This is a genomic window from Geofilum sp. OHC36d9, from assembly GCF_052400685.1.
In the GTDB taxonomy this organism is placed as follows: Bacteria; Bacteroidota; Bacteroidia; order Bacteroidales; family Marinilabiliaceae; genus CAZHHH01.
The window spans coordinates 697,282-754,952 of sequence record NZ_JBQTGJ010000001.1; the positions used below are offsets into that span (position 1 = coordinate 697,282).

The window sequence follows — 57,671 nt, forward strand, 5'->3', positions numbered from 1 at the left end:
TTGCTGAAAAATACCGGTCGCATAAGTTACGAATATCTTCCCGTGGAAGAAGAAACGGAATTAAGACATAATTTTGCGGAAAGCGGATATTATGCATACGTTGTTATCTCAGATAATTTGCTGGATCACCCCAACGCCATCCGCTTATTGTCTGATGCCCAAATTACAATGGATGTGAAAGACTATATCCGTAATTCGTTCAAAGAGTATCTGCGTAATGAAAAGTTGAAATCGTTTAAGGTGGATCATCTCGATGACATTCTTGCAGAGGTCAATTCGGTCGGGATAGAGCTTACAACGGTTAAATTGGGAACCGACGGCGATGAAAAAGAAAGCTCCACAGAGGTAGTAATGATTGTGAGTATTCTCTTTGCATTTTTAACTTATATGTTTGTTTTTGTTTACGGCACTCAGGTACTTCGTGGGGTGATGGAGGAGAAAAGCAATCGTATTGTTGAAGTCATCATTTCCTCCATTAAACCTTTTCAGTTAATGATGGGGAAAATATTGGGAATTGCTTTGGTAGCACTAACGCAATTTCTTTTATGGGTGCTTTTAACGGTGATTATTTTATTGGGTGTAAAGACCGTGATGTTTCCCGATTCGCAAATGCCAACGCGAATGGATGGAATGGAAACCATGGTAGCAGGCAATGATGTTGCTGCTCAGGGGTTATCTGATAATACCTTTGATTTCAATAAAATTAAAGAGATAATCAACAGTATGAATCCGTTTCAAACGTTGTTTTTCTTCGTGCTTTATTTTATTGGCGGCTATTTGTTATATGCGGCATTATTTGCTGCCGTGGGTGCAGCTATCGATAATGAAACCGATTCACAGCAGTTTATATTTCCTATTACCATTCCCATTATTATCGCTTTATACGTGGCAATGGCGGCTTTTAGAAATCCACACAGCGATTTGGTTTTTTGGTTTTCTATGATTCCGCTAACATCGCCCGTGGTCATGATGGCCCGCATTCCATTTGAAGTGCCTCTATGGCAGATACTGCTCTCGTTAACGTTATTGGTTGGAGGTTTTGTTTTTGCGACCTGGTTTGCCGCCAGAATTTATCGGACCGGTATTTTGATGTATGGTAAAAAAGTTGATTATAAAGAGCTTTGGAAGTGGTTCCGGCAAGCCGGGAAATGAGAATGTTGCTTGTTCTTATTTCATTAGGGAAAGGTTGCAAAATTTAATATTTTTGAAGTTTATTGTCTGAATCACAAATATGGAAAAAACACGTGTTGCCATTATCGACCTTGGAACTAATACTTTTAATCTTTTGATTACTGAGGTTGAGGGTTCCACATATCGGGTTTTGACCGAATCGAAATATCAGGCCCGATTGGGAGAAGGGGGAATTCACAAAGCCACTATTACGCCGGAGGCTATGAAGAGAGGTGTGGAGGGCTTAACAGCCCATCTCATTACCATCTCGGAATATCAGGTGGAAAGCATTTTTTGTTTTGCTACGTCCGCCATACGAAGTGCGACTAATGGGGCTGAGTTTGTTCGTCGGGTAAAACAAGAATTGGGGCTTACCATTCGGGTTATTCCTGGTGACGAGGAAGCTCAGACTATTTTTGACGGCATTAAACAGGTTGTGCCACTGGGTAAAGAGTATACACTTATCATGGATATTGGAGGCGGTAGTGTGGAATTTATTATTGCAAACCGTAACGGAATAGCGTGGAAAGATAGTTATAACATCGGGACGGCGCGAATTCTGGAGCAATTTACGCCTTCTGATCCCATTACCAGTGAAGAAATTGTACATATTGAGAAGTATCTCTATTCAAAGCTCGAAACCCTTTTCGAAGCTGTTGCTAAATATCCTATTTATAAATTAGTTGGTTCTTCCGGTTCCTTTGACACGCTGGCAGCCATTATTGCCAAAGAGGAATATCCTTTGTTGGATTTATCGAAGGGAACCACTTTTGAGTTTAAAGAAAGCGGTTATAAAGTGTTGCACGATAGACTAATGGCTTCTGACGCAGCAACTCGAAGAACGATGCCGGGGATGGATCCATCGCGTATTGAGAATATTATTCCTGCTACTATTATAATTCAGTGTGTTTTTGAACATGTGCGGCCAAAGGAAATTTGGCAATGTTCTTTTGCTCTTAAAGAAGGGGCTATACAACAAATTATTAGTAGTGAATTATAATTGTATTGGCCGGGCTGATTTATACTGAAATTAACACCCGCTGGAGGTGCCGTTTATATTAATTACGTTTAAACATGTCAAAGATTCTGGTTGTCGACGATCAAAAAAGTATACGTAATACGCTTAAAGAAATTCTTGAGTATGAAAAGAATGAGGTGATAACTGCCGAAAATGGGATGGAGGGCCTCCGTTTTTTTGAGAAAGAAAAGTTTGATGTGGTTTTGTGCGATATTAAAATGCCCGAGATGGATGGCATCGAGGTGTTGCAAAAGTTGATGGAACGTGACCCGGAGACTCCTGTCATTATGATTTCGGGGCATGGCAATATCGATACTGCCGTTGATGCAATAAAGAAAGGTGCTTATGATTTTATTGAGAAACCACTTGATCTGAATCGGTTGCTGGTGACCATTCGCAATGCAATTGAAAGGAAAGATTTGGTGGTTGAAACCACCGTTTTAAGGCGAAAAGTAAGTAAAACTTACGAAATGATTGGTGAGTCGGCAGCCATTACAGCGGTGAAGCAAATGATTGAAAAAGTGGCACCTACCGATGCCCGTGTATTAATAACTGGCAGTAATGGAACCGGTAAAGAGCTTGTGGCGCGTTGGTTACATGAGAGAAGTCATAGAGCTGCCATGCCGTTTGTGGAGGTTAATTGCGCGGCAATTCCTTCTGAGTTGATCGAGAGTGAGTTGTTTGGACACGAAAAGGGTGCTTTTACCTCGGCTGTTAAGCAACGTAAAGGTAAATTTGAACAGGCTGACGGGGGAACCCTCTTCCTGGATGAAATTGGTGATATGAGTATGGCGGCTCAGGCCAAGGTGCTGAGGGCGCTTCAGGAAAATGTTATTTCGCGTGTGGGAAGCGATAAAGATATAAAAGTGGATGTAAGGGTTCTGGCTGCTACCAATAAAAATCTTCAGGAAGAAATTAAAAATGGTAATTTTCGTGAGGACCTTTACCATCGTTTGAGTGTAATTCCTATTCATGTGCCCTCGTTAAGCGAACGCAAAGAGGATATTCCTTTATTAACGGCACATTTCAATACAATGATTTGTAATGAGCTGGGTATTGCTGAAAAGAAATTTGATGACTCGGCTATTGCTGCCCTTCAGGAATTGGACTGGACCGGTAATATTCGTGAATTTCGTAATGTGATTGAACGCTTAATCATTCTTTGCAATCAGGAAGTTACCGGTAAAGAAGTCAAGGCTTATGCCATTCCTGTCTGGTAGTTGTTAAGTTTTTTTGGTGGTTGAAGTATGACCGCGAACTTCGACTGATAAATGATTGTTGGTTTCCAAAAATTAAATATATATATCAAATGACAAGTAAGTTATATCCACTCAAGTTTGAGCCAATTTTGAAATACAGGGTGTGGGGGGGCGAAAAGCTTCAGACGTATCTTAATAAGAATTTTAAAGGACAGAAAAATATTGGCGAAAGCTGGGAGTTATCCGGCGTTGATGGTGATATCTCAGTGGTGAGTAATGGTTTTTTGAAAGGCAATAGTCTCACCGAATTGATGGAAGTATACATGGGAGATTTAATGGGTGAGCGTGTTTTTGAGAAATTTGGATTATCGTTCCCCCTGCTTATTAAATTTATTGATGCACGTGAGGCTTTATCCATACAGGTTCATCCCGATGATCAGCTGGCGAAAGAACGCCATCAGTCATTTGGTAAAACAGAAATGTGGTACGTCATGCAGGCGGAGCCGGAAGCCAGTCTTATTAATGGATTCGCCAGGGAAGTGAAGCCCGCTGAATATGTCAGGGCCGTTGAAAATAATACCGTTGAGTCTATTTTGGCCAGCCATCCGGTACACTCTGGTGATGTCTTTTTTATTCCGGCCGGCCGGGTTCATGCCATTGGCGCCGGAATTGTTATTGCCGAAATTCAACAAACTTCGGATATTACCTATCGAATTTATGATTTTGGACGCGTGGATAAGGATGGCAAAACTCGTGAGTTGCATACACAGCAGGCTAAGGATGCGATCGATTACAAGTTATACGATAATTTTGTCACTAAATATAAACCGGAGCCAAACCGTTCGGTGGAGGCGGTGAGTTGTCCCTATTTTTCGACCAGTGTTTTGGAGGCCACAAATACTGTGATTCGTGATTATTATCCGCTGGATTCGTTTGTAATTCTTATTGCTACCGAAGGCGAAGCTGAGATAAAATATGAAGGCGGTACCGAGAATATTACAAAAGGGGAAACCGTTTTAATTCCGGCCGATTTGAGGCAGATTGAAATTGTGCCCGATAAGACGGTGAAGCTGCTGGAGGTATATGTGCCACATTAAGTATCGATAGTGTTACTTCTTATAAATTTTTAAAATTGTAACGATTTTGTTGTCTTTTTATTATAATAATCGTCGGATTGCTATAAATTTGCAATCCGAGAGGGCGTCTTTTAGTTATTCCCAATCGATAAACCAGGTAATAAACAGCTAAAAATCAACTTTTAAAATGATTAAAGTGATGAAATTTGGCGGAACATCTGTTGGTTCTGCCGAAAGAATGAAGGAAGTAGCTCGGCTAATTGTTGACAAAGAACGTAAAATAGTCGTGTTGTCTGCAATGGCGGGTACGACCAATAGCCTTGTTGATATTGCTAACTATCTTTATAAAAAGAATCACGATGGGGCCAATGAAGTTATAAGCAGACTGGAGCGTCTATATAACAACGAAGTTGAAGCCCTGTTTTCGACTGCCGAGTATAAGGAGAAAGGCCACGCTTTGGTTCTCTCTCATTTTGATTATATAAAATCTTTTACCAAGGATGTTTTTACTGTCTTCGAGGAAAAATCTATTTTAGCTCAGGGGGAGTTGCTTTCTACGGCTTTAATGAATTTTTATTTGAATGAGCAGGGTTATAATTCAATGCTGTTGCCGGCTTTGGATTTTATGCGTACGAACAAAAATGGTGAGCCGGACAGCCCTTTTATTAAGGAAAATCTGAATACTTTTTTGGATGAAAATAAGGGCTATGATCTGTTTATTACCCAAGGTTATATCTGCCGGAACGCATTTGGTGAGATCGATAATTTACAGCGTGGGGGTAGTGACTATTCGGCCTCGTTAATTGGGGCGGCAATTAGTGCCAGCGAAATTCAAATATGGACCGACATTGACGGTATGCATAATAACGATCCTCGTTACGTTGAAAATACCCGGTCTATCTCGCATTTGTCGTTTGATGAAGCGGCTGAATTGGCTTATTTTGGTGCAAAAATTTTACACCCAACCAGTGTGTTACCCGCTAAATTGGGTAATATTCCTGTTCGTTTGCTTAATACGTTAGACCCTAAAGCCAAGGGAACTCTTATATCGGCTGAAGAATCGCATGCCGGTATTGCTGCAGTAGCTGCAAAAGATGGTATTACTGCTATCCGTATTAAATCCGGACGTATGTTGTTGGCTTACGGTTTCTTGCGTCAGATTTTTGAAATTTTTGAGAGTTATAAAACGCCGATTGATATGATCACAACTTCCGAAGTGGGGGTGTCGGTTACCATCGATAGCGATAAGCATCTGGAGGATATTGTTGACAGCATACGTAAGTTTGGAACCGTAGAAGTTGATCGCGACCAGGTTATTGTTTGTGTGGTTGGGCACCTGGTAAGAGATAATAAAGGGTATGCCAACAAAATATTTGAAGCTCTTAAAGAAATTCCTGTTCGCATGATTTCTTATGGCGGTAGTGATCATAATATCTCCTTGCTGGTGGCTTCAGATCATAAAAAAGACGCATTAAGAGCATTGAGCGCTAAGCTATTTTAATTGTTGGGAGTTATTTTACGTAACCTTGTTGGTTGCCAACTTTGTATTATTGTGATGTAATAAACCGAAACGGATGAGCCAATCATTTCCAATAGAGAAACTGCAGAAAATTAAAACACCATTTTACTTTTATGATATGGATCTGCTTGAAAAGACCCTGATGAAGGTGAAACACAATGCAGATAAGTATAAATATGTAGTTCATTACGCCATTAAAGCCAATGCCAATGTGCGGATTCTTGAAATGATCCGTAGTTTTGGTTTTGGTATTGATTGCGTGAGTGGTTATGAAATAAAAAGGGCGCTGGAGGTCGGGTTTTCGCCCAAAGGAATTGTTTTTGCCGGCGTGGGTAAAGCCGATTGGGAAATAGAATTGGGCATTGACAATGACATTGCATGTTTTAATGTGGAGTCGATCCCCGAACTGGAAGTTATTAACGATATTGCTGCGGCTAAAGGTAAGGTGGCCAATGTTGCTCTTCGCATTAATCCCAACGTGAACGCCAATACCCATCACTATATTACTACCGGTTTACAAGAGAATAAATTTGGAATCAATAACTGGGATTTGGAAAAGGTGACCAATGCCATTGGCCGCATGAGAAATATCAACCTGGAAGGGATGCATTTTCATATTGGATCTCAAATAATGGATTTGTCGTCATTCCGACAACTGTGTGTGCGAATAAATGAATTGCAAAAGTGGTTTATCTCACACCGAATTTATCCTAAAATTATAAATGTAGGGGGTGGCCTTGGCATCGACTATGATGAACCGGAAGTTAACCCAATGCCCGATTTTGAAGATTATTTTAAGATTTTCAATGATAATTTGGATTTGAGGGCCGATCAGCAGGTTCATTTCGAATTGGGTCGAGCTATCGTGGGGCAATGTGGAAGTCTTATTTCAAAGGTATTGTATATTAAGGAAGGTGTTAAAACTAAGTTTGCGATTATTGATGCCGGTATGACAGATTTGATTCGTCCGGCGTTGTATCAGGCGCACCATAAAATTGAAAATTTGTCAAGTGTGGCTCCCGAAGAAAAATATGATGTGGTGGGCCCAATTTGTGAGTCTTCCGATTCGTTCGGAAAACAACTGGCGTTGCCAAAAACTTCGAGGGGCGATTTGGTTGTTATCCGTTCAGCAGGGGCCTATGGTGAGGTTATGGCTTCACAGTATAATCTGCGCGAATTGCCAAAAGCCTATTATTCGGATCAGGTGTAACTGATGTCTGAGTCAGTCTACTTCTTTTTTGTGTATACTGACACCTGCTAACGATGTGGTTGTTTTAAACCTCACAGCTACTGCATTGTTTGAGGCCTGTTTTGCTAAAACTCGTAGTCAACACAGGCCCGTTGTGATAAATTTTGACGAATAATATGTAGTACTTTTTGGTGTTCGGGATGTAAGTTGTATGTTTTTAAATCGTCCCAGGTGGCAAATTCACTTATTAACGACAGATCATAGCTCTCGTTCGGATTGTTGTTTAATGCCGTTTCAATGTATTTTAGTTCAGGAATTATTTCTCTTAAATTTTCCAGTGATTTTTTGATTTCTTTTATCAGTCTCTTATGAGCCTCGGGATCGGCATTGTGTTGAAATTGAAACAGAACAATGTGTTTAATCATTTTTTTCTGGTTTTAAGTTTTTTAATATTTATCCAAATTTAATTCTATTTTTCTTTATTTTGTAATCAACTGTTTTTTAGCAATCATTTTGAGGTCAGGCGTAACGCAGAAGTTCGATTTTATATACGTATCCTAAATAAATTTGCCGACATATTGTTTTGGTCATTTTGGTTGTCAATAGGTTGGTATCGCATTGAAATCAATAATATGGGTGTAATGCTTATTTAGGTTAAGTTTTTTATCTGTTTCATTGAGATTATATCAACACCTCTAAAATAGTGATTAATTCGTAAATTAGGAATTTATGTTGATTATAGGCATAGCCGGAGGAACCGGATCGGGAAAAACAACTGTGGTGCGAAAGATTATTGAACAGCTCCCGGCTGATCGGGTGGCGGTTTTGCCTCAGGATTCCTATTACAAAGACAGCAGTCATCTGCCCATTGATGTTCGCCAGAAAATTAATTTTGATCATCCCGATGCCATTGAATTTGATCTGCTGGTGTCGCATATTCGTCAATTACAGATTGGTAAGGCCATTGAGCAACCTGTTTATTCCTATCTTACCTGCACCCGGCAACCACAAACTGTGAGAATGATTCCGCGTGACGTTATTATTGTTGAAGGGATTTTGGTGTTGACGCATCCCGAACTTCGTAGTCTGATGAATCTGAAAGTGTTTGTTGATGCCGACCCCGATGACCGTTTGATGAGAGTGATTCAACGTGATATGGAAGAACGCGGTCGTACGGTTGGTAAGGTGCTGAAACGATATGAAGATACGGTTAAACCGATGCATCTTCAGTTTATTGAACCGACCAAACGGTATGCCGATTTAATTGTTCCTCAGGGCGGGAATAACCATGTGGCCATAGATATTTTAGCACAATATATTTTGCGAAATTTGAAGGATGATTAATTAAAATTTAAGAATTATGCTTGAGTCGTTTAATGTTGATGATGTGTTGTTTATTGATATCGAAACGGTGCCTCAGCAATCAGGCTTCGATGAATTGGATGATGATTTTAAGGTTTTATGGGATAAAAAATCAACTTATTTTAGAACAGAAGAACAAGGTCCGGCTGACGTGTACGAGCGTGCCGGTATTTATGCCGAGTTTGGAAAAATAGTATGTGTTTCGGCCGGAGTGATCATTCAAAAAGATGGTGAGCGATGGTTTCGGGCAAAATCATTTTATGGACACGATGAAAAGCAGCTGCTATCCGACTTTGGGCAGATGCTTTCGGGCTGGATGGCTAGTCCAAAACATCAGATTTGTGGCCATAACGCCAGGGAATTCGACTTCCCGTATATCGCCCGGCGCATGCTCATTAATAATTTAAGACTGCCCGATGCATTGAATGTTGCAGGGAAGAAACCCTGGGAAGTGAAGTTTTTAGATACGCTGGATTTATGGAAGTTTGGTGATTATAAGCATTATACATCTTTGGCTCTGCTGACTAAAGTTTTTGGTATTCCTACGCCTAAGGATGACATTGATGGCAGTCAGGTGGCTCATGTCTATTACGTGGAAAATAATCCGGAACGAATTGCTGTTTATTGCGAAAAAGATATACTGGCAACGGCCCAGCTGTTTCTCCGTTTTAAAGGGGAGTCGCTGATAAAACCGGAATGTTTTGTTCGGGTGTAACGTTTATTTGCCTCGTATTAGGTGCACCGGCCCGCTTAATTTATGTTTTTCTTCACTATTATAGCCTTCTGCTTCAATTGTGTAAAAGTAGACGCCAGGGGTTGCTTTCCCGTTGCCGATGGATCCGTCCCAACCTTCTTCCGGATCGCTAGATACATAAACCTGGCGTCCCCAGCGGTTAAAAATAATCATTTTGAATTTTTTTATGGATCGGTATACGACTCTGAATTCGTCGTTAATGCCATCACCATTAGGCGTGAAGGTGTTTGGGGCTTCCAAAAGTGATTCAAAAATTATTACCACGAGCGGGTCATCAACAATATCTGTACATCTTCCGTTGGTCACAGTTAAAAGTACGGTATCTTTTCCAATGGTTGTAAATACGTGAAAGGGATTTTGGTCACTTTTTGATACATTGGAATTTGTAAAACGCCATCCCCACGATGTTATATGTCCCTTACTTTCGTCGGTGAAACGTATTTCGATGGGTGCCGAACCTTCGGTCGTTGTATGAATTTCCGTTGGAATGTCGGCTTTTAATTCTTCCGATGTATAGCTGGCCTCTACGGCAATGGCTGTGTAATCAAGAGATGCTTCGATGGTTTGCCCTGCCATGTCTGTTATCGTTGCTGTGTAGTTTGTATCTTCGACGGGGGCCTCCAATTTTACGGTCGGGCTCGATGCGATGGTATTATCGGGTGCAGGCGTGGCTGTCCATGTATAATTTACATCATAAATTATATTTTCAGCCGTTCCACTGACGGGGTTATAACAGATCAATGGCTTCGACTCAAAGTCGGTTTGGAGCGTCAGACCATAGCAGTCTTCGTCTGTTATTTTAATAGATTGGTTACTGATGGCTGGTTCATAAACCCAGCATCGGTAAAAGTCGGTTTCGCTGGCCGATTTGGTGATTTTTAAGCCATAGCCGCCTTCGTCTGTTATCACCAGAGATGTCTGATTTCCACTCCCCGATTCAAGAATGTTTGTCCATGAATTGTCCATGGGGTTGTGTTTTATCCATTCGTAGGTGTAATCTGCACTGGCATCAGAGGCCACATAAGTCAGAATTTGTCCCGTTGGTGATGTGAAAAAATAGATAGGGTCTCCAAAGCTGGTCGTTTGGCTTCCCGAGGCTCCTGGCGCAGTAATTTGTGAATGGGCCTGAAATGATGTGATGAGTAAAATGGCTAATGTTAATTGCTTGGTTATATGATTCATCGCTATTTTTATTGCTTTAAAACTTTGCTAAGTTACATTTTTTGTCGGTAACTGATAAACGCATAATTAGTTAAATAATTGTTGTAAATCTGTCCTGTGGTTCTCTTCTAAATACTTATTTTTGTTTTTTGCCGGCGTTTATGACGGTTCGGGTTAATTAGTGCCTGTCCATAAATTCGGGAGTTTGGCCATCAAGTTTAAACTCAAGGCTTGCGAGGTCCGAATAATGTGAGTTTACTATGGTGATCAATAATTATCTGGGAGACAAGCATAACGTAGAGATTGGACTTTTTTTGCAAACATTAATTTAAAAAAAGACAGTATATCGTGCAACAATATCTCAGTCAATTGAATGAGGCTCAACGTGAGGCCGTAGTGGCAGGAGACGGACCTTCCCTGGTGATTGCGGGAGCCGGATCAGGAAAAACCCGGGTTCTTACGTATCGAATAGCCTATCTTCTTTCAAAAGGTGTTGAGCCATGGCGTATTTTGGCGTTGACATTTACCAATAAGGCAGCGCGCGAAATGAAAGAACGTATTGGTGTTATTGTTGGCGATGAGGTTGCCCAAAGTCTTTGGATGGGTACTTTTCATTCTATTTTTGCACGAATTTTACGAAAGGAAGCTGTAAATATTGGCTTCTCTTCTAATTTCACCATATATGATACTGCCGATTCGAAGAGTCTGATCAAATCGATCATTAAGGAGATGAAGTTGGTTGGTAAGGAGTATAAGCCAGGTCTTATATTATCCAGAATTTCAGGTGCCAAAAACGATTTGGTTACGCCGGCAGCCTATGCACGTGATGAGCATCGTATGATTGCTGATCGTTCGGCAAATGTGCCAAAGGTTCATGAGATTTTTCAGCGTTATGTTAAGGAATGCCGTAAGGCCGGGGCCATGGATTTTGATGATTTATTGCTTTATACCAATGTACTTTTTCGCGATCATCCCGAGTCATTGGCTCGTTATCAGCAGCAGTTCAGATATGTATTGGTAGATGAGTATCAGGATACCAATTTTTCGCAATATCTGATTGTTCGTAAACTGGCTGAGCAACATCACAACGTTTGTGTGGTAGGCGACGATGCCCAAAGTATTTATAGCTTCCGGGGTGCTAAAATTGAGAATATCCTGAATTTTAGAAACGATTACCCCGAGTACAAATTATTTAAGCTGGAGCAAAATTATCGGTCTACCCAAATGATCGTCAATGCTGCCAATAGCATCATAGCAAATAATAAGGGACAGATAAAAAAAGTGGTTTTTTCGGAGAAGGAACCCGGCGATAAAATTAAAGTTTTGTCGGCAATCAGCGATATGGAAGAAGGTTTTTTGGTGGTTAAGAATTTGATGACGCAGCGCCTCGAAAACGGTAGTTCGTATGCTGAGTTTGCTATTTTATATCGCACCAATGCGCAATCGCGTATTTTTGAGGAGGCATTGCGTAAAAATAATATCCCTTACAAAATATATGGGGGGCTGTCGTTTTATCAACGTAAGGAAATTAAAGATTTGCTCGCCTATCTGCGACTGGCTGTTAATCCGCGCGACGGCGAGGCTTTGAAACGAGTTATTAACTACCCTGCCCGTGGTATAGGAAAAACCACTTTGGATAGATTGACTGCTGCAGCTGCTGTTAATGATTTGTCGTTGTGGGAAGTGCTTTCACATCCATCTTTATCGTCGCTGGGTTTTAATGCCGGCATACTGAAAAAGCTGGGTAGCTTTACGGCGCTGATAAGCGGGTTCATCAATCAGGTCCCCAATATGGATGCTTATGAGCTGACGTCGGAAATAGTGACCCAGAGTGGAATACTAAAGGAGTTGCATCAGGATAAATCCAACGAAGGGCAAACGCGTATTGAGAATGTCGATGAATTGATTAACGGGGTTCGTGATTTTACAGAAGGTCGCCGGGAGGCTGGTTTGGAGAATACGTTGGTTCATTTTCTTGAGGAGGTTTCACTTCTTACCGATCAGGATACAGATACGTCGGATGACAATGACAAGGTAACTTTGATGACGATTCATTCGGCCAAAGGGCTGGAGTTTCCTTATGTTTATGTGGTTGGTGTAGAGGAAGGACTGTTTCCTTCTTCCATGTCAAATTATTCGGAACAGGCGATTGAGGAAGAGAGGCGGTTGTTTTATGTTGCTGTTACACGCGCCGAGAAGAATGTGACATTGTCGTATGCGCGTAGCAGATTTAAATATGGCGAGCATTCGTTTGCTACGCCCAGTCGTTTTTTTTCTGATATTGATTCTAAATATCTGGATGATTCGGAAGTGTCGGTTAAACAACGTCCCGCCTCTGCAACGCCTCGGTTTGAGTCTGGAAGGTCATCGGCTGGCAGTATGGCTGGTCGATTTAAAAGAAAGACACCAGAGTTTAATTATCGTGAGCGGACGTCAGATGCCGGTTCGGCACCACGTTTTGGCAATCGGACAGGTGTCGATAACTCTGGCATTGTATTGGGGTGCAAAGTTGAGCACGATCGTTTTGGCTATGGTGAAGTGGTCGCCCTGGAAGGTGTTGCTCCCAATGTAAAAGCCACAGTATCATTTGAAAACGCCGGACAGAAACAATTGTTGTTAAAGTTTGCCAAACTAAAAATATTGAAGTAATTTTGGCCCTAGGCATTAAATATCTCCGCTTCTTTTTTTTATTTTCAAAACTTTACCTGCCGCACCTAAGAAGCTGTTTTTGATTATTGTATATTATTTTTAAATCATATTTTTAATTGATGGATTACAATTCACAACGTAAACCTCTTGTACTTCCTGAGTACGGACGGCATATTCACAAAATGGTTGACTATGCCAAAAATATTGAAGACAGGGAGGAGAGAACCCGTGCAGCCAATGCTATTGTGGCTGTGATGGGAAATTTATTTCCACATTTGCGCGATGTAAGCGATTTTAAACATAAATTATGGGATCATTTGGCGATTATGTCTGATTTCGAAATTGACATCGATTTCCCTTATTCGCTTCCCCAACGTGATAATTTTGTGGGTAAACCCAGTGTCGTGCCTTATAGTGAGAATAAAATGGCTTTTAGACATTATGGGAAGCTTATTGAACAAATGATAGGAAAAGCAATTGAGATGGAAGAGGGGGAGTTGAAGAATCATCTTATCAATTTGTTGTCCAATCATATGCGAAAATCTTTGCTGAGCTGGAACAAGGATTATGCTACCGATGAACGTATAAAACAGGATATCTATAAGCTTTCGCATGGTAAGCTGGACGTTGATTTGGAATTGGTTAAGGGCCCTGAAATCAGAGAAAGTCACTTGCCCAATAACAATAATATCAATCGTCAGCGTAAGCGGCATTATGTTCGTAAGTCCAGGGATTAGTTTAAACAGAAAAAACGTTTGTTTTTTTGTGAAGCAATTTTCAAATGAGCAGTTTTGAAATAAAGGGTGCTTGCCGAATGAAGGGCGATATTTTTCCTCAAGGCGCTAAAAATGAAGCACTTCAAGTTATTTGCGCCGTCCTTTTGACACCCGAAACAGTTGTTATTAATAACATCCCGGACATTTTGGATGTTAACAATCTTATCTTTTTATTGGAAGAGATGGGTGTTGAGATTACCCGTACTTCACCCAACGCTTGTGCATTTAAGGCCGATAATGTCTGCCTTGAGTATCTTCAAACACCTGAATTTCGCCAAAGAGCTTCTTCCTTACGTGGTTCCATTATGATTATGGGGCCTCTGCTGGCGCGTTACGGAAAAGCTTATTTTCCAAAACCAGGAGGAGATAAAATAGGTCGTCGTCGATTGGATACTCATTTTTATGGCTTCGAAAAGTTAGGCGCACGTTTTGATTATAATCCCGACGAGACTTTTTATTCTGTTGATGCGACGTCTCTTCATGGCACCTATATGCTGTTGGATGAGGCTTCGGTGACAGGTACTGCTAATATTATTATGACAGCGGTACTCACAAAAGGAATCACGACTATTTACAATGCGGCATGTGAACCTTATATTCAGCAGCTTTGTAAAATGTTGGTGAGTATGGGGGCTAATATTAATGGAATAGGTTCCAATCTGCTTATTATTAATGGCGTTGACCAATTGGGCTCGTGTCAGCATACAATATTACCCGACATGATTGAAGTCGGTAGTTTTATTGGCATGGCTGCTATGACGCGTAGTCATATTACCATTCGGGATGCAGCACCCGAACAGCTCGGTATTATTCCGCTTTCGTTTGAGCGCATGGGTATTCAGATGGAGATTAAAGGACAGGATATTATTGTGCCTGCGCAGGAGGAGTATGTTATTGAAACGTTTATCGATGGTTCTATTATGACCATTGCTGATGCCCCCTGGCCAGGTCTGACACCCGACCTGCTTAGTGTTTTTCTGGTAGTGGCAACACAAGCTAAAGGAAGTGTTCTGATTCACCAAAAAATGTTTGAAAGTCGTCTGTTTTTTGTCGACAAATTGATTGATATGGGTGCGCAAATTATACTCTGCGATCCTCATCGTGCTACTGTTATTGGTAATAACCACCGAAATCCGCTACGTGGAAGTGTTATGACTTCCCCGGATATCCGTGCCGGCGTTGCTTTGCTTATTGCCGCCTTGTCGGCCCAGGGAACCAGTATTATTCATAATATTGAGCAAATTGACAGAGGTTATCAGAATATTGATGTTCGTCTGAATGCATTGGGGGCTTCTATTCGTCGTTTGTAAATGACCGTTCATGCAAAAAAATGAGCCATTGGTCAATTTTCTTCTCTTTTGCTAGGTGCTTAAAGTGTTGATTATTAGCATATTACACACCATGCGTTTTAATTTAAATATAATTTTTAACATTTACAAGCTTTATTTTCTTGAATATTGATGTTTTATAGCATACTTTTGTCGTGATAATTCACCGGTAAAAATGTAACCTTTTGGTTTGCGTGAATTTTGTAAAGTTTACAAATTGTTTTTGCCGATAGTATTTACCTAAAAGAAATGCATGAAACTTAAAGCTGTTTCGTTATTTGTTATCGCCGGATTGGTGTTTTTATCCTTTATGAATGGCTCGCAAGAGCCACGTGTGGGTTTGGAAGTTGGCGATAAAGCCCCCGAGATCAATGCCAGATTAATTAGTGGTAAAGGTTTTAGTACCGACTCACTTAAAGGTAAGATGATTTTGGTTAGCTTTTGGGCGTCTTACGATGCGCCATCACGAATTGAAAATTTCAGTAAAAAAATACTTTTGGAGCAATATCGCCTCAAATCTTTTTATAAGAGCGAAGGATTAGTAATTGTAAGTGTTTCTCTTGATCGGTTCAAAGCACCTTACTTAAGCTCTATTGAACGCGATGGAATTGAAAATTTTTATCACTTGTGTGATTTTAAAGGTAGTGAATCAAAATTGGCAGAAGTTTTTTCTGTGGAAGATCAAATGATGAGTTTTTTGATTGATGGTGAAGGCCGTATTGTGGACCGAAGCTCTGACGTCAGGCATATTGAGGCCACGCTTCAGCGTTTGGATGCACAGCATATCAGTCATTTGGCTTTTGGTTCACGTTAGGATTGATGTTAGCTTGGATTTTGAGATAGAGAACTTGAATTTAGAATTGGTTTTTATGACAAAGGCAGTGTCGGTACGACACTGCTTTTGTCATTCTTGCAGTTTTGGATGATGCCTTTGGTGTGTGGGCTGTCAAATTGTCTAGTTATGGGAATTTGGCAGGAAAATTGTCTAAATTTGCCCGCTGGCAGGGATTCTGTGCCTAATATTATTTTTTAAACATTGATATTTGTGTTCAGTGTTTGTTAAGTAGTTGATTAATAATCGAAATAACAATATTTAGATATGAGTAATAAAAAGTCTTCAAGTAAAAATAAAGAAAAGTTGAAGAAGGAAGTGGAGGCAGATAGTGTTGAGAATTCTTCAGAAAATATACCTCATAATGAGGTGATTGACGATTCTTCCGAGTCAGCTGAACCTTCAAAATCAAAATCAAATGATTCTTCAAAGTCAAAAGGGACTGCGGAATCAAAAGAGTCTAAGGAAGCTCCTCAAATGGAAACTCCTGCTGAAAGTGAAGTTGAGATTCTGGAACGAAAATTAGCCGAATTGAACGATAAACATGTTCGTTTGATTGCAGAATACGATAATTATCGTAAACGGACGTTGAAAGAAAAGATGGAATTAACCCGTTTGGCCGGAGAAAAGATATTTTTGAATATTTTACCGGTGGTTGATGATTTTGAAAGAGCGATTCAGCATTTGGATACAGCCAGTGATTTGAATGCAGTTAAAGAGGGTATCAATTTAATCTACAGTAAATTTATCACTTTTCTGAATCAGAACGGCGTGAAAGAGGTCGAGACGAAGGAACAGGATTTTGATTTGGATCTGCATGAAGCCATTACAAAAATTCCAGCTCCTGCAGAAGATTTGAAGGGGAAGATTATTGATTGTGTTCAAAAAGGGTATATGCTCGACGATAAAGTCATCCGCTTCCCTAAAGTTGTTGTAGGCGAATAAAATTTAAAACAAAACCAACCGGTTATGTCAAAACGTGATTATTACGAGATATTAGGAGTTAGTAAAAGTGCCACGGCTGAGGAGATTAAAAAGGCTTATCGCAAAAAAGCCATTCAGTACCATCCCGATAAAAATCCGGGGAATCATGAGGCCGAAGAAAAATTTAAGGAAGCTGCTGAGGCCTATGAGGTGCTGAGTAATCCCGAGAAAAGAAGTCGTTACGATCAGTTTGGGCATGCCGGAGTGGGAGGTGCAGCCGGTGGAGGCGGTGGCTTTGGCGGCGGAATGAGCATGGACGATATCTTTTCGCATTTTGGTGATATTTTTGGTGGTGGTTTTGGTGGTTTTAGCAGCTTTGGCGGTTTTGGATCATCACGCTCGTCTCAGCGTGTAAACAAAGGAACCAATCTCCGGGTGAAGGTGAAGCTTAATCTTCAGGAAATTGCCAATGGCGTTGAAAAGAAAATTAAGGTCAAGAAATATGTTAGTTGTAGCCACTGTAATGGCACTGGAGCTGATAACGGGACGGCATACAGTTCTTGTAATACTTGCCACGGCACCGGACATGTAACGCGTGTATCGAATACTATTTTGGGTCAAATGCAGACCTCTTCGCCTTGCCCCACTTGTCAGGGCGAAGGCCGTGTTATCACCAAAAAATGTGTTCATTGTAATGGTGAAGGGTTGCTGAGAGAAGAGGAGGTGTTGTCAATACGTATACCTGCCGGCGTTGAAGAAGGGATGCAACTATCTGTTTCAGGTAAAGGGAATGCTGCACGCCGTGGTGGTGTTAATGGTGATTTATTGGTCTTGATACAGGAGGAGCCGCACCCCGATTTGATTCGCGAAGGTCGGGATCTTATCTATAATCTGACCTTAAGTATTCCCGATGCTATTTTAGGTTCTACCGTTGAGATACCTATTGTAGAAGGAAAAGTGAAAGTGAAAATAGATGCCGGAACTCAACCGGGTAAAATATTACGACTAAAGGGCAAAGGACTACCTGAGGTAAATAGCTATCAGCATGGAGATTTATTGGTGCGTATAAGTGTTTATATACCAAAGGAGCTTTCGCGCGAGGACTCTAAAATTATTGAGAAGCTGAAAGACTCGGAGGCTTTCACACCAAAAAAAGGTGAGGAGCAGAATTTTTTTAGTCGCATGAGAAGTATGTTTGAATAGTTAATATGAGTAAATGAACATTCAGCAATTAGAATATATCGTTGCGCTTGATGATCATCGACATTTTGTGACAGCAGCCGAGCATTGTCATGTTACGCAACCGACGCTTACTATGCAGCTGAAAAAGTTGGAAGATGAATTGGGAGTATTGCTGTTCGATCGGTCTAAAAAACCTCTGAAGCCTACTGCCGAAGGGGAATTGTTTATATCCCGATCGCGTCGTATTTTACATGATTTAAACGACCTTCAAAATAGTCTGTACGAGGAGATAAATACCATAAAGGGCGACTTTCGATTGGGTATTATACCAACATTGGCGCCCCATTTATTGCCTTTATTTTTGGATACTTTTGTGCGAGAGAATCCCGATACTATACTTCATATTGAAGAGATGGAGTCGGAAATGATTATTAAAGCACTGCGCGAAGACCGTCTTGATGTGGCCATTATGGCAACACCTACCGACGAGCGTGATTTGAGTGAGACGATGCTTTTTAATGAGCCGTTCTTGTTTTATGCGCCAGTGGGGCATCCTCTTTTGAATCAAAAGGAGGTGGATGGAGATGATTTAGATGCCTCTAAATTGTTGCTGCTGGCCGAAGGCCACTGTTTTCGTAGTCAGGCGTTGAATATTTGCCATGGTAATTTTACAACCCGTAAGTTCAACTTTTTTTACGAAAGTGGTTCTATTGAAACTCTCAAAGGGTTGGTTAAGAAGGGAATTGGGTATACACTGGTGCCCGAATTATCGGTTAACGGCAGTGATAAAGAATATATACGTCGGTTTGTAATGCCAGAGCCAGCGCGGGAAGTTAGTTTGGTTACTCACACCAGCTTTAATCGTCCGTTGCTCATAGACCGTCTGAAAGCAGCGGTTCGTGAAACATTGCCTGACAATATTGATAAACCAAGAGAAATAGTTAAGGTCAAGTGGCGATAATGGTTGCTTGACCGTTGTTTGATGCGCTAGGCTGGAGTTTTCTGAATAGCCTTCCTTGTTAATGTTTCGTCATTAATTTTTGTTGCGTTCTAAATTCTTTTGGTGTGCAACCTTTTGGTTTTAAAAAATCCTGTTAAAATTTGACGGGCTATTGAAGTCGCTTTCGAAACATATTTCGGAAATGTTTTTCTCTGTTTCAAAGAGTTGCTTTGCGGCCTTGCCAACTCTTAAATCAGATAAATAGTTTGAGAAAGTTCGTTGTGTTCTTTTTTGAAAAAGTGGCTAAATGCCGAGGATCCTGTGTTAATTTTTTGACCCGGGGGATTCTGCTTTGTGATGTTTCTTTGGAAAGTTAAACCCCACAGCCCCAACTTTTATTTTTAGCGACGTAATTTCCCCTCCTTTAAATCAAAAGATTTACCACCAATATTTGTATTTCCATAACATGTCCTTAAGATGGTTATTTACCATGTTAAGGACATTTTTTCCGGACTATACAAGCCATTGAAATTTGAATATTACTTATCAAACACTTAAACATTAGTTTTTTTTTGATACTTGATGCTGGATAACATCTTTAAATATTCACACAAACTATACTTTTTTATTCTTGTATTAACGATGGGGTATTGTTGTAATTTTTTAGGTGTCATTGTTTTAGCATATAAAGTTAAGATTATTAGAAACTCAATTTGCCAATATTCCCTTTTTTAATAACTAAAAATCCTCCTCAAAAATACGAGAGTGAACCCTCCTCTTAATGATGTACTATATCTTTGATTAACATTTTGTAACACTTTTTTGTGTTTGGTTTAAAAATTTTGATTTGTGCGCAAGGAATAGGTAACCATTTTTGATATGCGAACAGAGATATTTTATTCTCTTGATTTAAACGGTTAGTATAGGTATTGTGAAAATGGCTTTATAAAAATTATGCTTAAAATCAGATAAATAATTATTGTTAACAAATGCTATGAAAATGAAATTAACAAACAGGTTGTTGTTGATGCTTGCAATATTCGGCTTGCAGGGAATCTGGTCCTGTCAGGAATGGGGCGAGATGGACCCTGAGGCAGGAAATCAAGTCTACCCTAAGTTGGTATTGAAAGGGGAGTATGAGTTTGATCCAGGATCTTTGGATGAAGTTGTTCTAGGTTCTTATGAGAGTGGTCAAGAACCCAAAATCGTGTCAGATGAATTTAAAGGAAAGGTTGTTCAACTTTCTGGAGGATACATTCAATTTATTAATCCATTGAAGAATGTAAGTTTACAGACTGGGGCATCGCTTACTATGTGGGTTAAAACCTCCGAAGGTAATTTAAACGGAGCGATCTTCTCTTTTGCTAATGAAGACGATAGCGAAAAACTGTTTTTTACACCCAATGGATGGCTTAGTTACACAAGTGAAGATGATTCTTATGAAGTGAACAACCCTGCTGATGTTGAAACAGATTTACTAATAGCTGATGAATGGCATTATTTAGCCATTATTATAAAAACGAATGGGTACATTATATATGTTGATGGTGAGAGTAAATTAGAAGCAACGATTATAGATTATGATTTTTCAAAAATCATAGAAGCTTTTTCTAATTTCTCTTATTTGTATTTAGGATATGGTTCCTCCACTCAGCCTCAACCTATGTGGATTGATGATTTAATGATATACCGTAACGTAATTACTGAAAAAGAAATAGCAGTTCCTGAGGTGTCGAATGTTGCGGAGCCATACGAATTTCCTCCAAGAGGTACCGTAGGATATTACAAACTTGATAACTCTTTTATAAATAGTTTAAACGAACTTCAGGATGGTGAACTTGTTACCGTTCAAACTCAGGCTACGCCTTCTGCATATGAGGAAGATCCCGAGCGCGGGACTGTTTGGCATCAACAGGAGGGCTGGACAGATCATGCCAACGGATGGGCATATACTCGATTTGATAACCCTTTAAATGGACAAGCTGTTGAAGATGGCGTAAGTGTGAGTATGTGGATTAATCCTCCAACATTGAATTGGTGGGATCAGATATTTGTATTGAATGACGGAACCAGTAAATTTTGGTTCAATGCCATCGGTTATTTAGGATACAATGGGACAGGCGGATACTTTGATTGTCAAAATAATAATGACGAAAATGCTTTAGAGGTGGGTGTTTGGACTTTTGTAACCATTAATATTACGAATGGTGGATTTCAAGTATATTATAACGGAGAACTTAAGTTTGATCTTGAAAATAACGCTGCCTACGGAGGTGATTTAGCCGACTTTTCCAATGTGGTAAACATGTTTACCTCTTCCTCCGATTTCTATTTAGGCTACGAAACATGGTGGAAGGCTGCTCCTGCATTAGTAGATGACATTTTTCTTATTACTCGTCCTATTACAGAAGATGAGATTAAAAATCTTTATGCGGATACCAATAAATCTAATGGTGGTGTAATCACCAGTCCTGCCTATTTGCCTAATTTATATGGCACATACACTTTAGATAATACTTTTGAAAACGCTTTGAACAGCAGTCAGAGTGGAGAATTTATTACCGTTGAAGCTCAAGCCACTCCATCAGGGTTTGAAGAAGATGCTGAGCGTGGAATTGTTTGGCATCAGCAAGAAGGATGGACAGGAAATGAGAACGGATGGGCTTATACAAGATTTGACAATCCTTTAAAAGGAAAAACTGTTGAGAACGATGGCATAAGTGTTAGTATGTGGATTAATCCTCCGACTCTGAATTGGTGGGATCAGATATTTGTATTGAATGATGGAACAAGTAAATTTTGGTTCAATGCCATCGGTTATTTAGGATACAATGGAACAGGCGGATACTTCGATTGTCACAATAATAATGATGAAAATGCATTGGAAGTTGGAAAATGGACTTTAGTTAGTATTAATATTACAAATAGTGGTTTTGAGGTGTATTACAATGGGGAACTCAAATTTGACTTTGAAAACAATGCTGCCTATGCTGGTGATATAACTGATTTTAGTAATGTGGTTAATATGTTTACCTCTTCTTCCGATTTTTATTTAGGATACGAAACCTGGTGGAAAGCAGCACCGGCACTTGTAGATGACATCAATATTTGCGCAAGTCCATTAACAGCAGAACAAGCTATAGCCTTGTATAACGCAACAAAAAAATAATCCTGAATTAAGATAATTAATTATGAAAAAAATGAGAACTTATATAACACCATACTTTCGATTAATAAGTATGATGATATTACTAATGTTCTTACTGACTGGGCAAAATATCTTTGCCCAGTCAGTAAAATTTGATGGTGTTGTCAAAGATGATACCGGTGAAACAATTGTAGGTGCCACCGTGGTTGAAAAAGGTACTACTAACGGCACCATCACCGACTTGAACGGTGAATTCCATATTAGTGTTAGTAGTACTCAGTCTGTACTTGTGGTTAGCTTTATTGGGTATAAAAGTCAGGAAATCAGTTTGAACGGACAATCATATTTCAATGTGGTGCTGCAGAAAGATGATCAGGAACTGGCGGAAGTTGTGGTAGTAGGATATGGAGCACAAAAAAAGGAAAGTGTTGTTGGTGCTATATCTCAATTATCTTCTAAAGAAATTTTAAATTCACCTGCTGCAAACATCACGCAAGCAATTTCTGGTAAAATACCAGGAGTAGTAACATCGCAATCTTCAGGAGCTCCCGGGGCCGATGATGCTCAGATATATATTCGAGGCAGGGCTACATTCTCAGGAGACGGACAACCATTAGTACTTGTGGATGGCGTAGAACGTTCTTTTTCGCAAATAGCACCTGATGATATTGAAGCTATTTCTGTTCTGAAAGATGCATCAGCTACTGCGGTTTATGGTGTACGTGGTGCAAATGGTGTGATCCTTGTAACAACCAAAAGAGGTCGAGAACAAAAGCCCGTTGTTAGCCTTACGGCCAACTGGCAATCTCAATCGCCTACCAGAAGTGATACTTATTTAAATTCATACAATTCTGTCGTATTATTAGAGGAAGCTTTAGCCAATGATGGTTTAGCATCACAGTTTTCTGCAGAAGACATTGAGATGTACCGTCGATCTTCGGCAGGTGAATTAAACGATTACGAATCGATGCTATATCCCAACGTTGATTGGTATGATGCTATTTTACGCTCATCGTCTCCTGCTCAACGTTACAATGTAAATGTTCAGGGAGGAACCAAACGTATGCGGTACTTTGCTTCGGGTGAATATTATGACCAGCAAGGTTTATTTAAAGACCTCAGTACTGATAAGTATGGAAATAAATCAAATACCAGCTTCCGCCGATACGCTTTCCGTGCTAATCTTGATTTTTTGCTTACTAAGGATTTAACAGCTTCTATCAATTTCGGAACTCGTTTTGAAGAACGTAATGGACCTAATACTAGTGAATCATCTAATTATAGTGAAGTGTTTTATGAGTTAAATCACACGCCAGGATGGTTATTCCCTGTTAGTTATAGCATTCCTGATGGAGATTCTGAAAGAACATTATATGGTGGTAGTTCTCAATATCAAAATAACATTGCGGCCCGGTTGGCAAAAGCTGGATTTTACAGAGCCACAAACACCATCAGTGAAACAAATTTTATTGTTGACTATAAATTAGATTGGTTAACTGAAGGTTTAAAAGCAAAAGCAATGATGTCTTTTGACTACGATGCCTATTATAACCGAAAATTTGAAGCAGACTTTGCTACATATGAGCTGAACGATAGAGATAATTATGAATTGTTAGATGCTTATAATCAATTTAATACAGATTCGGAGCTGGCTTATGCAGGTAACGATCAAACTACAACATTGAAGCTTTATTTTGAATATCAATTAAGTTATGCGCGAAAGTTTGGGAAGCATGACGTAACTGCAATGGTTTTATATAACCAGAACGATTACCGTTATCAAGCAGAATTAGCGCAACGTTATCAAGGTCTGGTTGGCCGTGTAACCTATGGTTATGACAATCGATATTTAATGGAAGTTAATGCCGGTTATAACGGTTCAGAGAACTTTATGGAAGGGAAACGCTTCGGATTTTTCCCATCTCTTTCACTTGGTTGGAGGATTAGTAATGAGGAATTTATGAGCACAACCCAAGATTGGCTTAACAATCTTAAAATTAGGGGTTCATACGGCCAGGTTGGTAATGATGTCTATTTGGTTAACAATGTGAAGCAACGCTTTTTGTATGAGCAAAAATGGTCACAAATTACTAATGATTATTATTTTGGATCAACAGGATATACTGGAATTTATGAAGGGCAATATCCGAACTATGATGTAACATGGGAGCGTGCTAACAAATATAATTTGGGTTTGGAATTTGGCTTATGGAATGGATTTGTCACGGGTAATATCGATGTTTTTAGTGAAACACGTGATAACATATTGACAGAGTTTTTAACTCGTCCGGAATGGGTTGGAGTTACCATGGCTGCCGGAAATCTTGGTGAAACAAAGAATAGTGGTTATGAAATAGAATTAAAACATGCTAATCATATTGGTGAGAACTTTAATTATACGGTAGGATTAACATATGCTCATGCCAGAAATGAGATAAAAGACATGGACGAACCTGAAGCCAAAACCGATTACCGAAAGCGGGAAGGTCACTCAATAGAACAGTATTTTGGATTGGAGTGCTTAGGTTTTGTTACATCCGACGATTTAGCAAATGCAGATTTCCCTGTTTCAACTTATGGTGAAGTTCAGGTAGGTGACCTGAAATACAGAGATATGAATAATGATGGGTTTATCGATGAAAGAGATGAAACAGTTATTGGATTTAGTTCAATTCCTGAAAATACTTATTCGTTCACATTAGGCTGCAATTACAAAGGTTGGGGGTTTAATGTGATGTTTCAAGGAGTAGATCATGTAAGTCGATACTATGATGCTGAAGCAATGTATGCATTTGTTGATGGTGGTAAAGTGAAAGAACATCATTTGGATCGCTGGGATCCATCCAGGAGTGAAGCTGAAAACTTAGCCAATGCAAAATACCCACTTTTACATTACGATAGTAATGGGGATCATAATCAGCAGTTAAACTCATTTTTTCTGAAGAATGGCGCATTTGTAAGACTGAAAAATATTGAATTGAGCTATACGCTTCCATCTTCATGGATCAAACCCGTAGGTATAAGTGATTGTAGATTATATGTAAATGCAAATAATTTAATCACCTGGGATCATATTGATGATATTGCCGACCCGGAGAGTAATGGTTCTAACCTTTACCCTATTATGAAAACAATTAATTGCGGAGTTAATCTTAAATTCTAACATGTCATGAATAAATTATTATATACAATCTGTGTATTAGGAATCTCAGCCCTTACATTTACTTCTTGCGAAGATATGTTTGGCGATTTTCTTGATAAGCAGCCCAGTAATGAACTAACCGAAGAGCAGGTTTTTGATGACTGGGAAACAACAAAACAATTTCATTTTGACACTTACAATTTTTTACGTCACGGTGTAGGAAGAATAAATAGCTCATGGTTAGATGCAGCAACAGATTTAGCCGAAACTAGTTATTCATACGGAGGAGTTCGTTCTACTTTTAACATCGGAAATTATTATGGGGTCGCTGGAGCCAATGAGCTAACTGCAACTTGGGAGCACTACTATCGAGGTATCCGTAAATGTAATATGATACTAACAAATATTGACAGCGTTCCGCAAGCCTCTGATTTAAGTGACGAAAAATATGAAGCAGACAAATTAAACTATAAGTCAGAAGCTCGTTTTTTGCGTGCTTACTTTTATTGGGAGTTGTTCTTGAGATACGGACCTATTCCAATTGTGACCGAAGTACTCGATCCTGATGGAGACTTATTGTCAGGCTACACAATACGACCTACAATTAAAGAGTATGTTGTAGATTTTATTTTACAGGAGTTAGATGAATGTGAAGCCGGGTTAATGACATATGACGATGGCGTGAAAGCAGCTAATGCAGGACGAATTAGTATGCCAATGGCACGAGCTCTTTATTCGAGAATAATGCTTTTTATGGCGAGTGATAGATATAGTGAGGAATCTGAAATTACATGGTCTGAGGCAGCACATGCTGCTAAAAGTTTTATTGACGATTATGGTAGTAACTATGAATTATTTAATAGTTCAACAGGAATTGAAAACTATACAAATGCTATTTTAAGAACACAATATGAAGGAAAAAATAATGAAGTTATCTTCTATCGTAATGATGTTACAATTGGGTGGAGTGAAATTGTAGATGACACTCCTGTTGGAGAAGGTGGAAACGGAGGTCTTTGTCCTTCTCAAAACCTTATTGATATGTACGATATGGAAGATGGTTCTTCACCGTTTTCATCCTATGATGAAACAGGTGCTCCAGTTTACAATGGGGCAACAACACCTGATATTAATGAGGCCAGTGGTTACACTGATGCAACACTTTGGAACAACAGGGATCCTCGTATGGCAGCTTCCGTTCTTTATCAGGGAGTTGAATGGGGTAGTGGAACTATCAATGTGATTAAAGGGAAACGTGATAATCCTGTTGGTAATGCCAATGCGACACCTACTGGCTATTATCTTCGAAAATACATTCCGGAAAATATATTAAGTTCAGTACACTCCGGTTCAAGTTATCGTAACTGGATTATTATACGTTATGCCGAAATTTTATTGAACTATGCAGAGGCTCTGAATGAAGCTGAAGGCCCGTCTTTTGATGTTTACAACGTTTTAGATCAAATACGCCACCGTGCAGGCATCACTGGCAATGTGGCGGATCGTTCAGATTTAACTTCATCTAAGGCCCGAATGCGCAATTTCATTCGAAAAGAACGGGCTGTTGAATTGGCTTTCGAAGAACATAGGTATTGGGATTTGCGCCGATGGAATGTAGCAACATCCGCCCTTTCACGCGACATATATGGTGTTGATGTTGCTCCTGACGGTGTCGTTTCACGTAAAGTGGCACAAAATAGGGTGTTCGAAGAAAAAATGTACCTCTATCCTATTCCCGAGGCAGAAGTTTGGAAAACAGATATTGAAAACAATCCAGGATGGTAATCCTTTAATTGAATTATATTATGTTGAATATGATAAAATATATAAATAATAACATGGCACGAGTTCTAAGACTTTTGCTGATGGGGATATTTTTCCTTAATGCGATTTCAACTTTTGCGCAGGAGGAAAAGGTTTTAAACGGAAGAATCGTGGATCCGGAAGGCAATCCTATCTCTGGTGTTGTTGTTAACGTGGCAGAATCAAGTAAAATTGTATTGTCTGATAAAGACGGGAACTTCAGTTTAATAACCTCAATACCAAACGAAGAGATTGTCTTTACGGCTATTGGTTTTAAAAATACATCTGCTATAGCAGAGCTTAATAAAAGCTTTGAAGTTGTAATGGAACCTGATTTAGATGAGTATGAACATACTACTCCGGTAGCTTTTGGCAGAAAACAAAAGAAATTTGTGACAGAAGCCACTTCGGTTGTAACAGGCGAAGAATTACAAAAATACCCAATAACAGTACTGCAAAATGCCTTTACCTCTACTGTTAACGGGGTCGCAACCTACGAATGGGCAAGCGAACCAGGGTGGTCCGAAACGGCCATCTATATTCGTGGTCTTAGAACCATGAATGCCAACGCGCGTGCACCTTTGATAATTGTGGATGATGTAGAAAGAGATTTGTCATTTTTGGATGCTTATCCTATTGAAAATATTACTATTTTAAAGGATGCTGCTGCTACAGCCATTTATGGAATGAGGGGGGCTAATGGAGTCATTCTTGTCACAACAAAACGAGGGGAAGAAGGACGTACGAAAATTACCATTAATCAGGAGGTTGGAGTACAAACACTTACCGGAAAAATGGAAACGCAAAATTCGTATAACATGGCGTTAACCCGTAATCAGGTAAGATATTTAGACGGTAAAGATCCTCTGTATACTGACGATCAAATTGAAAAGTATCGTCGCGTTAGTAGTGGTGAAAAATTGGAAGGCATGGATCAGTATAAGTATTTTAGCACCAATTGGTTTGATGAATTATATAGAGATGCCGCTCCACAAACAAAAACAAACGTTACAATTAGCGGAGGTAATAAAACGGCTCGGTATTATGTGTCATTATCACACATGTTCCAATCGGGTATGTGGAATGATAAATGGACAGAATACAATAAAGATTTTAGTACGCAACATAAATTAAACCGTTACAATTTAAGGTCTAATGTCGACATCGATATTAGCAGTCATCTCAATGTCTCTTTAGATTTAGGCGGACGTATCGACAATATTTCTCAGCCATTAACGGGGGTTTTTAGTATTGTTACTTTTGGGGCTGTTGAGGCTAATCCAATGGAACCCGTTTACAACCCGGACGGAACGATTTATGCATCAAGTACAGCTGCAAATGCCGGACGTCTGTTGGCTTCCTCCGGGATCGATAAAAACCGTCGACGTAATGTATACAGTACTGTAAATGTTACCGGCGACTTGAGTGATTTGATTCCCGGCTTAAAAGCCAATGCAATTGTAAGCTTCGACTCATATGAAACATTTCAGTCCTCTCAAACCAACAATGTAAATTCATATAATTATGATTACAATAGTGATGTTGATGATGTTTCGGGGTATACCTACACACGGTTCTCAACATATTCTGCGTTATCAAATCCAGGAACAACGCCAAGAGATTATTATTACAATATCAACTTCAGAACAGGCTTAGCTTACGACAATATTTTTGGGAAACATGCCATAAATGCTCAGGTATTTGTTCGTACCTACAAAAATGTATCGCATGGTTCAGAATCATCTAACCGATATCTATCTTATAATGGACAAGCCACATATATATACAACAACAGGTATATATTATCAGGTAATGTATCATATATGGGATGTGATAATTTTGCCAATGGAGATCGGTTTGATATTTTTCCTGGAGGTTCTATAGGATGGGTGCTTTCAGAAGAGTCATGGTTAAACAATAAAAATATCAATTTGTTGAAGCTTAGAGCATCTTATGGTCGTGCCGGACAATCCAATACCGGAGCCGGACGATATCCATATCAGGGTACATATGCGTCAGGCTCGGGTTATTCTTTTGGTACATCGCAGTCTTATATTGAAGGTGTATACGAAAGTGCTGCTGGTAACTTAAATAGTAAATGGGAGATATCTGATATGGCAAATCTTGGATTAGATTTTGATATTTACCAAAAGAAACTATATGGGACTGTAGATGTGTTTAAAGAATGGCGCTCAAATATCTTAGTTGAACGTTCTACTATACCTGCCCTATTAGGTGTTACAGCGCCTGATGATTCATATGGGAAAGTTGAAAGCAGGGGCTTTGAAGTTTCTCTTGGTCACCAATACCATATCGGAGATTTTAAATACTATATTCAAGGTCAGGTTACATGGAATACCAACGAAATTACAGAAATGGATGAGTTGGAGCCAAATGTTGAATGGCAACGTAAAACAGGTAAAAGAATATATGACAATACTTCTGTTGCTGCGCTGTATGAAGGTGCATTCAACAATACTGTTGGAGGATGGAATATCTATAAGTTTAAACAGTGGGCAAGCGATCCCGATAAAATAGCAACCAGTTACGAAGATGCTATTGCTAACCCGGACAAGTATCCTTATCATACTGCTTCTGGTACAGGCCAGGCACTGGGTACAGCTGTATTTGAAGATTTAGATGGTGACCGTAAAATTGATTCAAATGATATGACTCCTGATAGTTACACTATCATTCCTGAATTAATACCTTCATTAAATATAGGATTTGAATGGAAAGGATTTGACGCTCGTGTATTAATGACGGCATATTTAAACCGTTCAGTGTTCTTATCTCCTGCTATTAGTTATTCAGGATGGAGTAACATGGGTACACATGAAGTTACTAAAGCATGGGGATATTACACTGATGATCCTACTGATTCCCGTAATATTAATGCCTTATATCCTCGCCCTACTTATGGCGGTTTTAATTCCATTGACAGTGACAGAGGGTCAGGAACTTACCAAAATGATATTTGGGTAAGAAACGGAAATTTTTTATCTCTGCGAAATGTTGAAATAGGATACTCTTTACCTAAAACGCTAATCAGCAAGGTAAATATGACTCAATGCAGGGTTTACTTAAGTGGTTATAACCTTCATACATTTAGCGATTTGCCAGACGGTGTTGACCCCGAAAAACCAATGAGTTATTGTTGGTGGTATCCCAAAACCCGTTCTTTCTCAGTGGGTGTTAAAATAGGTTTTTAATTTTATAAACAGTATTAAAATGAATAAGTTAATATTATATATTACAAGTGCAATATTAGCCCTTGCCTTGTTTTCATGTAGCGATTATCTTGATAAAGAATACGATATTTCTATGTCGGAAGATCAGGTTTTCTCTAATGAAGATAATACCCGTGGTTTTTTGGCTAATATTTATACAAATCTCCCGGATGGATTTAGTGGTTATACCAATGGGCAGTTTTTAGGTGCCTCACGTGACTGTATGACGGACAATGCAGTTTCTTATTGGAATGTACACTATTACCATGGTGTACTTACCGATAGTTATGATGCCACAAATCATCCTCTTATTTTTTTCTGGGGAGATAATGTTAGTGCTATCAGAAAAACCAATCAGTTTTTAAAAAATGCAAAAGAATCTGTCATTGGTAATGCCGAAAAACAGGGTGACGATAATAAATTATATGAGCGGTATATGGCTGAAGCTAAGTTGTTACGAGCAATTTTTCATTTTGAATTAGTCCGATGGTTTGGCGATGCTCCTATTATCGGTGAAGATGAAGAGGGAATTCCGATTGTTTTTGATCTTAGTAATCCTAGTGCCATGAATATGGAACGCACCGACGCTGCCGATGCATTAAAGTGGATTGCTGATCAATGTGATTTGGTAAAGGACATATTGCCATTTAGATACGAAAATGAAACAGAGAATTGGGGACGAATGAACGGTGCAGCTGCATATGCATTAAAATCCCGTGCACTTCTCTATCGTGCATCAGCGTTAAATAACCCGAGCAATGATGCTTCATATTGGCAGGAAGCTGCTCAGGCTGCAAAAGATTTTATTGAGGTTAATAATCAACAAAATAATCCTTATAAATTATATAGTACAGGTAATCCTGACAACGATTACTATGAGTGTTTTGTTACGACTCCGACGCTTAATGATGAATTTATTCTTTGTCGTTCTACTTGGACAACATATGAAATTGAGCTCTTTTTAGCTCCTTGCGGCTTTAGTGGTTCAATTAATTCTGTCGGTCGTACAAATCCAACCCAAAATCTGGTTGACTGTTACGAGACAAAGAATGGTTTGCCTATAGATAAGGATCCAAATTATGATGCGCAGAATCCTTATTCCAATCGTGACCCACGTCTTGAGCAAACGATTCTTCATCAAGGATCCATATGGGGAGATGAAGAGCAAGAGGAAAATCGTGCCGTAGATGTCTCTTCACCTGATGGAGTCGATTATCAGGAGCTACATGGTGGTACTCTGACAGGATATTATACTAAAAAATTCTTGAACAATATATCTTTTAAAAATCCGAATACGCCAATTCATGCATGGCCAATTTTTAGATATGGAGAACTGCTGTTGAACGCCGCAGAAGCTGTTAATGAAGCAGAGGGCCCTGGCAACGCATATCAGTATATTAACGAACTTCGGGCTCGTGTTGGTATGCCAAACTATTCAGGTATGACTAAAGACGAATTGCGTGAACGAATTAGAAATGAGCGTCGTATCGAGTTGTGTTTTGAAGACCATCGATTTTTTGATGAACGCAGATGGATGATTTTTGAGGATCAGACGGTTTCGTCAGAAAAGAATAAACCTCTTTATCAACAATATTATAATTTGTATGGAGTGGTAGTAACGAACCCTGGTGATCCTGTTTATGAATATGGTCCAGCAGATTCTCACCCAGTCCGTTCTTTTACAACTCCTAAGAATTATTTATTTCCATTACCCGATGATGAAGTTAAACGAGCACCTAATTTAGGCCAAAACCCAGGTTGGGAATTGACTGTATCCGCCGAAGAATAAATATAATATTTAGACACATTATAGAAACGTGAAAGGAGTAGGAATGTCCTTTCACGTTTTTTTGTAGATGAGTTATTAAACTACTAAAATTGGGCCTGTCCATAAAGTCAGGAGTTTGATTGGAGTTCAAATTCAAGACTTCCGCAGCTCAAAAGATTTGAGTTTACTCACGTAAATGGATATTTTGAAAACAAGCGTAACGTAGAAGTTGGACTTTAGCGGCAGGCTCAAAATAATGTTTGCTTATAACGGCTGATTTCTTGGTGACGTTCGTCATTGAAATGGTTTTATAAAAAAGTAAGCTTCTGTTTTTAGATTTTCACAGGCGCTGAAACTCAATTTCTTAATTCAGGCTCCCTGTTTTCTGGATATATTTTATTTTTTAATGTTGTCAATTGCTTATTACACAGTTTGTTGTTGTGTGTGTTGCAGGGTTGGCATGAAAAATTATATCTCAAAATAGTTGTTTTTTTAAAAATCACTACTTAAACTTGTAAAATAATTACAAACAGAAACAATGACTTCTATTATTCGCAATAATAATTGGTGGTGGCGTAGTTCAATCTTCAAATCGGGAGTTGAAACCATGCCTCTTTGTCTATTGTGAAGCAAAAGATATTTAAAAAGAAAAAGGCTTGTCGGAAACCCCGACAAGCCTTTTTTGGTTTTATATCACTCGTTAAAAATTAATGTATTAAACATATCACCCATGAAACAATATCCCATTAAAGTTAGTTGTAAGCGTATTCCGGCACATTTAGGAGATGTGGTAACACCTGTGAGTATTTATCTTACATTACGCGATTTGTATCCCAATACCATTTTACTTGAAAGTTCCGATTACCATGGTAACTCCAACTCGATGTCGTTTATCTGTTTCGATCCGTTGGCCGATTTTGTGGTTGAGAATGAATTGGTGAAATGCCGGTTTCCGGATGGTAAAGAAGAAAAGACTTCCTTGCCGGCTACTGTTCCGCTGACGGAACTTATGCAGTCGTTTATCAATCGTTTGGAGGTGGAGAAGACGGCTTGCCCTGTTTCGGCTTCCGGACTGTTTGGGTATACATCTTACGACGCTGTTCGTTATTTCGAATCGGTTAAGCTTAATATAAATGCCAATGCGCCGCATGCCATTCCTGATATGCGTTATCATTTGTACCGCTCGGTTATTGCGTTTAATCATTTTACTAATCAGTTGTTCTTTATTGAGCATTTGTACGCTAACGACATCAGTCATATGGAGAAGTTGCTGAATGTATTACGCAATCGAACGGTGCCTGCTTTTAGCTTTCACCCTGAAGGCAGCGAAAAATCCTCAATGACCGATGATGATTATCGTCAGATGGTTCTGAAAGGAAAAGAACATTGTTTTAGGGGCGATGTGTTCCAGGTTGTGTTATCACGTCAGTTTACCCAATCCTTTAAAGGGGATGAATTTAATGTTTACAGAGCTTTACGACACATTAATCCGTCACCTTATCTTTTCTTTTTTGATTATGGTAACTACCGTTTGTTTGGTTCTTCGCCCGAAAGTCAGTTAATTGTTGATAATGGTATTGCGTCCATAAATCCCATTGCCGGTACTTTTAAACGCACCGGAGACGATATGAAAGATTTAAAACTGGCGGAGGATCTTGCGAAAGATGAAAAGGAAAATGCTGAACATGTGATGTTGGTTGATTTGGCCCGTAACGATTTGGCCCGTAATTGTACGCAGGTTAAAGTAAAAACCTTTAAAGAGATACAATACTACAGTCACGTGTTGCATTTGGTTTCGGAAGTCAATGGTATTCTAAAGAGTCATTCAACAACCCCGCGTGTGATGGGCGATACTTTTCCTGCCGGAACGCTTTCTGGCGCTCCTAAGTTTAAAGCAATGGAGCTCATTAATAAATATGAGCCGCATCAACGTGGTTTTTATGGCGGTTGTATTGGTATGATGGGGCTCGATGGAAGTTTTAATCAGGCTATCGCCATTCGTTCTTTTTTAAGTAAAGACAACACTTTGTTTTATCAGGCAGGGGCAGGTATTGTTGCTCAATCAACCGATGTGAATGAATTAAACGAAGTCAACAATAAATTAGGGGCTCTCAAAAAAGCCATTGATATGGCGAAGGAGTTTTAATATTTTATGGCTCATTTTTATACTTGAAAATCATGAATCGACCATGATAATTGATTCTTTTCATGGAGTTTCATATGGCAATTGAAAAACAAATTATAATGATATGAAAATATTAGTTTTAGATAATTACGACTCTTTTACCTATAATTTGGTTCATTATCTGGAGGAGTTAACCGATGGGGAAGTTGATGTGTTTCGTAACGACCAGATCACCATTGAGGAAGCGGCTGCTTATGATAAAATAGTATTGTCGCCCGGCCCCGGGATACCTGATGAAGCAGGTATTTTAAAGCCTTTGATTAAGGCACTGGCACCAACCCACAGCATTTTGGGCGTTTGTCTGGGCTGTCAGGCTATTGCCGAGGTGTTTGGCGGATCTATTTATAATCTGGCCAAGGTGTACCATGGCGTAGCTACCCCTGTAAAGGTCTGCGACTCAAAGGAAAAATTGTTTAAAAATATTCCTGAAACATTTCAGGCCGGGCGTTATCACTCATGGGTGGTGAAGGCCGATGACCTGCCTGAAGTGCTCGGTGTTACAGCCAAAGATGAACATGGTCAGATAATGGGCATCAGGCATAAACAAATGGATGTACGAGGCGTTCAGTTTCATCCCGAAAGTGTCCTTACCGATCATGGAAAGGCGATGATTAAGAATTGGTTGGATGATTAATAGGTCGCCGAAAGTAGTTCATTTAGTATCTAATATAGTTGAAACGACCATAATGCATATTCTTTTTCATTAAAGAGAATGAGTGTTTATATGGCAATTAAAAACGCATTATAATCATATTAATCATGTTTAAGTCTGTATTGAAGAAATTATTTGAATATCAAACGCTCAATCATGAGGAGGCGCGCGAAATATTAATCAATATCACTAAAGAAGCTTACAATAAATCGGAAGTAGTGGCTTTTTTATCGGTGTTTATGATGCGACCGGTTACGGTGCAGGAATTGTCAGGATTTAGAGATGCCCTGTTGGAACTGCGTAATCCTGTTGATTTAAGTGGTTTTGATGCCATTGATATGTGTGGCACAGGTGGTGATGGGAAGAATACGTTTAATATTTCTACCCTGAGCTCGTTTGTGGTGGCGGGTGCTGGTTATAAGGTGGCCAAGCATGGTAATTATGGCGTTAGTTCCGGGTGCGGCTCTTCCAATGTGATGGAGTCAATGGGGTTTAAATTTACAACCGATAATGATTTGTTGCGCCGTCAGTTAGATCAATGTGGTATTTGTTTTTTACATGCCCCCTTGTTTAATCCGGCTATGAAAGTCATTGCGCCCATTCGTCGCGAATTGGGCGTCAAGACGTTTTTTAATATGTTAGGGCCGCTGATTAACCCGGCAAATCCGGCCAATCAGTTGGTTGGTGTTTATGATTTGGAATTGGCAAGATTGTACAATTATATTCTTCAGGAAAGCGGTAAAAAATTTACCATTCTTCATAGCATTGATGGTTACGATGAGGTGTCGCTGACAGGGGCTTTTAAAATGATCAGACACAATGGCGAAGGGCTAATGACGCCTCCTGACCTTGGCTTGGAACAGGTAACTCCAGAGCAGATTGCAGGTGGTCATACTGTTGAGGAAGCTGCCAAAGTCTTTTTGGATGTGTTGGAAGGTAATGGAACGAAGGCTCAGAATAGTGTTGTATTTGCCAATGCTGCCCTGGGAATTCAGTGTATCTCCGGAAAGTCCCTATCCGAAAGTGTGGAGATGGCCAAAACATCTTTGTTATCGGGTAAAGCACTAAAGGTGTGTAAATCCCTGTTGGAGATGCAGTAAATCAAATATCAAGTTTTTTAATAGTGACTCATCTTTTAGTATTACTTTTTGTTTTATGAATATTCTCGATACCATAGTAGCCAGAAAAAAGGAAGAGGTGGCCATTGCCAGGAAGCAACTGAGTTTGGCCGAGCTGAAAGATTCTCCCTATTTTTATCTAAGGGTGCCTTCGTTTAAAGAGAACATCCTTACTTTGGGTTCAACCGGCATCATTGCTGAATTTAAGCGGAAATCGCCTTCCAGGGGTGATATTCATGCCGGCGCTCGTGTTGATTTAATTGTGCCGGGTTATGAGAAAGCTGGCGTTGCCGGGGTTTCCATTCTTACCGATCGCGATTTCTTTGGTGGTAACATGGCTGATTTATCTCTGGGGCGGGAAGTTTGCGATCTTCCCATTATACGCAAAGAGTTTATTATTGACCCTTACCAGGTGTATGAGGCTAAATCGATTGGCGCGAGTGCCATTCTTCTGATTGGTGCAATATTGGATGAAAATCGTACGTTGGAGCTGGCACAACTGGCCAATGAGCTGGGGATGGAAGTGTTGTTCGAAATTCATGATGAAGACGAGATGAACCAGCTTAACAGATACGTGCAGTTGGTGGGGATCAATAATCGGAATCTGAAAACTTTTGAGGTTGACCTTAAAAAGTCGGCACAAATGGCCTCATTGCTCCCCTCGGGTATGGTGCCTGTTGCTGAGAGTGGAATTGGTTCGCCCGATGATTACTTGTCATTGAAAAAAGCAGGATTTAAAGGTTTTCTCATGGGCGAATATTTTATGAAAAATGAAGACCCCGCTGCTGCGTGTCTTGATTTTTGCAATAACATCCGATCTAAAATATAAATATATGCTGATAAAAGTTTGTGGCATGCGGCATGCCGGCAATATCGCGCAGTTATCTTTGCTTCGTCCCGATTATATGGGTTTTATTTTCTTTGGGAAATCGCCTCGTTATGCCGGTGAGATGCTAAAAGCCGATGTGTTGTCAGCCATTCCTGCTAATATAATTAAAACGGGCGTTTTTGTAAATGCCTCTTTTGAATTGGTACTGGAAACAGTGACGCGATTTGGCCTTGATGCCGTTCAACTTCATGGTGATGAGTCTCCCGATATGTGTGGCCGTATGAAAGCGACAGGGGTGAAGGTGTTTAAGGCTTTTCATCCAAAAAGTCGCGACGATTTTGATGGGACGCAGGTTTACGAGGCGGTGTGCGACTATTTTTTGTTTGACACCCCATCGGTGACGCACGGCGGATCCGGTCGTAAGTTCGACTGGTCACTGCTTGATGAGTATACAGGTTCTGTACCGTTTTTTTTGAGTGGAGGCATTGATGTCGAAGATCTCGATGAAATAAGTGCACTTTCTCATCCTCAGTTGGCTGGCTTGGATCTCAACAGCCGTTTTGAGATAGTGCCGGCACTTAAAAATATCCCTGCTTTGAGATCTTTTTTGGCGGCTGTTAAATCTTAAAATGAAACGAATGTATTTGTCACATCCGGACGGTAGTTTTGTATACGTTAAATAGTAAAGGGTATTAAATTTTGAAATATAAATGGCTGATGTTTCATTGTTGATTGGCTATTTGTGGAGTAGTTGAAAAATTTGTTCTGTTAATTGAAATAATACCTGTGCGGTAAATAAATGCACAATTCGTTTTCCAGCAATAAAATATAAACATTATGCATAAAACTGTTTTTCAGCCCAACGAGAAGGGCTTTTATGGGGATTTTGGCGGTGCTTTTATTCCCGAAATGTTAATCCCTAATATTGAAGAATTAAAGGCGTGTTATCTTAGTATATTGGCATCTGAGTCTTTTCAAAAAAAGTACCAACAACTTTTAGCTGACTATGCCGGTCGGCCGTCACCGCTGTTTAAGGCTGAGCGGTTGTCTTCAAAATATGGCGCTAATATATGGCTTAAGCGAGAGGATCTGAATCATACGGGATCGCATAAGATCAATAACACCATTGGCCAGATTTTGGTAGCCCGGGAGATGGGTCGTGAGCGTATCATTGCCGAAACTGGTGCCGGACAGCACGGCGTGGCTACAGCAACGGTATGTGCCTTGATGGGTCTTAAATGTGTGGTTTATATGGGCGAGGTTGATATGGAACGTCAGGCGCCTAATGTGGCCAGAATGCGTATGTTGGGCGCCGAAGTGTTGCCCGCAACATCGGGGAATGGCACGCTTAAGGATGCGACCAATGAGGCGTTGCGTGACTGGATTGCCAACCCTACCGATACGTATTATCTGATTGGATCGGTGGTAGGCCCGCATCCTTATCCCGATATGGTGGCGCGTTTGCAGGCTGTTATTAGTTCTGAGATAAAAATTCAGTTGAAAGAGAAAGCCGGAACCAATCTGCCCGATTATGTGCTGGCGTGTGTGGGCGGTGGATCAAATGCCGCCGGTAGTTTTTATCATTTTATTAACGATGAGTCGGTTCAGTTGATTGGCGCTGAAGCTGCCGGGTTAGGCGTCGACAGTGGTGAGACGGCTGCTTCTATGGCTTGTGGAGACGAAGGGGTTATTCATGGCAGTAAAACGTACCTGATGCAAAGTGACGACGGACAGATTATTGAACCATATTCTATTTCCGCCGGATTGGATTATCCCGGGGTAGGCCCTTTACATGCCTCTCTTAAGCAGAGCGGTCGTGCCAGTTATCTGCCTGTTACCGACCGTGAAGCGTTGGACGCAGCTATGGAAGTAACCCGTTTGGAAGGGATCATTCCGGCACTCGAGTCGGCTCATGCATTGGCTCTCTTGCCTCGTCTTAAATTTAATGCTTCTGACAATGTGGTTGTAACTATTTCGGGGCGTGGCGATAAAGATATGGATACGTATATGAAACAGTTTAAACTGTGACTGAGTCGTTGCTTCTGATAGGATGGAAAAGGTTTGGCTCTAAGGCTTAATTTTGTTTCTAGCCTTGCACAAGGAGTTTGGGCTACGGTATGGGTAGAAGTTTAACAACTAAAGAATTTAACTTGATGAAACGACCATGATAATAATATTTTCACACAGTGGAATGATTATTTTTATGGGAGTTGTATCTGGCAACTAAAATATAAACTGATGAATCGTCTAAATAAATTATTGGCCGCGAAGAAAGATTTGTTATCTATTTATTTTACGGCGGGTTACCCAAAAAAAGAGAGTACTGTGCCTCTTTTGCAATCGTTGCAAAAGGCAGGTGTGGATTTTGTGGAGGTGGGTATGCCTTATAGTGACCCGCTTGCCGACGGACCCGTTATACAAAACAGCAGTACCATTGCGCTGAAAAATGGTATGAGTCTGAAAGTGCTTTTTGAACAACTTAAGTCCATTCGGGAAACGGTTTCTATACCCATTATTTTAATGGGCTATATCAATCCGGTGTTGCGTATGGGTATGTCAAATTTTCTCGCCAAATGTGTGGATGTGGGGGTCGATGGCGTTATATTGCCCGATTTACCTTTTGAACTTTATAACGATCAATATCGAGAAGATTTTGAGAAGGCCGGTATTAGTAATATTTTTCTGGTAACACCGCAAACTCCTGAAAAGCGTGTCCGTATGCTGGATGAAGGCTCTACCTCTTTTTTATATATGGTTTCCTCGGCCGCTGTTACAGGCGCCCGCAGTGGCGTTAGTGATAACCAGCTGGCCTATTTTGACCGTATCCGTAGCATGAACCTTAAATCGCCTTGCGTAGTGGGGTTTGGTATTAGCAATCATGAGACATACACACAGGTGTGTCGTCATGCACATGGTGCCATTATTGGTAGTGCTTTTGTGAAGCTATTGGAGAATAGCCTCGATCTGGATGCCGATATTCAGCGGTTTATTGCCGGAGTCAGAAACTGACAGGCGTGCAGAGAGCATCAAGAATCGATTGTTTGGTTGCCTGTGACACCGCTTAATGTTTTTGTGAAAGCAAAAAATTAATACCAGCAAGAAAGTCTTACTTTTTGTTATGCTCGCTTTTTAGTTCAAATTTCTGACGTTATGAAATAGTTTTAATTAGTGTTTGTTTATAAGGTCAACTTCTGCGTTACGCTTGTCATATCATAAAAACAGTCATTTACGAAAAGTAAACGCCTTGATTTTTATGACTTCGCAAGCCCTGAATTTGAACTTTATCTTTTAAACACTTAGTTTATGGACAGACTCTAATTAATTATGCCATAGGAAAGAATTATCCAATTTTTCGATTATTCTACCATACTATCATCAGTCTGTTATTTACGTATGAACATCAGAACGGCGAAAGTATGGTAGAAATCAGGGTGAGAGAAAAAGGACGAAAACAGGTTAGGGGGGCTGATTTTTAACCTTAATTGACTGCTATTGTTATGCTGTCCTTTTTTATAATGTTGCTGTTACTTTGTTTGAAAGAGATTTTGTGTGAGTTATTTGTATTTTACCGATATTGGTTCAATGGAACCATCGGGGCGGTAGTTGAGGTCGGCATAACGAATACTGCGGAGTGGTGTTACACCCGATGGCTCAACGTCGTGAAAAAAGAGATACCATTTGCCTTTAACTTCTACAATAGAGTGGTGAGTGGTCCATCCTAAAACGGGGTTTAGAATGACGCCCTGGTATGTAAAGGGACCGTAAGGGTTATTGCCGATGGCATAACACAACAGGTGGGTGTCGCCGGTTGAATAGGAAAAATAGTATTTTCCCTTGTATTTGTGCATCCATGACGCCTCGAAGAAACGACGGGTGGCATCGCCCTGTAACAGAGGTTGTCCTTTTTCGTCTACGATTATTAAATCGCGTGGTGCTTCGTCGAATTCGATCATGTCGTCGCGCATCTTTACTACTTTGGCGCAGAGTGCCGGCTCGTTATCAGCTGGTAATTCGCCACATTCCTGAGCTTTGTTGTTGCGGTATCGTTGTAGTTGTCCGCCCCAAATACCGCCAAAATACATATAATGAGTGCCATCGTCGTCTTTGAACACACAGGGGTCAATAGAGTAGCTGCCTATAATCGGCGCATCAAGTGGTTTGAAAGGTCCCTGCGGCCTATTGCTCACGGCAACGCCTATACGAAAAATGTCTGTTTTATCTTTAACTGGAAAATAGAGATAATAAGTTCCATTTTTGAAGGCTACATCGGTATCCCACATCTGGCGCCCGGCCCATTTTACCTGCTTGATGTCCAGAGCTACGCCATGGTCGGTAATTTTCCCATCAATGTCGTCCATCGAGATAACGTGGTAATCTTTCATATCAAAATGAGAGCCCAAATCGTCTTCTGGTACTTCGGTCTCTATGTCATGTGAGGGATAGATATAAATTTTTCCATCGAAAACATGAACGGCCGGATCGGCGATATAAATGTTATTTAATAAGTGTTTACGTATCATTGTTTTAATTTTTTTGATTCTTAAGAAAGAGATTGTTGTGAAGGACGGCTCAATATTAGTCAGCCTGAACCTTTAAATTGCCGTGATCGCAACAATCTCTTTGCTTCCAACTAAACAACTTCTTATAGGGCAGGAATAAAATGTTTTTATTTATTTCGTTGTGCTGCTTTAAAATGGTTATTTACAACCGTAATTTTTCATTTTTTAAGCTTCGCAAGCCTCATAGATGCGCTATTTTATTTGTCAGTGCCGTTTTAGGGGCGCATTGTATTTAATTATTGTTGCACCTGAGCCATCTCGATAATTTTGCCTACAATGGGTTTGGGCTGGTAATTACGGTCGAACAGTAAGGGGTAATCTTTTCGGCCTGGGACAGGCCAATAATTACGCCACGATTGTCCATCTTCAACACCCCACATAGTCACGCGATCCACTTTGTCCTGATGTTTTAAAAACAGGGCAAAGAAATCGGCATAGCGTTGGTTAAATTTAGCGGAGATAGAGTCAGGCAGAGAATCGGGATAGGGGTTGTATTCCGATTTTTCGTCATAATTGAGCGAGATATCGGCGGAGAGGGCTTTGCCCGGCCAGGGTAATACCGACATGTCCAGCTCGGTAATCATAATTTTATCGACAACTTGCGACAATTTTACTATGGCAGCTTCCATCTCGGCAACAGTGGGATTATTTAAGTCGATATGTCCCTGCATACCAACGCCATCGATTCGGACGCCTTCCTCCTTCAATTTTACTACAAGGTTATAAATGCCATCTGTTTTGGCCGTTTTATATACACTATAATCGTTATAGTAGAGCTCAGCTTCGGGGTCGGCTGCATGTGCAAATTCGAAAGCCATACGGATAAATTCCGGCCCGATGATTTTGTACCAGGGGCTTTCGCGCCACTGTCCATTGTCAAGGATCGCCTCGTTTACCACATCCCAGCCAGCTACGCGACCTTTGTAGCGGGTTACAATGGTTTGGATATGGTTTCGCATGCGTTCTATTAGTACGTCGCGGGTTACTTCCTGTCCGTTTTTATCGGTGAACATCCATTGTGGCGCTTGCGAATGCCAGACCAGATTATGACCTATGATTTTCATATTATGTTCTTCCCCGAATTTAACAAAAGCATCTGCATCATCAAAAGTAAAGATGCCTTCTTCGGGTTGAAGAGATTCCATTTTCATGCAATTTTCTGCAACGACGGAATTGAAGTGTTTATTGATGAGCCTAAGTGCCATTGAGTCTTTGCCTGCAACCTGACTTATGTTGAGCGCTGCGCCGATATAAAATTTGCCGTTGAGGGCATCTTTTAAACTGTTTGGTTCATTTTTGGGTGATTGCGTACACCCTGCAAACGGCATTATCCCCATTAACAAAAGAATAAAAACTTTATTATAAACTGATTTTTTCATAATCGCAATTTTATCAATTAACAAAATTAAAATTCCGGTTTCTTATTTTTCTCTTCGGGTGTTTAGCTCTTTTTCAAGCATAACCTCTTTTTCTTTGTTTATTTCGTAAAAAAACAGAGCTCCTATTGCAATAAAGAATGTTACTGCCGGATAGATACTCATGGTTAGCAGGATGCCGTTGATGGTCCCTGCTGATTGCATGGTAAGTTCGGGGCTGTACCCGTACGATGATAGAATAAGGGCAACCAAAGCGCCTCCAATACTAAGGCCGGCTTTTAAACCAAATAACATAGCCGAAAAAATAATGGCAGTTGCTCTTCGATTGTTTTTCCATTCAGAGAAATCGGCAACATCAGCTACCATGGCCCACAATAATGGAATAGTCAAGCCATAGAAGAATCCATGTATTATTTGAGTGATGAATACAAGACCGATGTTTTCTGGTGCAATAAAGTAAAACATGAGTTGGGCAATGGCTGAAATGGCCAAGGCTACTCCAAAGAGGTCTCTTTTTCCGTATTTATCTGCTATTGGTTTCGAAAGGGCGATGGCTATAATCATCATGACGATGCCTGAGGCGTTGAACAGACTGAACCCGGATGAGGCTGCGTCTTCGGGCCAATGGAAGCCGACCAGACCAATGCTGGTAAGAAGGCTGTTGAGACTGTTAATGACGTTATTGAAACCTATGTTGGTCAAAAAGCTGGCAAGTTCATGTTCGCTCAGATAATTCTCGAAATAGTAGATGTAGATGCCTCCTTTCATTGACAGGGTGATAAAGACAAAGATGGTTACTGTTAGCATAACAATCCACGGCTTGTTTTTTACGAGATCGGTGAGGTCTTGCTTTACGCTGGTTTTTTGTTCTGCTGGCGGAAGAATTCTTTCTTTAGTGGTCAGAAATGTTATGATGAAGAAGATTATCCCGACTACGGCAAAGATCCCCATAACATTTTCAAATCCAACAGCTTTGTCGCCGTTACCTAATATTAATACCAGCGGCAGCAGAATCACCTGAACGATGAATTGAGCGATGGTTACGGCTGTGAACCGATAAGAAGAGATACTGTTTCGTTCGGCCATATTACCTGTCAGTACACCACTAAGCGACGAATAAGGCAGGTTATTGGCCGAGTATATCATAACCAGTAGTATGTATGTGATTAGTGCATAGGCAATTTTACCTTGTGGGCTGAAGTCGGGGGTGCTAAAGGCCAACAGGGCGATAACACCAAAGGGTATCGAGGTCCATAAAATCCAGGGTCGGAATTTACCCCAGCGTGTGTTGGTGCGGTCTGCAATGATTCCCATTACCGGGTTGAAAAAAGCGCCAATCATACCGCCCGTAAAGATGATTACCGAAGCTGTGTGAGCTGGTATTTTATATACATCGGTATAAAAATAGGCCAGAAATGTCATAAGGGTCTGGAATATCAGGTTAGCAGCAAGATCTCCCAAACTATAGCCAATTTTTTCCAGCACGGAAATTTTTTCTGTTGTATTTTTCATTTTTGTTGGTATTGTTTTTTTAATCTGGTTTCAGTGTAACTTATTATTATGGGTTGGTATTATTCCAAATCTAATAAGGATGATTTGATGTTGGTTCTTTTTTGTTTTTTTTTACTCTATAAAAACAGATTTGTCTACTTTTTTAAAAATGATACCTCTTTTTCGGGATCGGGTGGTGTCTTTTGGATGTTTGTAATGGAAGCGCTGTTTAACGATTCATGTCAGGTTTTTATCGATTGAAGGTGTCAGCTTAACGAGAGTTTTTGTTCTGAATCGTATTTTCCCCTATTTTCCACCAAAGATTTGATTTGTTGTTGCGTTATCAGAAATATCATGAAGGATGTAAATAGGGGTTTTAGATGTGTTTTTTTATTTCTTATCGTTTCGGTAACTAATTGTTTGGGCCAGATTTCAACCGAACAGACACCTGCTAGCTTTGGTTTGTTAAAAGCAGGGACTGAGAGTATAATTCCAGCCCTCTCGTTTGATTCTTTGTCTGTTCCCGATTTGTTAAAAGCTGATGAACAGGCTGGTATAACTCACCGTATTGGGGTGGTTAAGGATACTGCCATTGACATTATTGCTGCGGGTTCTAATTTTTCTGTAGGGGATGTCGATGTTTGGCAGTATAAGGTTACGTGTCCGGATGCATTGTCTATAGGACTGTTTTTCTCTTCTTTTTTGATTCCGGAAGGGGCTTCGTTATTTGTTTATAACGAAGATCACTCAAAGGTTTTAGGTGCTTTTACCAGCGAAAATCATAAATCCAACGATGTGTTTTCGGTGGGGCTTTTATCGGGAAACCATTTAATTATTGAGTATAATGAAGATAGTGGTGCTCCTTTTCATGGACAGCTTTATTTAGAAAATATTTCATTGGTGTATCGCGCCATTAGCCAAAGCGATTATGTTGGGATAAATTGTGATGCCGGCCTCGACTGGCAGGTGGAGAAGCAGGCTGTTTGCCTTATGACATATAACAGTGGTCGTTATAGTTATTACTGTACGGGTGCATTGATGAATAATGTGAGGGAAGATAACCTGCCTTATTTTTTAAGTGCCAACCACTGCATTAGTACCGATGATGAAGCACAGTCGCTTGTTGTTTATTTTAATTATGAAAACAGCAGCTGTGATGCTGATGATGCTTCAATGGATCAGTCTTTGTCGGGAGCCTCCCTAAGGGCTACGAGTAGCTATACCGATTTTACTTTACTTGAATTATCGGAGTTGCCTCCCGACGATTACAAACCTTATTATCTTGGGTGGGATGCCCGGTCGGATTCACGATATACATCTACCACCTGTATTCATCATCCTGAGGGAATGGCTAAAAGTATCGCAATAGATCATGATGCGCCGGAGGTCTACACTTCAAAAATATTGTGGGACGATAATAGCTTCTCTGCTGGAAGCACGCATTGGGAGGTTACCTATGATGTAGGTGCTGATGGTGGTGGCTCTTCCGGCTCGCCTTTATTTAATCAGGACAAGCGAGTTATTGGACAGTTGCATGGTGGTGATGATGTCACATCTTATTTTGGCCGGTTCTCTTTGTCGTGGGATTATGGCAGTTCATCATCGGAGCGGCTGAAAGATTGGCTTGATCCGGATGATACGGGAACGCTGGCGTTGGATGGGAGTGATTCTAAGAATCCGCCAAATGCTGCTTTTTCATCGGATGTCGACTTGGCCTGTCTGGAAACACCGGTCTATTTTACCGATTTGAGTTCCGGTTCTCCTACATCCCGTTTGTGGACGATAACACCCAATACCTTTAGGTTCGAAGAGGGTACAGATGAGTTTTCGGCCAACCCGGTGGTTTCATTTCTTGCAGATGCTGACTATGACGTTACGTTGTTGGTGGCTAACGATTATGGCGAGGATACGGTTGTGCTAAATGATGCTGTTAAAGCAACGGCTGATCTTCCTGTGAATCTGGAGGTGGATGAAGATTCTTTTATTATTTGTGGTTCGGAATTAAATAATTATAGTTTTACTGCTGAAGGGGCTGTTTATTATAACTATAGTACCACAGCGCCCGATTATGTCTCTTTGGATGCTTCGTATAATAGGGTGAGTCTTTCGCTGAATGACGAAGGTTCAAATGCGGGTTCATTTGATTTTTATCTGGTTGTTGACGGTTCTCATGGTCGTTGTGTTGCTTCTGATAGCGTATTATTGACGTTGTCACAACCTGTAAATGATAATTACACCAACCCGGTTTCTTTGGATATTGGCTGGAATGGCTATTTTTCTAATTCGTGTGCTTCTGTCGAAGAATCTGAGAGCTATCCCTCTCAATGGTTAAGTCGTTCTTATTCTCTAATAAGTGCATCTCCGCTTGAAAATACGGTATGGTTTACTTTTACGGGACCTGAAACAGGTATGGTTTCGATCGTTTTGGAGGGGATAAATGGCAGGATGGCTGTCTATTCAGATTTGTATGATTTGATTGGTGAGGAATCTGGTATTTATTTGTCTTCGACACAACGTATTGACAATTTGACGGTTGAAGCCGGTGAAACTTATTGGCTACAGATAGATGGCATTGATGGAGCAGAAGGTGATTTTTCTATCTCTTTGTATTCCGATTTTACTAATGTATATCCAAATCCGTCAACCGGCCTGTTTCATGTTTTGATTGGAAATGCCGAAAACGGAGCACTCACGACATCGCTTTATTCGATGGATGGAAAGCGTATCGTGAATAGCGATTATTCAGTTTCTGCTGCGGCAAACGTTTTGGACCTGAATTTATCCGGTTTACCCGCCGGTATTTATTTGTTAAAAATGGAAATAGGTGGGGTGGTTTATGTAAAAAAACTTGTGAGAAAGTAGTTTTTAAGAACTGTTTCACAAGTTTTTTAGTGATTGTGTAAAATCCGATGAATGGTTTTATCGGATTTTTATTTGTGACGTTTTTTTAATTCGAGCGCCAAATCTTCAATTCTTAATCCTTTGTGTGTGAGCAGAACAATGAGGTGATACAGTAAGTCTGCGCCTTCGTATACGAAGTTTTCATCGTCGTTAGCCATGGCACCAACAATGGTTTCTACGGCTTCTTCCCCCACTTTTTGGGCGATTCTTCGAATTCCTTTTTCAAACAGCGATGTGGTGTACGAACCTTCAGGCATTTCTACTTTACGTTGGTCTATGAAATCCTGTAACTCTTTGAGAAACATGACAGGTTCTGCTTTGTTGGTCTCAGCCCAGCAAGTGTCGGCTCCGGTATGACAGGTTGGCCCGGCAGGATTACATTTAATTAACAGGGTGTCGTCGTCGCAGTCGGAAGAGATGCTTACTACGTGCAAAAAGTTGCCTGATTCTTCACCTTTGGTCCATAGTTTTTGTCGTGAGCGACTGAAGAAGGTAACTTTGCCTTCTTTTTGAGTTTTGTCCAGCGCTTCGCGATTCATATAGCCCAGCATAAGAACTTTGTTGGTTGTATTATCCTGTATGACGGCCGGAACTAATCCGTCAGATGATTTTGAAAAGTCTATGTTCATGTTTTCTAAATTTGAGAAACAACCGGTGTGTAAATGGGGTGTTTCAGTTGATTATTTATCTTACTTCAATGCCTTCCTTGCGAAGATACTCTTTTAATGTGGGAATGGGAATTTCATTGTAGTGAAAAACACTGGCTGCCAGAGCGGCATCGGCTTTTCCCAGGGTAAAGGCATCGCGGAAATGGGCCATGGAGCCGGCTCCTCCGGAAGCTATTACCGGAATGGAAAGTTCGGTGCTGATGCGTGCCAGCGCCTCGTTGGCAAATCCTTGTTTCACGCCATCGTGGTCCATACTGGTAAAGAGGATCTCCCCGGCGCCTCTGCTTTCTGCTTCTCTGGCCCATGAAAATAGTCGTTTTTCAGTTAATATCCGACCTCCGTTAACTGTCACAGCCCAGTCGTTTCCTTTTGTTTCTTTTTTGGCATCAATGGCTACAACCACAAACTGATTACCAAAACTTTGTGCCATTTCGTCAATCAGTTCCGGTCTGCGTACGGCCGATGAGTTAATACTTATTTTATCGGCTCCGGCGTTCAGTAAGGCTTCTGCATCTTTTAATTCGCTGATGCCGCCGCCTACCGTAAACGGGATGTTGATGTGTCTGGCAATACGATGAACCAGGTCAATCAGTGTCTTCCGACCTTCGTGTGTGGCGGTGATGTCGAGAAAGACCAACTCGTCGGCTCCTTGGTCGGCATACGCGGCAGCCAGTTCCACAGGGTCACCAACGGTTTTCAGTTCCACAAATTTTATTCCTTTCACGGTCATGCCATCTTTAATGTCGAGGCATGGAATAATACGTTTTGCAAGCATAGTCTTTTTGTTAAGTGCAAAAGTATTAGGCGCACTTACTTTTAACAATGTGTTTTTTTAAATTTTCGGATGTCACTGTTGCATAGCCGGTTTTGAATTATCATTGGAGATTTATTTTTGCCAGCTCGTCAAGAGTAATCCGTCCTTCATAAATGGCCTTCCCGAAAATGACGGCCGGTACGCCAGCCCCGGCCAATGCTTCAATGTCTTTGCGATGACTGACGCCACCACTGGCAATAAGATATAAATCCGGAAATTGTTCCCGTATTTCTTTGTACAGGTCAATGGCAGGGCCTTGCAACATTCCATCTTTGCTGATGTCGGTGCAAATAGTTTTGGTAATACCCAAACGGCTGTATTGATTGAGAAAATCAAACAGGTCATGCGATGAGGTTTCCTGCCAGCCTGAAACGGCTATTTTTTTGTTTTTGACATCTGAACCCAGTATGATTTTATCTGCACCATATTTCTTTATCCACCCGGCAAAGGTATCCGGATTTTTCACGGCGATGCTTCCACCTGTAACCATGCTGGCTCCGCATTCAAAGGCAATTCTCAGATCGTCGGTCGTTTTTAATCCACCCCCAAAGTCAATGATGAGATTTGTTTTTGAAGCAATAGTTTCTAATACTTTGTGGTTTATGATATGGCCGGCTTTTGCGCCGTCCAGATCAACGACGTGAAGTCGTTTTATGCCATGTGCTTCGAATTGGAGGGCTACCTCGAGCGGGTTTTCGTTATAAATTTGTTTGGTAGTATAATCGCCTTTACTGAGTCGTACGCATTTCCCCTCAATGAGGTCGATGGCCGGTATAAGTTCTATCATTGGTTGTGACATAGCCGGTTGGTTATAATTTCAAAAAGTTTTGTAAAATCCGGTGTCCTACGGGCCCACTTTTTTCGGGGTGAAATTGGGTTGCAAAGAAATTATCTTGCTGGAGTGCCGAACTGTAGGGTAAAATATAATTGGTGGTGGCCGCCGAACTTTTGCCCAATGGCACATAAAAACTGTGCACAAAATAGACGTATTGTCCTTCGAGTGAAGAATCGAAAAGATCACTTTTGAGATCAAAAATTTGGTTCCAGCCTATTTGCGGGATTTTTAGATTTAGTGGATTGGGCTGTGGCAGTTGAAATTTTTTTACAGGCTCGTCAAATATATTAAGGCAATCAACCGCTCCTTCTTCACTGTGACGTCCCATCAATTGCATACCGAGGCAGATTCCCAAAACTGGTTGTTTGAGGGTTTTTATCACCTCGCCTATTCCCGATTGGTTTAGGTAATTCATGGTTGTACTTGCTTCGCCAACCCCCGGAAAAATAACTTTATCGGCTTGTCTTATTTTTGATTCATCGGCGGTTATTTCAGCCGTCTGTCCCAGTTGAACCAAGGCATTATTAACCGAACGGATATTACCTGCATTATATTTTATGATGACGATATTTTGTCTGGACATCCTTTATGTTGATTAAATGATCATGATACCTAAAGATGTTTGTGTATCGTTTTGTTTAGTCGTGTGGCTTAAATGCCGTTCATTATTTGTTAATGGAAAATAATGGTTTTGTTTTTGTATATCAAAGTTTTTCGCTCTACATGAGCCATTACAGCTCTCGACAAAACAATTTTTTCCACGTCGCGTCCTTTTTGAATGAGTCTGGCAATGCTGTCCTGGTGCGAAATGCGCGCAACATCCTGCTCTATAATGGGTCCGGCGTCCAGATCGGAGGTGACATAATGGCTGGTGGCCCCAATAATTTTTACCCCTCTGGCGTGTGCTGCATGATAGGGTTTGGCGCCTACAAAGGCCGGTAAAAAGGAATGGTGAATATTAATCACGTGCTCCGGGAAATTACTGACAAACTCGGCCGATAATATTTGCATGTAACGAGCCAGTACTATAAAATCAATTTTATGTTCTTTTAGTATTTCCAGTTCTTTCTTTTCCTGCTCGGCTTTGTTGGCAGTTGTTATTGGTACATGCACAAATGTTATTCCAAATTTGCCAACCACGTCTTCCAGGTCGCGGTGGTTGCTTATTATTAATGGGATCTCTGCTTTTATGTCACCACTTTGATAACGCGCTAACAGGTCGAACAGGCAATGCGACATTTTTGAAACGAAAATGGCCATTCGGGGAATTTCATCTGAGAAATTTAGTTTCCAGATCATTTTACATGGAATGGCAATGGCATATTCAAATGCGGATGCAATTTGTTCGCGGGTGAGCTCAAAGCCTTCCAGTTCCCATTCAAGACGCATGAAAAAACGCTTCTCGTCACGATCGGTGTGCTGGTCCAGTCCTACAATGTTGCCATTGTTACGGTGAATAAAATCGGTCACTCTTGCAACAATTCCCCTTTGATCGGGGCAATGAATTCTTAAAATAGCTGTGTCGCTATGATTTTTGTTCATAATACATTATTAATTGTTTGCAAAAGTAGTTAAAAATCTCCGGGATGTAAGTGAATTGCTCTTAAAACTATCAGGTTCTAATCTTCCAAAAAATAGGTCAGTGTTTTAAGAAATAAATCCTTTTGTTCGGCATGCACCCAATGTCCGGCATTGGGTATGGTCACAATTTGTGCTTGCGGAAAGTAACGTAGAATTGGCATGGTGTCTTCCTGTTTGATGTAAGGTGATTTTTCTCCTTTTATAAACAGTACAGGTGCTGCGTTGAATTTTGTCTTTTCATCTAATTGCGAAAATCCGTCCATAATTTCCGGCAAATGATTTATTAATGCATCAATATTCAGCTGCCAGTAATAAGTGCCATTGCTGTTTCTTTTTACATTTTTAAGAAGAAATTGTCGCAATTGTTTAGCCGGAAAAACAGGTTTTAGTGCATCGTCCATTTCTTTACGACTACCCATTGTTTCTGGTTTGAGAGCTTTTAATGTCTTCAGTATCCTGAGATGGTCATTGGTTACTTCGGCATAATTGGTAAAGGTGCCGTAGTTTTTTGGTGCTATGTCAACCACCACCAGATGCTCAACGACTTCAGGGTGTTCCAGCGCCAGTCGCATCACCGTTTTTCCACCCATCGAATGCCCTATGAGTATGACTTTGCCTTTGGTTTCGGTTTTTATGAGTTCATACAGGTCTTTGACTAAAACATCGTAATTGTGTTCTTCGCTGTGCGCACTGCGACCATGGTTTCGTTGGTCAGGTAACAAAATTCGGTATTTGTCACTAAGGGCTGATGCGACCGACAGCCAGTTGTCAGAAGCGCCATACAAGCCATGAACAATTATTACCTCACGATTTCCGGTTCCTGTTTCGCGGTAATAAAGCTTCATTATAATTCCTTAATAAGTTGTTTTTTATAAAGTTGAATGGTTCGTTCAAGTCCCATATATAGAGCGTCGGCAATAAGTGCATGCCCTATGGATACTTCTTTCAGAAAAGGTATGTTTTCATTGAAGTATTTCAGGTTTTCGAGACTTAAATCGTGACCTGCATTTATTTTCAGACCCAGCTTGTTAGCCAGATTGGCCGCTGCAACAAACGGGGCAATTGCTTTTGCCGGGTCGTTCGGGAAATGAGTAGCATAGGGTTCTGTGTATAGTTCTATTCTGTCGGTACCTGTTGTAACAGCATTTTCAATAAAGTCTGATGTTGTATCAACGAATATTGAGGTCCGGATGCCGGCTTCCTTTAGTTCAGCAATGACTTCTTTCAAAAATGACTGATGGTTGATGGTGTCCCAACCGGCATTGGAGGTGATGGCTTCCGGGGGATCGGGAACCAGCGTCACCTGATGGGGCTTTACTTCTTTCACTAATGCTATAAATTCGTCAGATGGATATCCTTCGATATTAAATTCGGTGGTTATAACTTTACGGATATCGTAGACATCCTGGTGTCTGATATGGCGCTCATCGGGTCGTGGATGAACAGTAACACCTTCCCCGCCGAAGGCTTGAACATCAATGGCTGCTTTTACAACATTGGGTATATTTCCACCACGGGCATTGCGTAATGTGGCTATTTTGTTTATGTTAACACTTAGTTTTGTCATCCTTGATAATGTTTAGCACGAAGTTTGTTGTTTAAAACCAAATAAAGGTCTATATTGTTTAGTATGATAAACACCGAATGGTTTAATAAACCTTTTAATTAGGCCTTCAAAGTTACTAAGTATTCTTAATATCCGTCGAATATATGTTGGCAAAAGATTTAATTTCAGATATTATTCCCGCGTTAAAAACTTCCGATACAGGTTTGGACGTAATTAACTGGATGGAGGCTTTTCGGGTGTCGCATCTGCCCATCGTAAATAATCGTGTTTTTTTGGGATTAATTGCTGACATTGATATATACGACCTGAATTTGGCTAATGAGCCGCTGGGCAATCATCGTTTGTCGTTGATGAAACCTTATGTCATGGAATATCAGCATATTTATGATGTGATCGAAATTGTGGCAAGGCTGAAGTTGAGCCTGGTACCAGTGTTGGATGTTGAGCAGGAATATCTGGGTGTTATTACTCAGCAGGATTTAATTCATCGTTTTAGTGAGTTGATAGCCGCCCATACGCCTGGCGGAATTTTGCAGATAGAGGTGGGGCCTCGTGATTATACACTTTCTGAAATAGCCCGTATTGTTGAAGATTCTGATAGTAAAATACTTAGTTTGTATGTCAATCAGGATTCATCTCAGGAAACACTTTTTATAACCATTAAACTTAACAGAACTGATTTGGCACCTATAGTCAGTGCTTTTGAACGGTATGGCTATAAAATAAGAGCGCATTATGGTAGCGAAGAAGAGATCGATGAGGTTGCTGTGAAGAATTATGAATCATTGATTCGTTATCTAAGTGTTTAAGGGTATGGGAGGAGAGGGGTAATTATGAGAATGCTGTTGATAAACCTCTGTTTATTATTGTGCTGTAATGTATTGGCCATTAGTGCTGAAGAACCAGATGTGCCGCTGGTTAATCCTCGGATGGTCGGTGAAATTATGGTTTCAGGGAATTACCGAACTCATCGATCCGTCATCGTGGCTGAGCTTTTGTTTCATGAAGGCGATCTTATTGAAATGGTTGATCTTCCTGATTTAATTGAACGAAGTCGTGAGAATATTCAGAATACGTCTCTTTTTAATATCGTTAAAATTGATTGGTCATTTCCTGATATTAATACCGTTAATATTTTTATTGTTGTTGAGGAGCGATGGTATATTTGGGCTTTCCCGCTATTCGAGGCTGAGGGACGTAATTTTGCCGATTTCTTGAGAACCAACGACGGTGATAATTTTAATTATGGCCTTTATTTGAAACATGACAATTTCAGGGGACGGCACGAGCTGTTGAAGCTCAGATTTATAACAGGCTACCGAACTCAGGCAATTCTTGATTATCAAAATCCGGCTTTAAATCATAAGTCGGGATGGGGTGCCAAGATGGTGTGGTATATGTTTGATAAAATGGCTTATCAAACATCTGATGATAAGCAGTTGTTTATCAAACAGTCGGGTGATCAGCTGCTTCGTGAAATGTCGTTCCATTTATCGTATTCATATCGACATCATCACGATTTTTATCATAATATTATGTTGTCTTATTTTGATGTGGTTGCGGCTGATACTTTATTGGCCCTTAATCCGGGTTATTTGCCTGGTGGCAATACCACGTCGCGAACGCTTGAGTTTTCTTATACTTACGAATTTGATCGTCGTGATTCAAAGGTTTATCCGCTCAATGGCTTATATGCGCAGCTGGTATTTGCGCGTAGAGGAATGGTCGTGGATTCGATTTCAGACTGGACCGGTTTCTTTCAGGCTGAGTTGCTCTTGTCGTGGCAGAAACAGTTGTTGAATAGATGGTATGGGAAATCGGATCTGAAAATTTCTTTGATTGACAAACCAGACGTCCCTTATTTTTATCAAACCGGATTGGGCTATCATGAATATCTAAATGGTTTTGAATATCGCGTAATTGACGGTGCTACCTATGGGGCTTTGAAAAATAAATTAATTTTTGAGTTGTTGCCACGCCGAGATGTGGTTTGGAAGCGGATGCCGTTAAAACAGTTCTCGCGTATTCATTACGCCTTATATCTGAAGTTTAATTTTGATGCAGGGTATGTTATCAATACTAATGAGTTTGATAATAATTATATGGCTAACTCCGTTTTGTTCGGTTATGGTCCCGGCCTCGATCTTGTTACCATTTACGATCAGGTGTGGGGTTTTAATTATAGTTTTAATAACTTTGGCGATCAGGGCTTTTTCCTGCACTTTAATCTGGTGCTTTAATCATGTCTATTTGTAAAAGTATTGGTTTTTATGTATTGCTTGTTCATAATGTCAGGGGTTTGAGCCAGTGAGCTCCAAATCAATTTTCTCGAAGCTTGAAAAACGAGAGTTTACTGGTGTCGATGACCTTTTTTGAAGGCAAGTGTAACATAGAAGCTGGCCTTTGTTTGTAGACAATATGTGTATGACATATAGAGTCTGGCATTCGATGCTTAAAGTAGCTGTTACAGGTGGTATTTCATGATTTATTTGTAAAATGGTTTTACATTTTTGAATGTGCCGGTTTTAATATTATTCTTATTATATATCCATAGTTGTATGAAGATTGTCGTTTTTGGGAAACAGTTTGGGCCTGGTTTTTATGATAAGTGTGCTTTGCTGTTCAAATATTTGAACGAAAGCGGGGCAGAGGTAATTGTTTTTGAGCCATTTGCCCGTTTTTTGTCTGAAACAGCACATATCGAATCATATGCCAGTAAAACGTTTTCTTCTTATAACGATTTGCCCAATTGTAACATGCTTTTTAGTGTGGGAGGAGATGGAACTTTTTTGGATGCCATAACTATGGTGCGTAATCGTGATATTCCTTTGGTAGGAATTAATAGTGGACGTCTTGGTTTTTTGGCCGATATAGGGATGGGCGATTTACCCAAAGCTATTGACGAAATTCTTGAGGGGCGTTTTGGCATTCGGGAACTTAATTTACTTCAGCTTTCGGCATCGACTAATTGTTTTGGTGATATTAATTTTGCGCTTAATGAGTTGGCCATTCATAAGCGTGATAGCTCATCAATGATAACTGTTCATACTTTTTTGGATGGCGAATTTCTTAACTCGTATTGGTCTGATGGTTTAATTGTTTCAACACCAACCGGGTCAACGGCATACTCATTAAGTGTGGGCGGTCCGATATTGCTCCCTTCGGCCAAAGATTTTATAATTACCCCAATTGCGCCACATAATTTAACGGTTCGTCCTCTTGTAGTTCCAAATACGGCCGAAATTTCTTTAAAGGTAGAAGGGCGGGGTGGAAAGTTCTTGGCTTCACTTGACTCACGCAGCTGCATCCTTGATGATGCCGTTGAACTCAAAGTTCGGAAAGCGGACTTTACGGTTTCTGTTGTCGAGCGCATTGGTCAGTCGTTTTATTCTACGCTCCGAAATAAATTGATGTGGGGCGCCGATAAAAGAAATTAAACTAATTACAATAATTATAAAGGGATATCGTTTATTTAGGAAAGCTTTTTTTAATATGAGAAAACCAATTTTTCGTTTTTTCTTTTTGTTGGTTTTCCTGATTCTTTTCGCAGGAATCGAGGCTCAGACCAAACTGACTGCTGGGCCGGTTGTAGGAGTTGGATGGTATAATGGAGATTTAAACAATTCCAGACAATTTTACCAGATGCATCCTTCATTTGGGGTTTTATTTCGTTATGCTATAAAGGATCGAATTGCCTTTCGTGCGCAGGCTTCCTTCATGGAGCTTAGTGGGGATTATCAGTATAAAAACTATTATTTTCCCAATTCATCAGGAAGTAGCTATCACTTTGAGCGTTCAATTGGTGATTTGGTGGGGTTGATGGAAATAAATATGTTTTCTTTTGATCATCCTTTTAGCCAGAATGCTCGTTTTACACCTTTTTTAACCTTCGGTTTGGGCACTACCATCTATAAAAGGTATGAAGAAGAAAATGGTAAGGGCACTGAAAAACCGACTTTTGTATTATCTTTGCCATTCGGAGCGGGTGTGAAATGGAAGGTGAGCCCTTGGGTTCAGGTGGGAGCAGATTGGACATTCAGAAAGACTTTTGTCGATGATCTGGATATGATGGGTATTAGTGATTCAATTAATCCTGCCGACCCTTATCATTATAATATTTCCTCGTCCATTCACAACAATGATTGGTATTCGGTCATTGGAGTTTATGTAACTTTTCGCATCTTTTCCACCGGCGATAAATGTTTTGATGGGTTTTAAAGCAAGTGTTATTACAAAGTATGTCAGTTAAAAGTCAGTTACTTAAGGATCGGTTACCTCGTCATGTTGCTATAATAATGGATGGAAATGGCAGGTGGGCAAAAAAACGGGGTAATATGCGGATATTTGGGCACCGAAATGGCGTTAAAGCTGTTCGTGCTGTTACCGAAGCTTCTGCCGAATTAGGAATTGATTATCTGACGCTTTATGCTTTTTCTACCGAAAACTGGAGCCGTCCCAAAAGTGAAGTTGATGCATTAATGTCTCTTTTGGTTTCAACGATTTCTGATGAAACCAAAACCCTTATGAAAAATAATGTGCAATTGCGAACGATTGGTAATGTTGAAACTTTGCCGCAGGATGTTCGTGACAAACTTCAGACTTGCATTATTCAAACTTCAAATAATACAGGGTTGACACTTGTTTTGGCACTTAGTTACAGTTCCCGATGGGAAATATCGAAGGCAGTTAAAGGTATTGCCGCCGATGTTAAGGCCGGGAAGGTCGCTATTGAACAAATTAATGATGATTTGTTTGTGAGTTATCTTGAGACCAAAAACATCCCCGATCCGGAATTGTTAATCCGTACCAGCGGCGAGTTACGTATCAGTAATTTCCTGCTTTGGCAAATAGCTTATTCAGAATTATATTTCTCCGACGTTTTATGGCCCGATTTTGGTAAAGAAGATTTCTATCATGCACTTCTT

General features: G+C 40.3%; 45 protein-coding genes and 1 pseudogene (2 of these 46 only partly in view). 33 read left to right on the forward strand and 13 right to left on the reverse strand.

The features are described from left to right. From ACT3CD_RS02560 to lysA, 6 genes are all read left to right on the forward strand, one after another. A protein-coding gene (locus ACT3CD_RS02560) for an ABC transporter permease (RefSeq protein WP_444642640.1) crosses the window boundary here: on the forward strand, positions 1–1,152 show its 3' portion. The gene continues 192 nt to the left of window position 1, outside the view; the window shows 1,152 of its 1,344 coding nt (coding positions 193–1,344); its start codon lies off the left edge, out of view; it ends in the stop codon at positions 1,150–1,152. A 79-nt stretch (positions 1,153–1,231) separates the two neighbouring features. Further along, a complete protein-coding gene (locus ACT3CD_RS02565; protein ID WP_444642642.1) occupies positions 1,232–2,170 on the forward strand; it encodes a Ppx/GppA phosphatase family protein in 939 nt (312 codons plus the stop codon). A gap of 74 nt (positions 2,171–2,244) precedes the next feature. Continuing rightward, positions 2,245–3,408, forward strand: coding sequence for a sigma-54-dependent transcriptional regulator (locus ACT3CD_RS02570; RefSeq protein ID WP_444642644.1), 1,164 nt, complete (start codon positions 2,245–2,247; stop codon positions 3,406–3,408). A gap of 89 nt (positions 3,409–3,497) precedes the next feature. Then, a complete protein-coding gene (locus ACT3CD_RS02575) occupies positions 3,498–4,484 on the forward strand; it encodes a type I phosphomannose isomerase catalytic subunit (RefSeq protein WP_444642646.1) in 987 nt (328 codons plus the stop codon). 178 nt (positions 4,485–4,662) lie between these two features. After that, the gene (locus ACT3CD_RS02580) at positions 4,663–5,964 is read left to right on the forward strand and encodes an aspartate kinase (RefSeq protein ID WP_444642648.1); all 1,302 of its coding nucleotides are present in this window, start codon (positions 4,663–4,665) and stop codon (positions 5,962–5,964) included. Between the two features lie 73 nt (positions 5,965–6,037). Beyond that, positions 6,038–7,192, forward strand: coding sequence for a diaminopimelate decarboxylase (gene lysA / locus ACT3CD_RS02585; RefSeq protein WP_444642652.1), 1,155 nt, complete (start codon positions 6,038–6,040; stop codon positions 7,190–7,192). Between the two features lie 104 nt (positions 7,193–7,296). On the opposite strand, the gene ACT3CD_RS02590 is transcribed toward lysA, so the two are convergent. Further along, positions 7,297–7,596, reverse strand: a complete 300-nt coding sequence (locus ACT3CD_RS02590; protein ID WP_444642654.1) for a Dabb family protein — start codon at positions 7,594–7,596, stop codon at positions 7,297–7,299. Between the two features lie 304 nt (positions 7,597–7,900). Between ACT3CD_RS02590 and udk the strand changes: the two genes are divergently transcribed. Both udk and ACT3CD_RS02600 read left to right on the forward strand, forming a co-directional pair. Further along, positions 7,901–8,515, forward strand: coding sequence for a uridine kinase (udk, locus tag ACT3CD_RS02595; RefSeq protein ID WP_444642655.1), 615 nt, complete (start codon positions 7,901–7,903; stop codon positions 8,513–8,515). A gap of 16 nt (positions 8,516–8,531) precedes the next feature. Further along, complete coding sequence (locus ACT3CD_RS02600; protein WP_444642656.1) at positions 8,532–9,248, forward strand: 3'-5' exonuclease; 717 nt, start codon at positions 8,532–8,534, stop codon at positions 9,246–9,248. A 3-nt stretch (positions 9,249–9,251) separates the two neighbouring features. Here the strand turns inward: ACT3CD_RS02600 and ACT3CD_RS02605 are convergent, their stop codons facing one another. After that, positions 9,252–10,469, reverse strand: a complete 1,218-nt coding sequence (locus ACT3CD_RS02605) for a T9SS type B sorting domain-containing protein (RefSeq protein WP_444642658.1) — start codon at positions 10,467–10,469, stop codon at positions 9,252–9,254. A gap of 327 nt (positions 10,470–10,796) precedes the next feature. Between ACT3CD_RS02605 and ACT3CD_RS02610 the strand changes: the two genes are divergently transcribed. The 7 genes from ACT3CD_RS02610 (at position 10,797) to ACT3CD_RS02640 (ending at position 19,100) form a co-directional block, all read left to right on the forward strand. Then, a complete protein-coding gene (locus tag ACT3CD_RS02610; RefSeq protein ID WP_444642660.1) occupies positions 10,797–13,097 on the forward strand; it encodes an ATP-dependent helicase in 2,301 nt (766 codons plus the stop codon). A gap of 119 nt (positions 13,098–13,216) precedes the next feature. Next, positions 13,217–13,834, forward strand: coding sequence for a DUF4290 domain-containing protein (locus ACT3CD_RS02615; RefSeq protein WP_444642662.1), 618 nt, complete (start codon positions 13,217–13,219; stop codon positions 13,832–13,834). Between the two features lie 44 nt (positions 13,835–13,878). After that, entirely contained in the window at positions 13,879–15,183 is a 1,305-nt protein-coding gene (gene murA, locus ACT3CD_RS02620) for a UDP-N-acetylglucosamine 1-carboxyvinyltransferase (protein WP_444642664.1), read from the forward strand. A 271-nt stretch (positions 15,184–15,454) separates the two neighbouring features. After that, complete coding sequence (locus ACT3CD_RS02625; protein ID WP_444642666.1) at positions 15,455–16,015, forward strand: TlpA family protein disulfide reductase; 561 nt, start codon at positions 15,455–15,457, stop codon at positions 16,013–16,015. Between the two features lie 285 nt (positions 16,016–16,300). Next, on the forward strand, positions 16,301–16,978 hold the full coding sequence (locus tag ACT3CD_RS02630) for a nucleotide exchange factor GrpE (protein ID WP_444642668.1): 678 nt from the start codon (positions 16,301–16,303) through the stop codon (positions 16,976–16,978). Between the two features lie 24 nt (positions 16,979–17,002). Beyond that, a complete protein-coding gene (dnaJ, locus tag ACT3CD_RS02635; protein WP_444642670.1) occupies positions 17,003–18,160 on the forward strand; it encodes a molecular chaperone DnaJ in 1,158 nt (385 codons plus the stop codon). A gap of 13 nt (positions 18,161–18,173) precedes the next feature. Next, a complete protein-coding gene (locus ACT3CD_RS02640) occupies positions 18,174–19,100 on the forward strand; it encodes a hydrogen peroxide-inducible genes activator (RefSeq protein ID WP_444642672.1) in 927 nt (308 codons plus the stop codon). 120 nt (positions 19,101–19,220) lie between these two features. Here the strand turns inward: ACT3CD_RS02640 and ACT3CD_RS02645 are convergent. Beyond that, a pseudogene (locus tag ACT3CD_RS02645) lies at positions 19,221–19,319 on the reverse strand (AraC family transcriptional regulator); the annotation flags it as partial. Between the two features lie 760 nt (positions 19,320–20,079). On the opposite strand from ACT3CD_RS02645, the gene ACT3CD_RS02650 reads away from it, so the two are divergent. The 12 genes from ACT3CD_RS02650 to trpA all read left to right on the forward strand — a co-directional run bounded on the left by ACT3CD_RS02650 (position 20,080) and on the right by trpA (position 39,963). Then, the gene (locus ACT3CD_RS02650; protein WP_444642674.1) at positions 20,080–22,248 is read left to right on the forward strand and encodes a LamG-like jellyroll fold domain-containing protein; all 2,169 of its coding nucleotides are present in this window, start codon (positions 20,080–20,082) and stop codon (positions 22,246–22,248) included. Between the two features lie 85 nt (positions 22,249–22,333). After that, entirely contained in the window at positions 22,334–25,390 is a 3,057-nt protein-coding gene (locus ACT3CD_RS02655) for a SusC/RagA family TonB-linked outer membrane protein (RefSeq protein ID WP_444642675.1), read from the forward strand. 75 nt (positions 25,391–25,465) lie between these two features. After that, positions 25,466–27,154, forward strand: coding sequence for a RagB/SusD family nutrient uptake outer membrane protein (locus ACT3CD_RS02660; RefSeq protein ID WP_444642677.1), 1,689 nt, complete (start codon positions 25,466–25,468; stop codon positions 27,152–27,154). 29 nt (positions 27,155–27,183) lie between these two features. Beyond that, entirely contained in the window at positions 27,184–30,384 is a 3,201-nt protein-coding gene (locus tag ACT3CD_RS02665; protein ID WP_444642679.1) for a SusC/RagA family TonB-linked outer membrane protein, read from the forward strand. Between the two features lie 19 nt (positions 30,385–30,403). Beyond that, on the forward strand, positions 30,404–32,191 hold the full coding sequence (locus ACT3CD_RS02670) for a RagB/SusD family nutrient uptake outer membrane protein (RefSeq protein ID WP_444642681.1): 1,788 nt from the start codon (positions 30,404–30,406) through the stop codon (positions 32,189–32,191). A 709-nt stretch (positions 32,192–32,900) separates the two neighbouring features. Then, positions 32,901–34,316: an anthranilate synthase component I family protein gene (locus tag ACT3CD_RS02675; RefSeq protein ID WP_444642683.1), complete on the forward strand. Its 1,416-nt coding sequence runs from the start codon at positions 32,901–32,903 to the stop codon at positions 34,314–34,316. Between the two features lie 103 nt (positions 34,317–34,419). After that, positions 34,420–34,989: an anthranilate synthase component II gene (locus ACT3CD_RS02680; RefSeq protein ID WP_444642684.1), complete on the forward strand. Its 570-nt coding sequence runs from the start codon at positions 34,420–34,422 to the stop codon at positions 34,987–34,989. A 125-nt stretch (positions 34,990–35,114) separates the two neighbouring features. Next, positions 35,115–36,107, forward strand: a complete 993-nt coding sequence (gene trpD, locus ACT3CD_RS02685; protein ID WP_444642686.1) for an anthranilate phosphoribosyltransferase — start codon at positions 35,115–35,117, stop codon at positions 36,105–36,107. 55 nt (positions 36,108–36,162) lie between these two features. Then, complete coding sequence (gene trpC, locus ACT3CD_RS02690; RefSeq protein ID WP_444642688.1) at positions 36,163–36,954, forward strand: indole-3-glycerol phosphate synthase TrpC; 792 nt, start codon at positions 36,163–36,165, stop codon at positions 36,952–36,954. Positions 36,955–36,958: 4 nt separating this feature from the next. After that, positions 36,959–37,582 (forward strand): phosphoribosylanthranilate isomerase, encoded by a 624-nt coding sequence (locus ACT3CD_RS02695; RefSeq protein ID WP_444642690.1) that lies wholly within the window; start codon positions 36,959–36,961, stop codon positions 37,580–37,582. Between the two features lie 209 nt (positions 37,583–37,791). Continuing rightward, positions 37,792–38,982 (forward strand): tryptophan synthase subunit beta, encoded by a 1,191-nt coding sequence (trpB, locus tag ACT3CD_RS02700; RefSeq protein WP_444642691.1) that lies wholly within the window; start codon positions 37,792–37,794, stop codon positions 38,980–38,982. A gap of 210 nt (positions 38,983–39,192) precedes the next feature. After that, on the forward strand, positions 39,193–39,963 hold the full coding sequence (gene trpA / locus ACT3CD_RS02705; protein WP_444642693.1) for a tryptophan synthase subunit alpha: 771 nt from the start codon (positions 39,193–39,195) through the stop codon (positions 39,961–39,963). Between the two features lie 545 nt (positions 39,964–40,508). Here the strand turns inward: trpA and ACT3CD_RS02710 are convergent. The 3 genes from ACT3CD_RS02710 to ACT3CD_RS02720 form a co-directional block, all read right to left on the reverse strand. Then, positions 40,509–41,474 (reverse strand): glycoside hydrolase family 43 protein, encoded by a 966-nt coding sequence (locus ACT3CD_RS02710; protein ID WP_444642695.1) that lies wholly within the window; start codon positions 41,472–41,474, stop codon positions 40,509–40,511. Positions 41,475–41,749: 275 nt separating this feature from the next. Further along, on the reverse strand, positions 41,750–42,892 hold the full coding sequence (locus tag ACT3CD_RS02715; RefSeq protein ID WP_444642697.1) for an endo-1,4-beta-xylanase: 1,143 nt from the start codon (positions 42,890–42,892) through the stop codon (positions 41,750–41,752). Positions 42,893–42,934: 42 nt separating this feature from the next. Continuing rightward, positions 42,935–44,401, reverse strand: a complete 1,467-nt coding sequence (locus ACT3CD_RS02720; protein WP_444642699.1) for an MFS transporter — start codon at positions 44,399–44,401, stop codon at positions 42,935–42,937. Positions 44,402–44,734: 333 nt separating this feature from the next. On the opposite strand from ACT3CD_RS02720, the gene ACT3CD_RS02725 reads away from it, so the two are divergent. Further along, on the forward strand, positions 44,735–47,242 hold the full coding sequence (locus ACT3CD_RS02725) for a T9SS type A sorting domain-containing protein (protein WP_444642701.1): 2,508 nt from the start codon (positions 44,735–44,737) through the stop codon (positions 47,240–47,242). 68 nt (positions 47,243–47,310) lie between these two features. Here the strand turns inward: ACT3CD_RS02725 and hisIE are convergent, their stop codons facing one another. The 7 genes from hisIE to ACT3CD_RS02760 form a co-directional block, all read right to left on the reverse strand. After that, positions 47,311–47,910 carry a bifunctional phosphoribosyl-AMP cyclohydrolase/phosphoribosyl-ATP diphosphatase HisIE gene (gene hisIE / locus ACT3CD_RS02730; protein ID WP_444642703.1) on the reverse strand — a complete coding sequence of 200 codons (600 nt, stop codon included), beginning with the start codon at positions 47,908–47,910 and terminating at the stop codon, positions 47,311–47,313. A gap of 55 nt (positions 47,911–47,965) precedes the next feature. Continuing rightward, positions 47,966–48,724, reverse strand: a complete 759-nt coding sequence (gene hisF / locus ACT3CD_RS02735; RefSeq protein WP_444642705.1) for an imidazole glycerol phosphate synthase subunit HisF — start codon at positions 48,722–48,724, stop codon at positions 47,966–47,968. A 100-nt stretch (positions 48,725–48,824) separates the two neighbouring features. Beyond that, the gene (gene hisA, locus ACT3CD_RS02740; RefSeq protein WP_444642707.1) at positions 48,825–49,562 is read right to left on the reverse strand and encodes a 1-(5-phosphoribosyl)-5-[(5-phosphoribosylamino)methylideneamino]imidazole-4-carboxamide isomerase; all 738 of its coding nucleotides are present in this window, start codon (positions 49,560–49,562) and stop codon (positions 48,825–48,827) included. Between the two features lie 10 nt (positions 49,563–49,572). Further along, positions 49,573–50,181, reverse strand: a complete 609-nt coding sequence (hisH, locus tag ACT3CD_RS02745) for an imidazole glycerol phosphate synthase subunit HisH (RefSeq protein ID WP_444642709.1) — start codon at positions 50,179–50,181, stop codon at positions 49,573–49,575. Between the two features lie 89 nt (positions 50,182–50,270). Further along, positions 50,271–51,140 carry a formyltetrahydrofolate deformylase gene (gene purU / locus ACT3CD_RS02750; protein ID WP_444642711.1) on the reverse strand — a complete coding sequence of 290 codons (870 nt, stop codon included), beginning with the start codon at positions 51,138–51,140 and terminating at the stop codon, positions 50,271–50,273. A 77-nt stretch (positions 51,141–51,217) separates the two neighbouring features. Next, positions 51,218–52,024 carry an alpha/beta fold hydrolase gene (locus ACT3CD_RS02755; protein ID WP_444642712.1) on the reverse strand — a complete coding sequence of 269 codons (807 nt, stop codon included), beginning with the start codon at positions 52,022–52,024 and terminating at the stop codon, positions 51,218–51,220. After that, entirely contained in the window at positions 52,024–52,746 is a 723-nt protein-coding gene (locus ACT3CD_RS02760) for a pyridoxine 5'-phosphate synthase (protein WP_444642713.1), read from the reverse strand. The genes ACT3CD_RS02755 and ACT3CD_RS02760 overlap by 1 nt, the downstream gene beginning before the upstream one ends. Before the next feature lie 143 nt (positions 52,747–52,889). On the opposite strand from ACT3CD_RS02760, the gene ACT3CD_RS02765 reads away from it, so the two are divergent. The 5 genes from ACT3CD_RS02765 to ACT3CD_RS02785 form a co-directional block, all read left to right on the forward strand. After that, the gene (locus ACT3CD_RS02765) at positions 52,890–53,555 is read left to right on the forward strand and encodes a CBS domain-containing protein (RefSeq protein WP_444642715.1); all 666 of its coding nucleotides are present in this window, start codon (positions 52,890–52,892) and stop codon (positions 53,553–53,555) included. Positions 53,556–53,579: 24 nt separating this feature from the next. Continuing rightward, positions 53,580–54,986, forward strand: a complete 1,407-nt coding sequence (locus tag ACT3CD_RS02770; RefSeq protein WP_444642717.1) for a POTRA domain-containing protein — start codon at positions 53,580–53,582, stop codon at positions 54,984–54,986. A 318-nt stretch (positions 54,987–55,304) separates the two neighbouring features. Next, positions 55,305–56,183: an NAD kinase gene (locus ACT3CD_RS02775; RefSeq protein WP_444642719.1), complete on the forward strand. Its 879-nt coding sequence runs from the start codon at positions 55,305–55,307 to the stop codon at positions 56,181–56,183. Between the two features lie 55 nt (positions 56,184–56,238). After that, positions 56,239–56,964, forward strand: coding sequence for a type IX secretion system protein PorG (gene porG / locus ACT3CD_RS02780; RefSeq protein ID WP_444642720.1), 726 nt, complete (start codon positions 56,239–56,241; stop codon positions 56,962–56,964). A gap of 20 nt (positions 56,965–56,984) precedes the next feature. Beyond that, positions 56,985–57,671, forward strand: partial view of an isoprenyl transferase gene (locus ACT3CD_RS02785; protein ID WP_444642722.1) — the 5' portion only. The gene runs 63 nt beyond the window's last position; 687 of the gene's 750 nt are visible here — the first part of the coding sequence; it begins with the start codon at positions 56,985–56,987; the stop codon falls past the right edge of the window.

Coding starts and splice junctions, on each gene's coding strand:
- ACT3CD_RS02755 (WP_444642712.1), bottom strand. CDS start 52,024: ATGAAGCTTTATTACCGCGAAACAGGAACCGGAAATCGTGAGGTAATA.
- ACT3CD_RS02605 (WP_444642658.1), bottom strand. CDS start 10,469: ATGAATCATATAACCAAGCAATTAACATTAGCCATTTTACTCATCACA.
- ACT3CD_RS02670 (WP_444642681.1), top strand. CDS start 30,404: ATGAATAAGTTAATATTATATATTACAAGTGCAATATTAGCCCTTGCC.
- ACT3CD_RS02625 (WP_444642666.1), top strand. CDS start 15,455: ATGAAACTTAAAGCTGTTTCGTTATTTGTTATCGCCGGATTGGTGTTT.
- dnaJ (WP_444642670.1), top strand. CDS start 17,003: ATGTCAAAACGTGATTATTACGAGATATTAGGAGTTAGTAAAAGTGCC.
- ACT3CD_RS02675 (WP_444642683.1), top strand. CDS start 32,901: ATGAAACAATATCCCATTAAAGTTAGTTGTAAGCGTATTCCGGCACAT.
- purU (WP_444642711.1), bottom strand. CDS start 51,140: ATGAACAAAAATCATAGCGACACAGCTATTTTAAGAATTCATTGCCCC.
- ACT3CD_RS02715 (WP_444642697.1), bottom strand. CDS start 42,892: ATGAAAAAATCAGTTTATAATAAAGTTTTTATTCTTTTGTTAATGGGG.
- ACT3CD_RS02695 (WP_444642690.1), top strand. CDS start 36,959: ATGCTGATAAAAGTTTGTGGCATGCGGCATGCCGGCAATATCGCGCAG.
- ACT3CD_RS02575 (WP_444642646.1), top strand. CDS start 3,498: ATGACAAGTAAGTTATATCCACTCAAGTTTGAGCCAATTTTGAAATAC.
- lysA (WP_444642652.1), top strand. CDS start 6,038: ATGAGCCAATCATTTCCAATAGAGAAACTGCAGAAAATTAAAACACCA.
- ACT3CD_RS02570 (WP_444642644.1), top strand. CDS start 2,245: ATGTCAAAGATTCTGGTTGTCGACGATCAAAAAAGTATACGTAATACG.
- ACT3CD_RS02725 (WP_444642701.1), top strand. CDS start 44,735: ATGAAGGATGTAAATAGGGGTTTTAGATGTGTTTTTTTATTTCTTATC.
- ACT3CD_RS02615 (WP_444642662.1), top strand. CDS start 13,217: ATGGATTACAATTCACAACGTAAACCTCTTGTACTTCCTGAGTACGGA.
- ACT3CD_RS02660 (WP_444642677.1), top strand. CDS start 25,466: ATGTTTGGCGATTTTCTTGATAAGCAGCCCAGTAATGAACTAACCGAA.
- ACT3CD_RS02640 (WP_444642672.1), top strand. CDS start 18,174: ATGAACATTCAGCAATTAGAATATATCGTTGCGCTTGATGATCATCGA.
- ACT3CD_RS02580 (WP_444642648.1), top strand. CDS start 4,663: ATGAAATTTGGCGGAACATCTGTTGGTTCTGCCGAAAGAATGAAGGAA.
- hisA (WP_444642707.1), bottom strand. CDS start 49,562: ATGTCACAACCAATGATAGAACTTATACCGGCCATCGACCTCATTGAG.
- trpA (WP_444642693.1), top strand. CDS start 39,193: ATGAATCGTCTAAATAAATTATTGGCCGCGAAGAAAGATTTGTTATCT.
- ACT3CD_RS02665 (WP_444642679.1), top strand. CDS start 27,184: ATGATAAAATATATAAATAATAACATGGCACGAGTTCTAAGACTTTTG.
- ACT3CD_RS02600 (WP_444642656.1), top strand. CDS start 8,532: ATGCTTGAGTCGTTTAATGTTGATGATGTGTTGTTTATTGATATCGAA.
- porG (WP_444642720.1), top strand. CDS start 56,239: ATGAGAAAACCAATTTTTCGTTTTTTCTTTTTGTTGGTTTTCCTGATT.
- hisIE (WP_444642703.1), bottom strand. CDS start 47,910: ATGAACATAGACTTTTCAAAATCATCTGACGGATTAGTTCCGGCCGTC.
- trpD (WP_444642686.1), top strand. CDS start 35,115: ATGTTTAAGTCTGTATTGAAGAAATTATTTGAATATCAAACGCTCAAT.
- ACT3CD_RS02630 (WP_444642668.1), top strand. CDS start 16,301: ATGAGTAATAAAAAGTCTTCAAGTAAAAATAAAGAAAAGTTGAAGAAG.
- ACT3CD_RS02565 (WP_444642642.1), top strand. CDS start 1,232: ATGGAAAAAACACGTGTTGCCATTATCGACCTTGGAACTAATACTTTT.
- murA (WP_444642664.1), top strand. CDS start 13,879: ATGAGCAGTTTTGAAATAAAGGGTGCTTGCCGAATGAAGGGCGATATT.
- ACT3CD_RS02720 (WP_444642699.1), bottom strand. CDS start 44,401: ATGAAAAATACAACAGAAAAAATTTCCGTGCTGGAAAAAATTGGCTAT.
- ACT3CD_RS02650 (WP_444642674.1), top strand. CDS start 20,080: ATGAAATTAACAAACAGGTTGTTGTTGATGCTTGCAATATTCGGCTTG.
- ACT3CD_RS02590 (WP_444642654.1), bottom strand. CDS start 7,596: ATGATTAAACACATTGTTCTGTTTCAATTTCAACACAATGCCGATCCC.
- udk (WP_444642655.1), top strand. CDS start 7,901: ATGTTGATTATAGGCATAGCCGGAGGAACCGGATCGGGAAAAACAACT.
- ACT3CD_RS02680 (WP_444642684.1), top strand. CDS start 34,420: ATGAAAATATTAGTTTTAGATAATTACGACTCTTTTACCTATAATTTG.
- ACT3CD_RS02710 (WP_444642695.1), bottom strand. CDS start 41,474: ATGATACGTAAACACTTATTAAATAACATTTATATCGCCGATCCGGCC.
- ACT3CD_RS02760 (WP_444642713.1), bottom strand. CDS start 52,746: ATGACAAAACTAAGTGTTAACATAAACAAAATAGCCACATTACGCAAT.
- ACT3CD_RS02775 (WP_444642719.1), top strand. CDS start 55,305: ATGAAGATTGTCGTTTTTGGGAAACAGTTTGGGCCTGGTTTTTATGAT.
- ACT3CD_RS02655 (WP_444642675.1), top strand. CDS start 22,334: ATGTTCTTACTGACTGGGCAAAATATCTTTGCCCAGTCAGTAAAATTT.
- hisH (WP_444642709.1), bottom strand. CDS start 50,181: ATGTCCAGACAAAATATCGTCATCATAAAATATAATGCAGGTAATATC.
- trpC (WP_444642688.1), top strand. CDS start 36,163: ATGAATATTCTCGATACCATAGTAGCCAGAAAAAAGGAAGAGGTGGCC.
- hisF (WP_444642705.1), bottom strand. CDS start 48,724: ATGCTTGCAAAACGTATTATTCCATGCCTCGACATTAAAGATGGCATG.
- trpB (WP_444642691.1), top strand. CDS start 37,792: ATGCATAAAACTGTTTTTCAGCCCAACGAGAAGGGCTTTTATGGGGAT.
- ACT3CD_RS02765 (WP_444642715.1), top strand. CDS start 52,890: ATGTTGGCAAAAGATTTAATTTCAGATATTATTCCCGCGTTAAAAACT.
- ACT3CD_RS02770 (WP_444642717.1), top strand. CDS start 53,580: ATGAGAATGCTGTTGATAAACCTCTGTTTATTATTGTGCTGTAATGTA.